Source organism: Stenotrophomonas sp. PFBMAA-4, assembly GCF_030053215.1.
Taxonomy (GTDB): domain Bacteria; phylum Pseudomonadota; class Gammaproteobacteria; order Xanthomonadales; family Xanthomonadaceae; genus Stenotrophomonas.
On the sequence record NZ_JASGBW010000017.1, the window covers coordinates 1 to 55565 of the forward strand.

Annotated in this window: 54 protein-coding genes (1 of these 54 running past the window's edge); 25 read left to right on the plus strand and 29 right to left on the minus strand. The window is 65.9% G+C overall.

Going from position 1 to position 55565, the window contains the following annotated elements:
- Positions 1-330: 330 nt before the first annotated feature.
- Entirely contained in the window at positions 331-1155 is an 825-nt protein-coding gene (locus QMZ26_RS11955; protein WP_283221568.1) for a helix-turn-helix transcriptional regulator, read from the minus strand.
- Positions 1152-1856 (minus strand): VIT family protein, encoded by a 705-nt coding sequence (locus QMZ26_RS11960; RefSeq protein WP_079223312.1) that lies wholly within the window; start codon positions 1854-1856, stop codon positions 1152-1154. The genes QMZ26_RS11955 and QMZ26_RS11960 overlap by 4 nt, the downstream gene beginning before the upstream one ends.
- A 151-nt stretch (positions 1857-2007) precedes the next feature.
- Here QMZ26_RS11960 and QMZ26_RS11965 point away from each other — a divergent pair, with 151 nt between their 5' ends.
- Together QMZ26_RS11965 and QMZ26_RS11970 are read left to right on the plus strand one after the other, a co-directional pair.
- Positions 2008-3372 (plus strand): glutamate--cysteine ligase, encoded by a 1365-nt coding sequence (locus QMZ26_RS11965; protein ID WP_108747357.1) that lies wholly within the window; start codon positions 2008-2010, stop codon positions 3370-3372.
- A gap of 48 nt (positions 3373-3420) precedes the next feature.
- On the plus strand, positions 3421-3828 hold the full coding sequence (locus QMZ26_RS11970; RefSeq protein ID WP_283221569.1) for a hypothetical protein: 408 nt from the start codon (positions 3421-3423) through the stop codon (positions 3826-3828).
- 87 nt (positions 3829-3915) lie between these two features.
- Here the strand turns inward: QMZ26_RS11970 and QMZ26_RS11975 are convergent, their stop codons facing one another.
- Positions 3916-4968, minus strand: coding sequence for an NAD(P)-dependent alcohol dehydrogenase (locus tag QMZ26_RS11975; RefSeq protein WP_108769985.1), 1053 nt, complete (start codon positions 4966-4968; stop codon positions 3916-3918).
- A gap of 107 nt (positions 4969-5075) precedes the next feature.
- On the opposite strand from QMZ26_RS11975, the gene QMZ26_RS11980 reads away from it, so the two are divergent.
- On the plus strand, positions 5076-5960 hold the full coding sequence (locus QMZ26_RS11980; RefSeq protein ID WP_283221570.1) for a LysR family transcriptional regulator: 885 nt from the start codon (positions 5076-5078) through the stop codon (positions 5958-5960).
- Between the two features lie 169 nt (positions 5961-6129).
- On the opposite strand, the gene QMZ26_RS11985 is transcribed toward QMZ26_RS11980, so the two are convergent.
- On the minus strand, positions 6130-6546 hold the full coding sequence (locus QMZ26_RS11985) for a VOC family protein (RefSeq protein WP_283221571.1): 417 nt from the start codon (positions 6544-6546) through the stop codon (positions 6130-6132).
- Between the two features lie 115 nt (positions 6547-6661).
- Here QMZ26_RS11985 and QMZ26_RS11990 point away from each other — a divergent pair, with 115 nt between their 5' ends.
- Positions 6662-7339 carry an SMI1/KNR4 family protein gene (locus tag QMZ26_RS11990; RefSeq protein ID WP_283221572.1) on the plus strand — a complete coding sequence of 226 codons (678 nt, stop codon included), beginning with the start codon at positions 6662-6664 and terminating at the stop codon, positions 7337-7339.
- 49 nt (positions 7340-7388) lie between these two features.
- Here QMZ26_RS11990 and QMZ26_RS11995 read toward each other — a convergent pair whose 3' ends face one another.
- Positions 7389-8492, minus strand: a complete 1104-nt coding sequence (locus QMZ26_RS11995) for an alkene reductase (RefSeq protein WP_283221573.1) — start codon at positions 8490-8492, stop codon at positions 7389-7391.
- Between the two features lie 128 nt (positions 8493-8620).
- Here QMZ26_RS11995 and QMZ26_RS12000 point away from each other — a divergent pair, with 128 nt between their 5' ends.
- From QMZ26_RS12000 to fghA, 5 genes are all read left to right on the plus strand, one after another.
- Complete coding sequence (locus QMZ26_RS12000; RefSeq protein ID WP_283221574.1) at positions 8621-9529, plus strand: LysR family transcriptional regulator; 909 nt, start codon at positions 8621-8623, stop codon at positions 9527-9529.
- A 458-nt stretch (positions 9530-9987) separates the two neighbouring features.
- The gene (locus tag QMZ26_RS12005; protein ID WP_200732101.1) at positions 9988-10557 is read left to right on the plus strand and encodes a hypothetical protein; all 570 of its coding nucleotides are present in this window, start codon (positions 9988-9990) and stop codon (positions 10555-10557) included.
- Between the two features lie 203 nt (positions 10558-10760).
- A complete protein-coding gene (locus QMZ26_RS12010; RefSeq protein ID WP_079223297.1) occupies positions 10761-11036 on the plus strand; it encodes a metal/formaldehyde-sensitive transcriptional repressor in 276 nt (91 codons plus the stop codon).
- Positions 11037-11094: 58 nt separating this feature from the next.
- A complete protein-coding gene (locus tag QMZ26_RS12015) occupies positions 11095-12204 on the plus strand; it encodes an S-(hydroxymethyl)glutathione dehydrogenase/class III alcohol dehydrogenase (RefSeq protein WP_283221575.1) in 1110 nt (369 codons plus the stop codon).
- 48 nt (positions 12205-12252) lie between these two features.
- Positions 12253-13083: an S-formylglutathione hydrolase gene (fghA, locus tag QMZ26_RS12020; protein WP_283221576.1), complete on the plus strand. Its 831-nt coding sequence runs from the start codon at positions 12253-12255 to the stop codon at positions 13081-13083.
- A gap of 162 nt (positions 13084-13245) precedes the next feature.
- Here fghA and QMZ26_RS12025 read toward each other — a convergent pair whose 3' ends face one another.
- On the minus strand, positions 13246-14109 hold the full coding sequence (locus QMZ26_RS12025) for a PA4780 family RIO1-like protein kinase (RefSeq protein ID WP_283221577.1): 864 nt from the start codon (positions 14107-14109) through the stop codon (positions 13246-13248).
- A gap of 183 nt (positions 14110-14292) precedes the next feature.
- Here QMZ26_RS12025 and QMZ26_RS12030 point away from each other — a divergent pair, with 183 nt between their 5' ends.
- Complete coding sequence (locus tag QMZ26_RS12030) at positions 14293-15738, plus strand: GGDEF domain-containing protein (RefSeq protein ID WP_283221578.1); 1446 nt, start codon at positions 14293-14295, stop codon at positions 15736-15738.
- Between the two features lie 61 nt (positions 15739-15799).
- On the opposite strand, the gene QMZ26_RS12035 is transcribed toward QMZ26_RS12030, so the two are convergent.
- Positions 15800-16147 carry a hypothetical protein gene (locus QMZ26_RS12035; protein ID WP_200732106.1) on the minus strand — a complete coding sequence of 116 codons (348 nt, stop codon included), beginning with the start codon at positions 16145-16147 and terminating at the stop codon, positions 15800-15802.
- Positions 16148-16216: 69 nt separating this feature from the next.
- Positions 16217-16657 (minus strand): universal stress protein, encoded by a 441-nt coding sequence (locus QMZ26_RS12040; RefSeq protein ID WP_283221579.1) that lies wholly within the window; start codon positions 16655-16657, stop codon positions 16217-16219.
- 141 nt (positions 16658-16798) lie between these two features.
- Between QMZ26_RS12040 and QMZ26_RS12045 the strand changes: the two genes are divergently transcribed.
- From QMZ26_RS12045 to QMZ26_RS12060, 4 genes are all read left to right on the plus strand, one after another.
- Entirely contained in the window at positions 16799-17707 is a 909-nt protein-coding gene (locus QMZ26_RS12045) for a LysR family transcriptional regulator (protein ID WP_079223289.1), read from the plus strand.
- Between the two features lie 267 nt (positions 17708-17974).
- Entirely contained in the window at positions 17975-19489 is a 1515-nt protein-coding gene (locus QMZ26_RS12050) for an MFS transporter (RefSeq protein WP_345782672.1), read from the plus strand.
- 25 nt (positions 19490-19514) lie between these two features.
- Positions 19515-20552, plus strand: coding sequence for an HlyD family secretion protein (locus QMZ26_RS12055; RefSeq protein WP_283221581.1), 1038 nt, complete (start codon positions 19515-19517; stop codon positions 20550-20552).
- Positions 20549-21964 (plus strand): efflux transporter outer membrane subunit, encoded by a 1416-nt coding sequence (locus QMZ26_RS12060; RefSeq protein WP_283221582.1) that lies wholly within the window; start codon positions 20549-20551, stop codon positions 21962-21964. Before QMZ26_RS12055 ends, QMZ26_RS12060 begins: the two co-directional genes overlap by 4 nt.
- Before the next feature lie 39 nt (positions 21965-22003).
- On the opposite strand, the gene QMZ26_RS12065 is transcribed toward QMZ26_RS12060, so the two are convergent.
- From QMZ26_RS12065 to QMZ26_RS12085, 5 genes are all read right to left on the minus strand, one after another.
- A complete protein-coding gene (locus QMZ26_RS12065) occupies positions 22004-22342 on the minus strand; it encodes a hypothetical protein (protein WP_079223285.1) in 339 nt (112 codons plus the stop codon).
- A 69-nt stretch (positions 22343-22411) separates the two neighbouring features.
- Positions 22412-23353: a DegV family protein gene (locus QMZ26_RS12070; protein ID WP_283221583.1), complete on the minus strand. Its 942-nt coding sequence runs from the start codon at positions 23351-23353 to the stop codon at positions 22412-22414.
- Between the two features lie 92 nt (positions 23354-23445).
- Positions 23446-24078 carry a DsbA family protein gene (locus QMZ26_RS12075; protein ID WP_283221584.1) on the minus strand — a complete coding sequence of 211 codons (633 nt, stop codon included), beginning with the start codon at positions 24076-24078 and terminating at the stop codon, positions 23446-23448.
- Between the two features lie 19 nt (positions 24079-24097).
- Entirely contained in the window at positions 24098-25360 is a 1263-nt protein-coding gene (locus QMZ26_RS12080; RefSeq protein WP_200732113.1) for an amidohydrolase family protein, read from the minus strand.
- On the minus strand, positions 25360-26766 hold the full coding sequence (locus tag QMZ26_RS12085) for an amidohydrolase (protein WP_283221585.1): 1407 nt from the start codon (positions 26764-26766) through the stop codon (positions 25360-25362). The genes QMZ26_RS12080 and QMZ26_RS12085 overlap by 1 nt, the downstream gene beginning before the upstream one ends.
- Positions 26767-26917: 151 nt before the next feature.
- Here QMZ26_RS12085 and QMZ26_RS12090 point away from each other — a divergent pair, with 151 nt between their 5' ends.
- Together QMZ26_RS12090 and QMZ26_RS12095 are read left to right on the plus strand one after the other, a co-directional pair.
- Positions 26918-27694, plus strand: coding sequence for an AMP nucleosidase (locus tag QMZ26_RS12090; RefSeq protein ID WP_079223275.1), 777 nt, complete (start codon positions 26918-26920; stop codon positions 27692-27694).
- Positions 27695-27737: 43 nt separating this feature from the next.
- Positions 27738-28277, plus strand: coding sequence for a DUF924 family protein (locus tag QMZ26_RS12095; protein WP_200732115.1), 540 nt, complete (start codon positions 27738-27740; stop codon positions 28275-28277).
- A gap of 71 nt (positions 28278-28348) precedes the next feature.
- On the opposite strand, the gene grxD is transcribed toward QMZ26_RS12095, so the two are convergent.
- Positions 28349-29275: a Grx4 family monothiol glutaredoxin gene (grxD, locus tag QMZ26_RS12100; protein ID WP_079223271.1), complete on the minus strand. Its 927-nt coding sequence runs from the start codon at positions 29273-29275 to the stop codon at positions 28349-28351.
- 60 nt (positions 29276-29335) lie between these two features.
- On the opposite strand from grxD, the gene QMZ26_RS12105 reads away from it, so the two are divergent.
- On the plus strand, positions 29336-30142 hold the full coding sequence (locus QMZ26_RS12105; protein WP_283221586.1) for a polysaccharide deacetylase family protein: 807 nt from the start codon (positions 29336-29338) through the stop codon (positions 30140-30142).
- A gap of 106 nt (positions 30143-30248) precedes the next feature.
- Here QMZ26_RS12105 and QMZ26_RS12110 read toward each other — a convergent pair whose 3' ends face one another.
- The 8 genes from QMZ26_RS12110 to QMZ26_RS12145 all read right to left on the minus strand — a co-directional run bounded on the left by QMZ26_RS12110 (position 30249) and on the right by QMZ26_RS12145 (position 38991).
- Positions 30249-32336 (minus strand): peptidase domain-containing ABC transporter, encoded by a 2088-nt coding sequence (locus QMZ26_RS12110; RefSeq protein WP_283221587.1) that lies wholly within the window; start codon positions 32334-32336, stop codon positions 30249-30251.
- A 3-nt stretch (positions 32337-32339) separates the two neighbouring features.
- On the minus strand, positions 32340-33644 hold the full coding sequence (locus QMZ26_RS12115; protein WP_283221588.1) for an HlyD family efflux transporter periplasmic adaptor subunit: 1305 nt from the start codon (positions 33642-33644) through the stop codon (positions 32340-32342).
- An 11-nt stretch (positions 33645-33655) separates the two neighbouring features.
- Positions 33656-34510 (minus strand): hypothetical protein, encoded by an 855-nt coding sequence (locus QMZ26_RS12120; RefSeq protein ID WP_283221589.1) that lies wholly within the window; start codon positions 34508-34510, stop codon positions 33656-33658.
- Positions 34507-35619, minus strand: a complete 1113-nt coding sequence (locus tag QMZ26_RS12125; protein WP_283221590.1) for a hypothetical protein — start codon at positions 35617-35619, stop codon at positions 34507-34509. The genes QMZ26_RS12120 and QMZ26_RS12125 overlap by 4 nt, the downstream gene beginning before the upstream one ends.
- A 99-nt stretch (positions 35620-35718) precedes the next feature.
- Positions 35719-35883: a hypothetical protein gene (locus QMZ26_RS12130; protein WP_283221591.1), complete on the minus strand. Its 165-nt coding sequence runs from the start codon at positions 35881-35883 to the stop codon at positions 35719-35721.
- 496 nt (positions 35884-36379) lie between these two features.
- Complete coding sequence (locus QMZ26_RS12135) at positions 36380-37093, minus strand: class I SAM-dependent methyltransferase (protein ID WP_283221592.1); 714 nt, start codon at positions 37091-37093, stop codon at positions 36380-36382.
- 3 nt (positions 37094-37096) lie between these two features.
- Positions 37097-37714, minus strand: a complete 618-nt coding sequence (locus QMZ26_RS12140; protein ID WP_283221593.1) for an SGNH/GDSL hydrolase family protein — start codon at positions 37712-37714, stop codon at positions 37097-37099.
- A gap of 2 nt (positions 37715-37716) precedes the next feature.
- Positions 37717-38991 (minus strand): pyridoxal phosphate-dependent aminotransferase, encoded by a 1275-nt coding sequence (locus QMZ26_RS12145; protein ID WP_283221594.1) that lies wholly within the window; start codon positions 38989-38991, stop codon positions 37717-37719.
- A 123-nt stretch (positions 38992-39114) separates the two neighbouring features.
- On the opposite strand from QMZ26_RS12145, the gene rsgA reads away from it, so the two are divergent.
- The 4 genes from rsgA (at position 39115) to QMZ26_RS12165 (ending at position 45783) form a co-directional block, all read left to right on the plus strand.
- The gene (gene rsgA / locus QMZ26_RS12150; RefSeq protein ID WP_283221618.1) at positions 39115-40215 is read left to right on the plus strand and encodes a ribosome small subunit-dependent GTPase A; all 1101 of its coding nucleotides are present in this window, start codon (positions 39115-39117) and stop codon (positions 40213-40215) included.
- Positions 40216-40305: 90 nt separating this feature from the next.
- The gene (locus tag QMZ26_RS12155) at positions 40306-41559 is read left to right on the plus strand and encodes a flavohemoglobin expression-modulating QEGLA motif protein (RefSeq protein WP_079223250.1); all 1254 of its coding nucleotides are present in this window, start codon (positions 40306-40308) and stop codon (positions 41557-41559) included.
- Positions 41560-42179: 620 nt separating this feature from the next.
- Positions 42180-44468 (plus strand): TonB-dependent receptor, encoded by a 2289-nt coding sequence (locus QMZ26_RS12160; protein ID WP_283221595.1) that lies wholly within the window; start codon positions 42180-42182, stop codon positions 44466-44468.
- 211 nt (positions 44469-44679) lie between these two features.
- Positions 44680-45783: a DUF4274 domain-containing protein gene (locus QMZ26_RS12165; protein WP_283221596.1), complete on the plus strand. Its 1104-nt coding sequence runs from the start codon at positions 44680-44682 to the stop codon at positions 45781-45783.
- 35 nt (positions 45784-45818) lie between these two features.
- Here the strand turns inward: QMZ26_RS12165 and phbB are convergent, their stop codons facing one another.
- Genes phbB through QMZ26_RS12180 form a run of 3 tightly spaced genes read right to left on the minus strand, consistent with a single transcriptional unit; the run spans position 45819 to position 49105 of the window.
- A complete protein-coding gene (gene phbB, locus QMZ26_RS12170; RefSeq protein ID WP_283221597.1) occupies positions 45819-46559 on the minus strand; it encodes an acetoacetyl-CoA reductase in 741 nt (246 codons plus the stop codon).
- Positions 46560-46584: 25 nt separating this feature from the next.
- A complete protein-coding gene (locus tag QMZ26_RS12175; RefSeq protein WP_283221619.1) occupies positions 46585-47913 on the minus strand; it encodes a CitMHS family transporter in 1329 nt (442 codons plus the stop codon).
- A gap of 55 nt (positions 47914-47968) precedes the next feature.
- The gene (locus tag QMZ26_RS12180; RefSeq protein ID WP_079225366.1) at positions 47969-49105 is read right to left on the minus strand and encodes a porin; all 1137 of its coding nucleotides are present in this window, start codon (positions 49103-49105) and stop codon (positions 47969-47971) included.
- A gap of 333 nt (positions 49106-49438) precedes the next feature.
- Between QMZ26_RS12180 and QMZ26_RS12185 the strand changes: the two genes are divergently transcribed.
- From QMZ26_RS12185 to QMZ26_RS12200, 4 genes are read left to right on the plus strand one after another with little or no spacing between them, the layout of a single operon-like run.
- Entirely contained in the window at positions 49439-50131 is a 693-nt protein-coding gene (locus QMZ26_RS12185) for a response regulator transcription factor (protein ID WP_079223228.1), read from the plus strand.
- Positions 50124-51515 carry a sensor histidine kinase gene (locus QMZ26_RS12190; protein WP_283221598.1) on the plus strand — a complete coding sequence of 464 codons (1392 nt, stop codon included), beginning with the start codon at positions 50124-50126 and terminating at the stop codon, positions 51513-51515. The genes QMZ26_RS12185 and QMZ26_RS12190 overlap by 8 nt, the downstream gene beginning before the upstream one ends.
- Entirely contained in the window at positions 51512-52567 is a 1056-nt protein-coding gene (locus QMZ26_RS12195) for an ABC transporter substrate-binding protein (protein WP_108747330.1), read from the plus strand. Before QMZ26_RS12190 ends, QMZ26_RS12195 begins: the two co-directional genes overlap by 4 nt.
- A gap of 29 nt (positions 52568-52596) precedes the next feature.
- Complete coding sequence (locus QMZ26_RS12200) at positions 52597-53244, plus strand: response regulator transcription factor (protein WP_079223223.1); 648 nt, start codon at positions 52597-52599, stop codon at positions 53242-53244.
- 79 nt (positions 53245-53323) lie between these two features.
- Here the strand turns inward: QMZ26_RS12200 and QMZ26_RS12205 are convergent, their stop codons facing one another.
- From QMZ26_RS12205 to QMZ26_RS12220, 4 genes are all read right to left on the minus strand, one after another.
- The gene (locus tag QMZ26_RS12205; protein WP_283221599.1) at positions 53324-53767 is read right to left on the minus strand and encodes a hypothetical protein; all 444 of its coding nucleotides are present in this window, start codon (positions 53765-53767) and stop codon (positions 53324-53326) included.
- Positions 53768-53785: 18 nt separating this feature from the next.
- The gene (locus QMZ26_RS12210; protein WP_283221620.1) at positions 53786-54160 is read right to left on the minus strand and encodes an ankyrin repeat domain-containing protein; all 375 of its coding nucleotides are present in this window, start codon (positions 54158-54160) and stop codon (positions 53786-53788) included.
- A 154-nt stretch (positions 54161-54314) separates the two neighbouring features.
- Positions 54315-54665 carry a hypothetical protein gene (locus QMZ26_RS12215; protein ID WP_283221600.1) on the minus strand — a complete coding sequence of 117 codons (351 nt, stop codon included), beginning with the start codon at positions 54663-54665 and terminating at the stop codon, positions 54315-54317.
- 492 nt (positions 54666-55157) lie between these two features.
- On the minus strand, positions 55158-55565 hold the 3' end of the coding sequence (locus QMZ26_RS12220) for a PAS-domain containing protein (protein ID WP_283221601.1). 2241 nt of this gene lie beyond the right edge of the window; only the last 408 of its 2649 coding nucleotides appear in the window; the start codon falls outside the window, past its right edge; it ends in the stop codon at positions 55158-55160.

The following is a 55565-nucleotide window of genomic DNA, read 5'->3' on the forward strand; positions in this document are numbered from 1 at the left end:
TGATTCATTCGATGTCTGACAGATGTTTCGACCAAGGTCGACACCTACCAACCGCCTGTGGCAGTAGATCCACGCCATGCGTGGATGATTCATTCGATATCTGACAGATGTGCCGACCAACGGTCGGCACCCACCAACAGCGCGCGGAAACTGTCAGAGGTGGGGCGGTGTGGGTGGGCAGGACCGTTGGCGCCATGGATGGGTTTACGGCGTGTCCTGACCACCCACACCGCCCCGCCATCCCACGGAATGCCGCTCCGGCTTTTGACGTTGACGTTGCTTTGGCCTGTAGCAGGTGCAGGGCTGCAAGCCCTGCCAGACAACCCCACCCTAGATGTCTGTCGGAGCCAACCCGTACCGCTCGGCGAAGCGCTTGCTGAAACTCGCCGCCGATCGATACCCCGCGCGTGCGGCCACCGTCTTCAGTGGCAGGTCCGTCGTGTACAGCAGCGTCATGCCATGTGCCAGCCGCGCTTCGGTCAGCAACTGCCGCAGGCTGGTGCGCTCGGCCGCCAGGCGACGGCGCAGGGTCGCGCCGCTCAGCGCGAACTGGTCTTCAACGTCGCGCGACTGCCAGTCCCGCGCTGGCTCGGCCGCGATGCGGTCGCGGATCTGTTCGCCCAGGCTCGGTGCCTGCGGCAGCAGCAGGTTGCCGTGGCCCTGCCGGCACCACGCCAGTACCAGCTCGGCCAGGGCCAGCCGTGCGTCGCTGTAGTGCCCATCCTGCAGCGCCTGGCGCCAGCGCCGCAGCACCGTGCCGTGGTCGTCCAGGCGTGGCTGCGCGATCGCATCGCCAGCGGCCGGCAACGCTTCGCTCCACAACGTGCGCGCCGCGCCCAGCACTTCCGCACACAACGGCACGATGGCACTGAGGTAACGGCCGGTGCCCGCATCGGGCGTGTTGACCACATCGATCCGGCAGCGCTGGGTGAACAACAGCATGTCGCCGGCGTGTGCGGTCAGCGACTGGTGCGCCGTGCGTACCTGCTTGCTGCCTTCCAGCAGGATGACGAAATGCGGTTGCGGAATGTCCACCGAGCTGGCGCCGTGTTCGCGGCGCGCGGTGATGCAGGCATAGCCTTCGGCGCGGTCGCAGCCGGCCAGGCTGGCCATCTCCGCCAGCAGGGCGACGGCCGGTGGCAGCATCGCGGTCATGACAGGTGGGCTCCCAGCAGTCTGCCAATGCCGGCGGCGGCGGCCATCGCCAGCGCGCCCCAGAACATCACCCGCACGGCACCGCGCACCGGCGGCGCACCACCGGCACGGGCGGCCATCGCGCCGGTCAGGCACAGGCCGAGCAGGGTGCTGGCAGTGGTAGCCACGGTGACCTGCGCCGCGCTGGAGAACAGGGCGGTCAGCACCGGCAGCGCGGCGCCGCAGGTGAAGGCACCGGCCGAGGCGAGGGCGGCCTGCAGCGGGCGCGCGCGCAGGGTGTCGGTAATGCCGAGTTCGTCGCGCGCGTGCGCGCCCAGCGCGTCATGTGCGGTCAGCTGTTCGGCCACCTGCCGGGCCAGTGTCGGCTCCAGGCCCCGATGGCGGTAGATCGCGGTCAGCTCGTCCAGTTCGCTGTGCGGGTCTTCGTGCAGTTCGCGCATTTCCACGGCCAGGTCGGCCGCTTCGGTGTCGGCCTGGGTCTGCACCGACACGTATTCGCCGGCGGCCATCGACATGGCACCGGCAACGGTGCCGGCCACGCCGGTGGCCAGGATCGTGCTGGCCGAGGCACCGCTGGCGGCCACGCCCACCACCAGGCCGGCCACCGAGACGATGCCGTCATTGGCTCCCAGTACGGCCGCGCGCAGCCAGCCCACGCGATCGGCGCGGTGCAGTTCCGGGTGTCGTGAATGGCGGCTCATGGCCTGAGTGTACGGGGGTCAAGAGGTCGTCGGTAGGATGCTGAAACCCGTCACCGTCGCATGCTGCGAAGGGCCACCACGCTATAGTGCGCCCTTGCGATGGAAGGCCCCCAGCCCCACATCCCCTGCCACTGTCCAGCGAGTCCTCCCCTTGTCGAGCCCCAGCCACGTCGCCGATACGCCCATTACCGACCGCTCGGAGCTGGTCGAGGTGCTTGCCTCCGGCGAAAAGCCCCGTGCGCAGTGGCGCATCGGTACCGAGCACGAGAAGTTCGGGTTCCGCCTGGACGACCTGCGCCCGCCGACCTTCGAAGGCGAGCGTGGCATCGAAGCCCTGCTCAACGGCCTGACCCGCTTCGGCTGGGAGCCGGTGCAGGAGAACGGCAACACCATCGCACTGCTGCGTGACAACGCCTCGGTGACGCTGGAGCCGGCCGGCCAGCTGGAACTGTCCGGCGCGGCGCTGGAGACCATCCACCAGACCTGCGTGGAAACCGGCACCCACTTGAATGAAGTGGCACAGGTGGCCGGCGAACTGCAGCTGGGCTTCCTCGGCATGGGCTTCCAGCCGAAGTGGCGCCGCGATGAAATGCCGTGGATGCCCAAGGGCCGCTACAAGATCATGCGTTCGTACATGCCCAAGGTCGGTTCGCTGGGCCTGGACATGATGACCCGCACGTCCACTGTGCAGGTGAACCTGGATTACGCCACCGAAGCGGACATGGTGAAGAAGTTCCGCGTGTCGCTGGCGCTGCAGCCGATCGCCACCGCGCTGTTCGCCGATTCGCCGTTCACCGAAGGCAAGCCGAACGGCTACCTGAGCTACCGCTCGCACATCTGGACCGACACCGACGCCGACCGCACCGGCATGCTCGACTTCGTGTTCGAGGATGGCTTTGGCTACGAGCGCTATGTCGATTACCTGCTCGACGTGCCGATGTACTTCTCCTACCGCGATGGCATCTACCACGACGCCAGCGGGCAGAGCTTCCGTGATTTCATGCAGGGCAAGCTGCCGGTGCTGCCCGGTGCGCTGCCGACGCTGCGCGACTGGTCGGACCACATGACCACCGCCTTCCCGGAAGTGCGCCTGAAGAAGTACCTGGAAATGCGCGGTGCCGACGGTGGCCCGTGGAGCCGGCTGTGTGCGCTGCCGGCGTTCTGGGTGGGCCTGCTGTACGACGACACCGCGCTGGATGCTGCCTGGGACCTGGTGCGTGATTTCAGCCTGGCCGAGCGCCACGCGCTGCGCGACGGTGTGCCGAAGCATGCCATGGGCCTGCCGTTCCGCAACGGCACCGTGCGCGACCTGGCCCGTGAAGCGGTGAAGATTTCCGTGGAAGGCCTCAAGCGCCGCGCCGCGCGCAATGCCGATGGCCAGGACGAAAGCAAGTTCCTGGACGTGCTGCAGGAAATCGTCGAGTCGGGCCTGACCCCGGCCGAGCGCAAGCTGGCGCTGTTCCATGGCCGCTGGCATGGCGACGTGGACCCGGTGTTCCGCGAGTTTGCCTATTGATCGCGTTGCGTGGCCGCCGGGCATGGCCCGGCGCTACCGGCCCTTGCCATGAGCCAGTTCATCTTGTTCGAGCAGAATCCTGCCGCAGAGGGAACAGGGCGGGATGAAATGGCGTCAGCGCGGAACAGTGACTTCCTGGTTGGGGTTGCCGACCTCTACTTCCCTGGGGCGGAACAGGTAGTCAGTTGCGCCGCAGTTGCCGGGGATGCCAGTGATCTGATCAACGACGTCTACCTGCGCATCAGATCCAACTCGGATGTGGAAGGCTCGCGTATCGCCCGGCTGGTGAAGCGTGCGTTCGAGATGAACATCGGGTTCGTGCTCTGGGCTGGATCGGACTACAGGGATCTGCCCGCCATAGGGTCCTATGCGGACTTTCTGCGGGCGCTGGCGGAGCAGGCTGAGCAACAGCCCGTTGACGTCTTCATGAAATGCATTCCGCATCGTGTCGGTTGATTTGACTGGCCTGACCGTGTCAGCCGGCTGTGCGCCATGAAAAAACCCCGGCATTGCCGGGGTTTTTTCGTTCCATGACTGCGGCGATCAGGCCTTGATGGTGGCCATGTCGATCACGAAGCGGTAGCGCACATCGTTCTTCGCCATGCGCTCCCAGGCCTGGTTCACGTCCTTGATGTTGATCACTTCAACATCGCTGACGATGCCGTGCTCGGCACAGAAGTCCATCATTTCCTGGGTTTCGGCCATGCCGCCGATCGCAGAGCCGGTGACGTGCTTGCGGCCGAAGATGACCGTGCCGCCCATCAGCGGCGGGTCCAGCTCGGTGATGACGCCGACCAGGCACATGGTGGCATCGCGCTTGAGCAGGCTCATGTACGGGTTGGTGTCGTGGCTGACCGGCACCGTGTTGAGCAGGAAGTCGAAGCTGTTGGCGTGGGCCTTCATCTGCTCGGCGTCGCGCGAGACCAGTACTTCGTCGGCGCCCAGGCGCTTGGCGTCGGCACCCTTTTCCGGGGTGGTGGTGATCATCACCACGGTGGCGCCCATCGCCTTGGCGAACTTCACGCCCATGTGGCCGAGGCCACCCAGGCCGATCACGCCCACCTTCTGGCCCGGGCCGACCTTCCAGTGGCGCAGCGGCGAGTAGGTGGTGATGCCGGCGCACAGCAGCGGTGCGGCCGCCTTCAGGTCCAGCTTCTCGGACACCTTTACCACGAAGCGCTGCTCGACCACGATGTGGTCGGAGTAGCCGCCCATGGTCAGCTCGCCGGTGTTGCGGTCGTGGCTGTTGTAGGTGTAGGTCGGGCCCTTTTCGCAGTACTGCTCCAGGTCGTGGTCGCAGGCATCGCAATGGCGGCAGGAATCGACCATGCAGCCAACGCCGGCGAAATCGCCGACCTTCAGGGTGGTGACGGACGGGCCGACTTCGACCACGCGGCCGATGATCTCGTGGCCGGGCACCATCGGGTATTCGGCGCCGCCCCAATCGTCGCGGGCCTGGTGCAGGTCGGAATGGCAGATGCCGCTGTACAGCACTTCGATGCGGATGTCGTTGGCGCCAACGGCGCGGCGTTCGAAGGTGAAGGGCTCAAGCGGGGCGGTGTTGGTGCGTACCGCATAACCATGGGCGAGGGACATGGGGAATCCTTGGCGGGGTTTGTCGAAAGGCGCTTTACAATACGCCCCTCATAACGGCCTACAAAGCCCGGATATCGGCATGATTCATCAAGGCAGACTGCACAATCATGGCCACTGACAATCTTTCGCACCTGGCCGCCTTCGCCGCGGTGGCGCGCCATCGCAGCTTCCGCAAGGCCGGCGGCGAGCTGACCCTGTCGACCTCGGCGGTGAGCTATGCGATCCGCGCGCTGGAAGAGCGGCTGGGCGTGGGCCTGTTCCACCGCACCACCCGCAGCGTGGCCCTGACCGAGGCTGGGCAGCGCCTGCTGGACCGGCTGCAGCCGGCGCTGGGCCAGGTGCATGACGCGCTGGAAGAAATGAACCAGTTCAGGGACAGCCCGACCGGCCTGCTGCGCATCAACGCGGCCCGCTCGGCGGTGCCGAACCAGCTTGGCCCGCGGCTGACCCGCTTCCTGCGCGCGCACCCGGACGTGCGCCTGGAGTTGACCGAGAACGACGGGCTGGTGGACATCGTGGCCGAAGGTTTTGATGCCGGCGTGCGCCTGCACGAGTTCGTGCCCGAGGACATGGTGGCGGTGCCGTTGGGGCGGGCGCTGCACGGCATGATCGTGGCCTCGCCTGAGTACCTGCGCCAGCACCCGGCGCCGCAGCATCCGCGCGACCTGCTGCAGCACGAATGCATCCGCTTCCGCTTCGCCAGCGGGCACCTGTACAAGTGGCAGTTCGACCGTGATGGGCAGTCGCTGGAAATCGATGTGCGCGGGCGGCTGACGCTGAGCGAGCAGACCACCATCATCCGCGCGGTGCTCGATGGGTTCGGCCTGGCCTACGTGCTGGAAGATGCCGCGCGCCCGCACCTCGAGGCCGGGACGATGGTGGCGGTGCTGCAGGACTGGAGCGAACCGTTTCCCGGCTTCGTGCTGTATTACCCGAAGCAGCGGCAGATGGCGTCGGCGCTGCGTGCGTTCGTGGACATGCTGCGGGAGTGATGCGACGGCATCCACGCATGGCGTGGATCTACCGGGTGCGCGCATCCACGCATGGCGTGGATCTACTGGCGCACGCGCATCCGCGCATGGCGTGGATCTACTGGGTGCGCGCATCCACGCCCTGCGGTGATGCAGTAGATCCACGCCATGCGTGGATGGCAGGCCCCGATCATTCCACCAACGCGTCATACCCCAACCCGACGAACTGGATCAGGCAGAACCCATGCCCGAACGGATCGGCCAGCACCGCCAGCCGTCCCCAGCGACGCTCGCTCACCGGCAGTTCGATCACCGCGCCTGCAGCCACCGCGCGTGACAGCGCGACGTTGATGTCTTCCACCACCCAATCCAGGTGCACTGGCGTCCAGTGCCGCTCGAAATCGCGCACGTCGCCCTCATCGGTAGCCACGCTGCCCTCGTCGCTCTGCAGCAGGTACAGCGGGGTGGGGCCGCCGAGCAGTTCCAGCGCGCCCGCCCCCAGGCGGCGGCCGGCATGCAGGCCGAACGCTGCAACGTAGAACGCTTCGGCAGCGGCCAGGTCGGGCACATCGATGTTGACGATGAAGGTGCGGGCGGGGGAGTCCATGGCAGGGGTCTGCGGAGGCCGGTTGCACGCAGTCTAGACCTGCTGGAGCAGGCTGCGGGTTCATCTGCCGGGTGAATTCAGGCAAGGTAGGTGGCTCCCCATGAAAAGGACATCCATGAGCAGATTGACCGACATCGAACAGGCGACCGGCCAGGCATTCCCGCCGCTGTTCCAGCAGCTGCATGACGCAGGTCGGTTGAGCTGGGGTGGCAGCCATCCGCAGTGGTCCGAAACGGTGTTCCCCACGCTGCAGGACGACCCGCCGGTGCTGCTGTATGCGCAGGAATACGAGCCGCTGGAGCACGACGAGCTGCTGGAGGCGTGGCAGGAGCTCACGGCCGAGGATCACTACAATCCCCTGCGCGCGGACCTGCAGCTGCTGCCGTTCGCACGCACCGGGGCAGGTGACAGCTACTGCTTCTGGACCAATGCCCCCGGCTTTGACGAGCCGCCGGTCGTGCTGGTGTGGCATGACGATGATCGTGCCGATGTTCTGGCCGCCAACTACCAGGACTTCGTGTTCCGCAAGATGGTTGAAGCGGTGGCCGAATATGAGCGGCCGTACTCGCTGCTGTCGCATGGCGAGCTGGCCGTGAACCTGCAGCGCTGGTTGCAGAACCACCAGCCGGTTCTGCGCGCCGACCAGTACGCGGCAGTGGCGGCGCTGTTCGCGCGCGAGGGCGAAATTGCTGAAGGCGATATCACCGATGACGACGTGCAGGCGCTGGTACAGCAGGTGATCGGCTTCCCGCGGCTGGACGAGTCGTTCGCCTACGTGCGCGAGGACGCTTGAAGGCATGGGGTCAGATCCGCGCCTGGCGCGGCTCTGACCCCATGCCCGGTCAGCCCGCGACCGGGTAATCCAGATACCCTTCGCGGCCGCCGCCGTAGTAGGTATCGCGATCGGGGGTGGCCAGTGCGATGTCCTGCTGCAGCCGCGCGACCAGGTCCGGGTTGGAAATGAAGGGCTGGCCGAAGGCGGCGATATCGATGGTGCCTTCATCGACCAGGCGCAGCGCGTACTCACGGGTCATGCCGCCGGCCAGCAGCACCGTGCCGCCGTAGGCCTGCTTGAAGGCCTTCAGGAACGCCTCGCCGATGGCGCGCTCGCCATGCAGGTAGTTGTCATTCAGATGCACGTAGGCCAGCCCACGCTTGCCCAGTTCTTCGGCCAGGTACAGGTAGCTGGCCTCGTTTTCTGCATAGGCCGGCATGTCGAAGACCTGGCTGTTCGGCGCCAGGCGCACGCCGACGCGGTGCGCGCCGATGCGCGCGGCCATCGCATCCACGGTGTCCAGGATCAGCCGTGCGCGGTTGCGCAGCGACCCGCCGTACAGATCCTGCCGATCGTTGGTGAGCGGGTTGAGGAACTGCTCGAACAGGTAGCCATTGGCAGCATGCAGTTCGATGCCATCGAAGCCGGCGGCGATGGCATTCTCCGCGCCGCGCACGAAGTCGCTGACGATGCCCGGCACTTCCTCGGTGCGCAGGGCGCGCGGCGGGGTCGGGTCGACGCGGCCGCGGCTGCCATCGTCCAGGTACACGAACGCGAAGTACCTCGGATCGCTGCCCACCGCACGCGTACCGGCGCTGACCGGCTGGCCGCCGTCGGGCTGCAGCGAACTGTGCGACATGCGGCCGACGTGCCACAGCTGGGCGAAAATGGTGCCCTGCGCCGCGTGCACGGCGTCGGTCACCAGCTTCCAGCCCGCCACCTGTGCGTCCGACCAGATGCCGGGCACATCGACGTAGCCCTGGCCCTGCGGCGACACCGGCGTGCCTTCACTGATGATCAGGCCGGCACTGGCGCGCTGCTGGTAATACTCGGCGGTCAGCGCGTTGGCCACGGCGCCGGGGTTGCGCGCGCGGGTCATCGGCGCCATTGCGATGCGGTTGTGCAGCGGGGTTCCCGCCAGGTCGAAGGGGCGGAACAGCAGGTCGGTCATCTCGGTCATCTCGGTGTGGGGGAGGGCGCCCGCGGCGCCATGCACACAGGATGGAGTTGACATCGAGGCACATAAAGAGCTTCGATTTCCCATTTGGCGGGACATTATGTCCCCAATGGAGGCTGCAGATGCTGCCCGTGGAATCCCTGAACGGACTGGTGACCTTCGTCACCACGGCCCGTGCCAGCACCTTCACCGAAGCGGCCGAGGCGCTGGGCATCTCGCGCTCGGCGGTGGGCAAGGCCATCGCGCGGCTGGAGGCGCGGCTGGGCGTCCGCCTGTTCCATCGCACCACCCGGCGCATCTCGCTGACCACCGACGGCGAGGCCTACTACGCCTCGTGCGCAGCCGCGCTGGATGAGATCTCCGCCGCCGAGGCCTGCCTGGGCTCGGCCGCGCACCTGCCCAGCGGGCGCCTGCGCATCGACATGCCCTCGTCGTTCGGCCGCCTGGTGGTGATGCCGGTGCTGCTCAAGCTCTGCCAGCAGTACCCGGACCTGCAGCTGACGGTGACCTTCACCGACCACTTCGTCGACCCGATCGAGGAGGGCATCGATCTGCTGATCCGCTTTGGCGGCCTGCAGCAGGCCGAGCACCTGGTGGCGCGCCGGCTGGGCAGCCAGCGCCTGGTCACCTGTGCGGCGCCGTCCTACCTGCAGGCGCACGGCGTGCCGCGCAACGTGGACGAGCTGCGCCAGCACCGCAGCATCGTCGGCTACCGCCATGGCCAGCCGATGGCATGGCGGATCGGCCCGGACGGGGAGGGCTGCACCTTCATTCCCTCGGCCACCCACCAGCTCAACGATGGCGACGCGGTGATCGACGGTGCCATTGCCGGGCTCGGCATCTGCCAGATGCCGGTCTCGCTGGTGCGGCGGCACCTGCAGTCCGGCGCGCTGCAGTCGGTGTTGGACGACTGCATGCAGCGGCACATCGAGATCCACGCGCTGTGGCCACCCACCCGCCACCTGCGGCCGAAGGTGCGCTACGTGGTGGATGAGCTGACCCGGCTGGCGGAAGAAGGTCGGTTCGATTGAGCACACGGCATCACTAGTTCACGATCCGCGCGGACGTATATTCGCCGTCCTGTAGCGCTTGAAGTACCTCAGTCAGGAGCGCAATCAGGTTGCGCCCATGGGGCGGTGACGAAGTAGGCCGCCAAGCTGTCGATGGCCGGTGCAATGTCGTCTCGCCACGGCGGGCGCTGCGTTCGATCAGCAAACGACCCGGCGAGATGGGCCGGTGGCATCGAGAGGCCAGCCGATAGACGCTGTTTCCCTGATCGGCTGGAAAGGCTGGAGACCTGATGCGGGCACTGGTAGGCACGGCGCCCGGACGGAGGGCATGGGGACTTTCGCCATGTTGATGGGCGCAGGGGCGTCTTCCAGAATCCGATCAACCCCCGGGTGCTGTGCAGCCAGCCACAGCGCGCAGGGCCACGCTGGAACAGCGATGAGCCACGGGCCGGGTGCGTGCAACCGACAAGGAGGACAGCATGGAAAGACATGAATTCGAGGTGCGGCTGGATCGCCTGGAGCGCCGGGCACGTCGTGGGCATTTGCTAGCGGTGTCGATGTTCGTACTGGGTGCGTCGCTGGCGTTGGTCGGCACCAGCATGGCGACGCCCGATGCGGGCGTGGCGAAGGAGCTTCGGACCTACAAGTTGACAGTGCTCGACAGCGAGGGGCGCACGCGGGTGCAGATTGCCGAGGACGCCAGTAACATCGGCCGCAACTCGCGCGCGACCGGCATGACGATCTATGACGCAAAGGGGGATGAGCGCGGTGGCATTGGCACCATGGCAGATGGCAGTGCGGTGATGGCGCTGGATGCGCCGGTGGGCGTGGGCTACAAGGTGCGCGACCGTGCCGGCATGAGGGTTGCCGCCGACGGAACGGCGTTGATCACTGCTTTGTCCAACGAGGGCAGTTTTGCGGCCAGCCTGATCGCACAGGGCAGCCAGGGGCGGCTTGAGCTGAGCCGCAAGGACGCCACCGAGGGCGAGATCAGCACCCGCGTGCTGACCTTCGATAACGACGCCACAAAGGTCCAGAAGGCGCCGTAATGCAGTGGCCGCCTGCGTGGTAGATGCGCGAGCCGGTAACCGCCATGCGATCGAGCTCTGCGGGCTTCTTGTTGCTGGCGGGCAGAGTAACATCTGAATCTATTTATGATTCGCTAATGTTCTTGGCTGCGAAAGGTCCTGCCGTGTGCAGGACCGGCTGGGTATGTATACTATCCCCCAGTATAGTTCCGCAGGTGGCCGCCATGCCGCATTCCCCCGAAGAGAAGAAGAAGGTCCTGGCCCGCGTGCGCCGCATCCGCGGCCAGTGCGATGCGCTGGACCGCGCGCTGGAGGCGGGCGCCGACTGCGGGCCGGTGCTGCAGCAGATCGCCGCCATCCGTGGCGCGGTCAACGGGCTGATGTCCGAGGTGATGGAAGCCCACCTGCGCGAGGAATTCGGCCAGCCAGCCACTTCCGACGAACAACGCGCCGAACGCGTGCGCGAGATGAGCGGGCTGATCCGCTCGTACCTGAAATAAACAACGGCGCAACATAGCGCCGCCCATCCTGTTACTGCCTGTCTTTGGAGAGTCCGCCATGAAATCCCGTGCCGCCGTCGCCTTTGGTCCCGGCCAGCCGCTGCAGATCGTCGAGATCGACGTCGCCCCGCCGAAGGCTGGCGAAGTGCTGGTCAAGATCACCCACACCGGTGTCTGCCACACCGATGCGTTCACCCTGTCCGGCGATGACCCGGAAGGCCTGTTCCCGGTGGTGCTGGGCCATGAAGGCGCCGGCATCGTGGTGGAAGTGGGCGAGGGCGTGACCAGCGTCAAGCCGGGCGACCACGTGATTCCGCTGTACACCGCCGAGTGCGGCGAATGCCTGTTCTGCAAGAGCGGCAAGACCAACCTGTGCGTGTCGGTGCGCGCCACCCAGGGCAAGGGCGTGATGCCCGACGGCACCAGCCGCTTCAGCTACAACGGCGAGCCGATCTACCACTACATGGGCTGCTCGACCTTCAGCGAGTACACCGTGGTGGCCGAAGTCTCGCTGGCCAAGATCAACCCGGACGCGAACCCGGAACACGTCTGCCTGCTCGGCTGCGGCGTCACCACCGGCATCGGTGCGGTGCACAACACCGCCAAGGTGCAGGAAGGCGACAGCGTGGCCGTGTTCGGTCTCGGCGGCATCGGCCTGGCGGTCATCCAGGGTGCGCGCCAGGCCAAGGCCGGCCGCATCATCGCCGTGGACACCAACCCGTCCAAGTTCGAGCTGGCCCGTGAATTCGGCGCCACCGACTGCATCAACCCGAAGGACTTCGACAAGCCGATCCAGCAGGTCATCGTTGAAATGACCGCCTGGGGCGTGGACCACAGCTTCGAGTGCATCGGCAACACCAGCGTGATGCGTGCGGCGCTGGAATGCGCGCACCGTGGCTGGGGCCAGAGCGTGGTGATCGGCGTGGCCGGTGCCGGCCAGGAGATCTCCACCCGTCCGTTCCAGCTGGTCACCGGCCGCAAGTGGATGGGCACCGCCTTCGGCGGCGTGAAGGGCCGCAGCCAGCTGCCGGGCATGGTGGAAGACGCGATGAAGGGCGATATCGAGCTGGCCCCGTTCGTGACCCACACCATGGACCTGGACAAGATCAACGAAGCCTTCGACCTGATGCATGAAGGCAAGTCGATCCGCTCGGTCGTCCACTTCTGAATCACGCCAGGCGGCAGGCCGCGTGCCTGCCGCCGCTGGGAGCACTCCATGGAACGCATCGAACACCGCGCCTGTTTTGGCGGCTGGCAGGACGTCTACCGCCATCACTCGACCACCCTGGGCTGCGACATGCAGTTCGCCGTGTACCTGCCGCCGCAGGCCGCCACGCAGACGCTGCCGGTGCTGTACTGGCTGAGCGGGCTGACCTGCACCGAGCAGAACGTCATCACCAAGGCCGGCGCGCAACGCTACGCCGCTGAGCATGGCGTCATCCTGGTGGCGCCGGACACCAGCCCGCGCGGCGATGACGTGGCCGATGCCGATGGCTATGACCTGGGCAAGGGCGCCGGTTTCTACCTCAACGCCACCGAACAGCCCTGGGCGAAGCACTACCGCATGCACGACTATGTGGTGCAGGAGCTGCCGGCGCTGATCGAAGCGAACTTCCCGGCCAGCGATGCGCGCGCGATCAGCGGCCATTCGATGGGTGGGCATGGTGCGCTGGTGCTGGCGCTGCGCAACCCGGGGCGCTACCGCAGCGTGTCGGCGTTCTCGCCGATCGTCGCGCCCAGCCAGGTGCCGTGGGGCCAGAAGGCCTTCACCGCCTACCTGGGCAACAACCCGGCCGACTGGGCGCAGTGGGATGCCACCGCGCTGGTGGCCGATGCCAGCGAGCGCCTGCCGCTGCTGGTCGACCAGAGCGATGCGGATGAGTTCCTGCAGAACCAGTTGCAGCCCGAACGCCTGCAGCAGGCCTGCGAGGCCGTCGGCCACCCGCTGACCCTGCGCCTGCAGCCGGGCTATGACCACAGCTATTACTTCATCGCCAGCTTCATCGGCGAGCACATCGCCCACCACGCCCGCGCGCTGCACGCCTGAGTTGTAGAGCCGAGCCCATGCTCGGCTGGCCTTCGGTAGAGTCGAGCTTGCTCGACTGGGCAGCAGAGCAGCCGAGCGTGGGCTCGGCTCTACGGAAGCAGCAGCCGAGCGTTGGCTCGGCTCTACGGAAGCAGGCGGCCCGCCGCCACGCATGGCGTGGCGCTACCTGTCGTCGTCTTCTTCCGCTGCTTCACGGCCCTGCTGGCGGATCAGGGCTTCCTCGCGCGCATCGTTGATGGCGTGGCGCACGCTGTCCAGGTCGATGGTGGATTCATCGTGCACGAAGGTGCCGGTCAGCTCGCTGTCCGGCAGCAGGTTGCCCGCCTCGAACAGCGCCCACATTTCCTCGCCATACCAAGTGTCCAGCAGTTCGGGGGCGAAACGGCCCAGGTAGGCGGTGAGGTTGTTGACGTCCCGCAGCAGCATGCTGCGCGCGGCGTTGTTGCCACCGGCACTGACCACCTGGGGGAAATCGATCACCACCGGGCCATCGGGACCGACCAGCACGTTGTACGGCGACAGGTCGCCATGGATCAGGCCGCAGCACAGCATGCGCACCACCTGGCGGACCAGGATCTGGTGGAACTGGCGGGCCTGTTCTGGCTCCAGCACCACCTCGCCCAGGCGGGCGGCGGAGAAACCGTCGGCATCGGTGACCAGCTCCATCACCAGCACGCCGTGGAAGTAGCCGTACGGCTCGGGCACACGCACGCCGGCATCGCGCAACAGGTACAGCGCGTCCACCTCGGTGTTCTTCCAGGCCGTTTCCTGCTGCTTGCGGCCGTACTTGCTGGCCTTGCCCACCGCACGCGCCTCGCGGCTGCCGCGCACCTTGCGGCCTTCCTGGTACTGCACGCGCTGCTGGAAGCTGCGCTGGGCCATGTCCTTGTAGACCTTGGCGCAGCGCACGTCGTCGCCGCTGCGTACCACGTACACGGCCGCTTCCTTGCCGCTCTTGAGCGGGCGAAGCACTTCATCGATCACGCCGTCGTCGATCAGCGCACGCAGTCCTTCAGGAGTTTTCACGGGGTCTCGGGGCGGCCGGCGCGGAGGCGCTTGCTGGGATGGGGAGGGATTTTCGCATTTACAGGTCGCGGCTGCCCAGCGGGAGTCGCCGGGCGGATCCGCCTTTTCCAAAGCGGATCACGCCGCAGCAGGCGTGTGCTGCGGTATGGTGCGCGCATACGGCCTTGCGGATGGGGGTAGTGCATGCCGGTAGTGCTGGCGCTGCTGTACCTGTTTTGCCACGGGTTGGTCGTGGCGTTCTGGCCTAGGACGGCCGGTGGCGGTTCGTTTGGCTTCCTGACCGCGGCCCCCTTGCTGGCCGCAGCCGCCTGCCTGTGGCGGGCGCAACGTGACCGGGCGGCGCTGGGGTGGCGTGCCACCGCGCTGGCCCTGCTGCTCTGGGCCGGCGGCATGGGTTTCAACATGCTCGATGCGCTCAGCGCCGGTCGGGCCAACATCACCCCCAGCGTGAGCCTGCTGCTGTATGTGCTGTATGGCGTGCCGCTGGTGTTCATCCTCGCCCGGGCCCGGCGCGAGCGCTGGACCATCAGCCTCATCGACGGCCTGATGGCCGCCCTGCTGGGGGTGCTGTTCTTCGTGCACACGCAGTCCTTCGCCGACCGCATCGACGTCGACGTGCGCGCGCTGGCCAACATGCAGCACATGTTCGACATCCAGAACCTGTGCATCGCCGCCTTCGCCGTGGTGCGCTGGCTGGCCGGCGATGTGCCGGAGCGGCGGGTGTTCTTCCGTGCGCTGGCCCTGTACGCGCTGGGCTACCTGCTGGTGGCGTTCTACATCAACCATTACACCGCCGAGCAGTCCTTCGGCGCCTACAACGATCTGCTGATCGACATGCCGTTCCTGCTGCTGGCCCTGCTTGCACTGCGTCAGGCGCCGGCCCGGGGCGTGGTGCTGCACCCGCGGCTGTCGCGGCTGGTGCAGGCGGGTGGGCCGATGATCCTGCCTTTGCTGCTGCTGGTGGTCGGCACGTTGGTGGTGGACCACGCGCGGCCGCTGGCGCTGGCTGGGTTCGTAGTGGCCACGCTGGGCTTCAGCCTGCGCAGCACCCTGCTGCAGATCGATCTGCTGGAACGCCAGGCCGGGCTGGACCAGCTGGCGCGGCAGGATGGCCTGACCGGCGTTGCCAACCGGCGCCAGTTCGACACGGTGCTGCAGGCCGAGTGGAACCGCGCCCGCCGCAGCGGCACCGAGCTGGCCCTGCTGCTGGTGGATATCGACCACTTCAAGGCGTTCAACGACCAGCACGGCCACCCGGCCGGCGACCGATGCCTGCGCGCCGTGGCGGCCGTGCTGCAGGCCACCGCGGGGCGCGCGGCCGACAGCGTGGCGCGCTATGGCGGCGAGGAATTCGCGGTGATCGTGCCGGGCAGTCCGCTGTCGGGCGTACTGGCGCTGGCCGAGCGGCTGCGCCTGGCAGTGGAAGCGTTGAGCCTGCCCGAAGGCCCGGTCAGCATCAGCATCGGCGTGGCTTACCTGCACCCGCCGGCCACGGCCAGCGCCGACCAGCTGCTGGCCGACGCCGATGCCGGGCTGTACGCCGCCAAGCGTGCCGGCCGCAACCAGGTGACCCTGCACGCCCGGGTGCTGGACGATGAGAGTGGCGAAGAAGGCGTGATCGACTGCTGAGGCGTTGCCGGCCTGGCGGTCAGACAGGCCTGGCAACGACGCCGGGTCTGTGCGTGGCGTGTCAGTCGGCCGTGAGAGTGATCTCGGCAATCTTGACGTCGTTTGCATCCCGCGCCAGCGCGATGATCTCCGCAGCGGTCATGCCGTTCACATCATCCTTGATGGGCACGATCGACGGATCCGGTTTGCCGACGAGATCGTAAGCGCTCTTCACGCCGCGCATGTTGAGCTTGAGCATCGCGACGGCCAGCACCGCCTGTTCGGCAGGAGGCAGGGCATCGATCATGGCCGCGAAGCTGCTGCTGGCCGCTTCATCACTGCTCGCGTCGATGCGCGGCACTTCCTTGGCGATGGCGCTGCCGGCACACATTGCCAGCAGCAGGCCGGTACAGATCAGGGTCTTGCGCATGACAGCTCCTTGTCTCGGTTGATTGGACCACAATAGCGGCCCGGCACCGTGCGGGCAACGTGGGCGATGTCAGCCGCCGCGCGTCTCCACCAGCACCGGGCACGGCGCGTGGTCCAGCGTCCACTGCGCCACCGAGCTGTCGAGCAGGCGTTGCAGCCGTGACAGGTGGCGATGGCCGATCACGATCAGGTCGGCCTCCAGCTCGCGCGCCTGGGTGCTGATCACTTCGGCGGGATCGCCTGCCGTCAGCAGCGGGCGGGCATCGATGCCACGCTCGCGCAGCTGTGCGATGGCGTCCTGCAGCAGGCCCTCGGCCTTCGCCTGCTGGCGCGCCGCGGCGGGGTATTCGCGGCGGTCGGCGTCGCCGGCATCGGTGGGCAGGGCAAACTCCGGGTCGATCACGCAGAGCAGGTGGATGCGGCTGCGCGGCCCGGCAACGTGGGTGACCAGGTCCAGCAGGGCGTCGTGCTGGGGGCCGCCATCGAGGGCGACCAGCAGGGTGGTGAACATGGGGAGGCTCCTTGGCAGGCGGTGATGGTCGCCCATGCCGCGCCGCGCACCCATGCCGTGCGGCGCAGGCAATACCTGCATGGGATGCAATCGACTTTGGCCAAGGGTGTCGTAGAGTCATTCCATCTGCTGGAGACTGCCATGCCCTTGCCTGACCTGAACCTGCTGCTCGCCCTGGATGTCCTGCTGGACGAAGGCAGCGTCGCCGGTGCGGCACGCCGGATGAACCTCAGCGCCCCGGCCATGAGCCGTACCCTCGGGCGGATCCGCGAGGCGCTGGGCGATCCGGTGCTGGTGCGGGCCGGCCGCGGGCTGGCGCCGACCCCACGCGCGCTGGAGCTGCGCGAGCAGGTGCGCGATGTAATCGAGCAGGCGCACCGGGTGTTCCATGATGGCCGCGAAGTGGACATCCAGACCCTGGAGCACACCTTCAGCATCCGCGCCAACGATGTGTTCATCGGCAGCTACGGCGGCCGCCTGCGCGAGGTGTTCCGCCAGCAGGCGCCACGCTGCACGCTGCGCTTCATGCCTGAAGGCGATACCGACGATGATGCGATGGTGCAGGGCCGGATCGACCTGTTCATCAGCACCGCCGGCAAGCATGCACCGGAGACCAAGGTGCAGAACCTGTTCACCACGGCGCTGCTGGGCGCGGCCCGCGAGGATCATCCGTTGTTCGACGGGGACATCACCGCCGAGCGTTTCGCCGCCTGCGACCACATCGCCGTCTCGCGGCGGGGCATCGCCCATGGTCCGATCGATGATGAGCTGGCGCAGATGGGCCTGGCCCGACGGGTGGCGATGGTGATCCCCACCTTCCATGGCGCGATCTTCGCAGCGGCCGCGTCGGACCTGGTGCTGCCGCAGATGCCGAGCGTCATGCTCGATCGCATCGCTTACATGGGGCTGCCGCTGCGCATGTTCCCGCTGCCGGTATCGGTACGCACGGTTGCCCTGGTGCAGGCCTGGCACCCGCGCATGGACAACGACCCGGCACACCGCTGGCTGCGCCGCGCGATCAAGGCGATGTGCGACGCTGACGCCGTGTAGAGCCTGAAGGCGTGCCGACCAACGGTCGGCACCTACCAGAATCCTGTGCCGACCAACGGTCGGCACCTACCAGCCTCGTGTGCCGACCAACGGTCGGCACCTACCAGAATCGGCATCCGCCCGGATACGTGCGTCCCACGCACGGGTGGCATCGCACCCACGCCATTTTCCGCAGCAGTGGGCCTGCCTAGACTGCGCTCCCCACAGTCACCGAGCGCACGCCATGTCGCTTCACCTGCCGTGCGCTGCACGGATCGGCCGGCACCGATGAGCGCGGTCGCCTTGCCCCGGGCTTCCGCCGCGCCCTCTGCCCCCGCCTTCGACCGCCGCATTGTGGTCGGCCTGTGCGGCGTGCTGCTGGTGGTGCTGGTGTCGGGCTTCAACGAGAACATCACCAAGGTCGCGCTGGCCGACATCCGCGGCGCGATGGGCTTCAGCGTCGATGACGGCAGCTGGATCATCAGCGTGTACAGCGCGATGTCGGTCAGCGCGATGGCATTCGCGCCGTGGTGTGCGGTGACGTTCTCGCTGCGCCGCTTCGCCCTGGTGATGATTGCCGCCTTCATGCTGCTGGGCGTGCTGTGCCCGCTGGCACCGGACCTGCCGACCTTCCTGCTGCTGCGCGCGCTGCAGGGCCTGGCCGGTGGCGCGCTGCCGCCGCTGCTGATGAGCGTGGCGCTGCGCTTCCTGCCGCCGGGCATCAAGCTGTACGGCCTTGCCGGCTATGCACTGACCGCCACCTTCGGCCCAAGCATGGGCACGCCGCTGGCCGCGCTGTGGGTCGAGCACGCGGGCTGGCAGTTCGCGTTCTGGCAGATCGTGCCGTTCTGCGTGGCTGGCATGGCGATGGTCGGCTGGGGCCTGCCGCAGGACCCACTGCGGCTGGAGCGTTTTGCCCAGTTCAACGGCGTGGGCCTGGCCCTGGGGCTGCCCGCGCTGGTGATGCTGGTGCTGGGCCTGACCCAGGGCGCGCGCCTGAACTGGTTCGATTCACCGCTGATCACGGTGCTGCTGGGCGGTGGCGGCGGCCTGCTGGTGCTGTTCTTCATCAACGAATGGTTCCGCCCGCTGCCGTTCTTCAAGCTGCAGTTGCTGGCCCATCGCAATCTCAGCTATTCGCTGGTGACCTGCGTGGGCGTGCTGTTCGTGCTGCTGGCCGTCATTTCCATTCCCTCCGGCTACCTGGCCAGCGTGCAGGGTTACCGCCCGCTGCAGACCGCGCCGATGCTGCTGTGGGTGGCGCTGCCGCAGGTCATTGCGCTGCCGCTGGTGGCCACCCTGATGAACCAGCGTGCGGTGGATTGCCGCTGGGTGCAGGCGGCAGGGCTGTTGCTGCTGGCCGCGGCCTGCTTCCTCGGCGCGCACCTGGACGTGCAGTGGAACCGCGACAATTTCCTGTGGGTGCAACTGCTGCAGGTGGTGGCACAGCCGATGGCGGTGCTGCCGTTGCTGCTGCTGGCCACCACCGGCCTTGCGCCGCAGGACGGCCCCTATGCCTCGGCCTGGTTCAACACCGTCAAGGGCTTTTCCGCAGTGTTCGCCGGCGGCGTGCTCGACGCGGTCGGGCAGTCGCGCCGCCACCTCCATTCCACCGCGCTGGTGGACCACCTCGGCAACCAGCCGTGGCTGCCGGCCAGCGCCGATCTGCCCGCCCGCCTGCACGCCCAGGTACAGGCGCTGACCTCGGCCGACCTGTACTGGCTGGTCGCGCTGGTGGCCCTGGGCTGCCTGCCGCTGCTGCCGTGGGCGACCCGCGTCCATCCGCCACGTGCCGTGGCCTGACCCCACTTTTCAAGGACTCCCCCGCATGAGCCTCAACAAGACAACCCTCAATACCGGCCTTGCGCTGGGCGTGCTGGCGCTGGCCATCGGCGGCTGGCTGCTGCTGCGCGACGGCCGCTACCAGCGCACCGACAACGCCTACGTCAATGCTGATTTCACCGTGGTCGCACCGAAGGTGGCCGGCTTCGTCAGCAGCGTCGAGGTGCAGGACAACCAGGTGGTGAAGGCCGGCGACGTGCTGGCCCGCATCGACGACCGCGACTACCAGGTGGCGTTGCAGGCGGCACGCGCTGATCTGGCCAATGCGCGCGCGCAGCTGGCCAATGCGCAGGCTGCGCTGGCCCAGCAGGGCTCGCTGATCGAGCAGGCCCGGGCCAGCGTTGATGTCAGCCGCTCCGAGCTGACCCTGGCCAGCGCCGACCAGCAGCGCTACCGCGAACTGGCCCGCGATGGTGCCGGCACCGTGCAGAACGCGCAGCAGGCGCAGTCGAAGCAGGCCGTGGCCAGCGCGCACGTGCAGCAGGGCCAGGCCGCACTGAGCACCGCCCGCCAGCGCACCGGCATCCTCGCTGCCGGCGTGCAGTCGGCGCAGGCCGCCGTGCAGCGCGCCGAAGCGGCACAGGCACGCGCGGAGCTGGACCTTTCCCACACCGAGCTGCGCGCGCCCATCGATGGCGTGGTTGGCCGCCGTGCGGTGCGCGTGGGTGCTTACCTCACGCCGGGCACGGCAGTGGCGGCCGTCGTGCCGCTGCAGCGCGCCTTCGTGGTCGCCAACTTCCAGGAAACGCAGATGACCCGCATGCATGCCGGGCAGCCGGTGGAGCTGACGGTGGACGTGTTTCCCGGCACGCGGCTGCATGGCCACATCGACAGCATCGCCCCGGCCACCGGCGTGACCTTTGCCGCCGTTGCGCCGGAGAACGCCACCGGCAACTTCACCAAGGTGGTGCAGCGCATCCCGGTGAAGATCGTGCTGGAGCCGGGCCAGCCGCTGGCGGAGCAGCTGCGCGCCGGCATGTCGGTGGAGGCGCGCGTGGACCTGCAGGGCGGGGAGGGCGCATGAGCGCGCATCAGGTGGCGAAGACGCTGGCCAGCGCGGCACTGTGCCTGGCCGTGGCGGCCTGCACGATGGGCCCGGACTTCGTAAGGCCGCAGGCCCAGCTGCCGGCACAATGGCAGGGTGAAGCCGTGGCCACTGCGACGATCGACGACGATGCGGCGTGGTGGGCAGGCTTCGATGATCCTTTGCTTGGGCAGCTTGCGCAGCAGGTGCTGCAGTCCAACCTGGACCTGCAACTGGCGGCCAACCGCGTGCAGCAGAGCCGCGCGGCGCGTGGCATCAGCGCTGCCGACCGGCTGCCCTCGGTGGCGGCCAGCGCCAGCGGTGTGCGCGCACGCAACAGCGAGGTCGGCCTGAGCGATCCCTCCGGCAATGCGGGCCGCGAGGACTTCGGCCTGTTCCAGGCCGGCATCGGCCTGAGCTGGGAGTTGGACCTGTGGGGCCGCGTGCGCCGCCAGGTGGAAGCGGCCGACGCCCGCGTGCAGATGGCCGAGGAGGACGCGCATGCGGTGCGCATCGCGCTGCTGGCCGAAACCGCGCGCTCCTACCTGCAGCTGCGCGCGACCTCGCAGCTGCTGGCCATCACCGAAGACAACCTGGGCATTGCCGCCGACATCCAGCGCCTGACCGAGGCGCGCCAGCGCCAGGGCGTGGCCAGCACGCTGCAGGTCTCGAGCGCCGCGGCGCAGGTGGCCGCGCTGCAGGCACGTATCGCCCCGCTGCGGCACCGCCAGTCGCAGCTGCGCAACGCACTGGCCTTCCTGCTGGCCAGGCCACCGCAGGCACTGGATGCGCAGCTGCAGGACGTGCGTGCCGATTGGCCGGTGCTGCCGGCGGTGGCGGTGGGGCTGCCCAGTGAACTGGCCGAACGCCGGCCGGACATCCGCCGCGCCGAAGCGGCGTTGCATGCGGCCACCGCGAACATCGGCGTGGCCAAGGCCAGCTTCCTGCCGCGCATCACCTTGAATGGCGATGCCGGTTTCCAGGCAAAGCAGCTGGATGACCTGGACGGCTGGGATGCGCACCGTTTCAGCATCGGGCCGTCGATCAGCCTGCCGATCTTCCAAGGCGGGCGCCTGAAGGCCAACCTGGCGCTGAGCCGCCTGCAACAGCAGCAGTCGGCGCTGCAGTTCCAGCGCACGGTGCTGCAGGCCTGGCATGAAGTGGACGATGCCATCGACGGTTACGCGGCCGAGCAGCAGCGCAGCACGCAGCTGCAGGTGGCCGTTGCGCAGAGCGAAACCGCCCTGGGCGCCGCGCGCCGGCAGTACCAGGCCGGCGTGGTGGACATGCTGGATGTACTGAGTACCCAGCGCATCGCGCTGGACAACCAGGCGGCGCTGGCCAACAGCCAGGCCACGGCCGCCATCGCCCGGGTGGAGCTGTACCGCGCGCTGGGCGGTGGCTGGCAATGACATGAAAACGCCGGGCCATGCCCGGCGAAGGCGGGGGCCTCAACGCACGTCGCGCAGTTCCCAGTGGTGGCCGGCCAGCAGCCGCAGGCGCTGCTTGAACACGTCGCTGTCGATGCGGGTGGTGGCCACCAGGTTGATGCGCAGGTCCTTCTGCTCACCGGTAACGGTGGCGTCCGGGTCGGTCACGCCCCACTGCGGTTCCACCGCATCCGGGTCGGGCTGCTTGGCCTTCCAGCGTTCGAACAGGGTGCCGCTGCGCAGGGCGTCCTGCAGCTCCTCGGCGAAACCGCCGGCGCTCTGCGAATGGAAGGACAGGTCAGGGTCGTTGCCGCGGGCCTTGGACGGGTCGGGCAGGCTGATGTGGTACTGCGCAGGCATGGTTCGTCTCCTTGATGTGCGGCAAGGCTGGCACAGCCGCAGTGCAATGCTTGTGTACGCCACAACGGCTTATTCGAAGCGATGCGGCCCGTCGGCGAAGCCCACCGTCACCGCGCCCTTGCCGACGTTGACCATGCCGGTCAGGCTCATCACCGATTCGTACACGGCCACCGCCTGGCTGGCGCAGACGTCCTTCATCTGCGCATAGCCGGGCAGGGCCCGCAGTTCCTCCAGTTCGCCGCCGTAGCTGACGCACACGGTCGGGGTCATCAACCCACTGCGTACGCGCTGGCTGACCACGCCGAACAGCTTCTGCACGGCGTTGTCGAAGCCCTTGATCTTGGCCACCGGACCGGTTTCGCCACGGTAGCCGTGCAGCACCGGCTTGATGTCCAGCGCACTGCCCAGCGCCGCGCTGAGCAGGCCGACGCTGCGGTCGCCCTTGTGGCGGGCGCGGGCGCGCATGTAGTACAGGTCGCGGGTGACCATGTAGCCGTGCACGTTGCCGGACAGTTCTTCCAGCCGTTCGCGGATCTGCTGCACGCTGGCGCCACTGTCGCGCAGGCGCACCGCTTCCACCGCGGTCACCGCCTGGGCGGCGAACAGGTTCTGGGTATCCAGCACGCGCAGCGCGAATGGCGAGTTGTAGCCCGCCGCCTGGCGCACCGGCTTGTAGTCGTTGAGGATGGCGAAGCTGGCCTGCAGCGCGTTGTCGTGGATCGGACTGCGCGTCTTGGTGATGGTCATGCAGATCACGTGGTCGTAATCGATCACCAGCTGCTGCAGGAACAGATCGCGGATCTGGTTGACGCTGAAGGGGATGGTTTCGGCTTCGGCGCCATGCTCGGCCACGTGGGCGTGCAGGAAGCTGAGGGTGGCCTGCTCGTCACGGTGGTCGGCCAGCACCGCTTCGCCGATCCGCACGGTGATCGGCAGCAGCACGATGTTGTGCTCGGCAATGAAATCCTGCGGCAGGTCGCAGGCCGAATCGACGACGATTCCGATGCGCATCCGGCTCCCCCTCCAGGGCGGTTGTAGGTTCGGAATGTGAAAGCTATCGCAATTTTATCCGGGGCGCGCGAGGGAATCACGCCACGTCTTGTTCAGCGACTGCGCTGCGCCGCCACTGGAAGCGTTATCACGGCCTGCCAGTCCGGACGCTGCAGCAGGCCGGGGTCGGCCAGCACGGCGGCCATCATCGGGTGGGCATCGTTGCCCCAGAACAGTTCGCCATCGATGGACAGGGTCGGTACGCCGAAAATGCCACCGTCGATGGCCGCTTCGGTATTGCGGCGCAGCTGCTCCTTCACCGCGGGCTCGGCGCAGGCCGCCTGCACGTCGCTGATGCCCAGCCGCGCCGCCGGAATGCGCAGCGTCTCGGCACTGTCACCGGCATTGCCCTCGCGCCAGATCCAGTCGAACAGCACGTCCACCGCCTGGGGGCTGGCACCGGCGGCCAGGCACAGGCGCAGCGCGGCCAGCGGGTTGAACGGATGGGCGGGCGGGAAGCGCAGTGGCGTGCCTTCGGCCTGTGCGGTCCACAGCAGCTGCCGGTAGATGAAACGGCGCTTGGCCGGAATCTCGGCCGGGCCCAGGTTGCCCAGGTGGTGCAGCACCGCACCGAAGGCGATCGGCACCGGCTGGATGGCCGCGAACTGCGGCAGCTGCTTGACCTTCTGCCAGTGCAGGTAGGAATAAGGCGAGACGAAATCGAAATACCAGCGCAGGGTCGGCATCGGCGGATTCCTCGGGCGGTCAGGGGTGCGCGTTGTGCTGCAGGTAACGGTCACGCAGTTCGGTCTGGCGCGAGCGCATCGGCATGGCGCGTCCGCCCAGCCAGACCTGTTCGGCATAGTGCGCTACATCCAGCGGATCGCCTTCCCACAGCACCAGGTCGGCGCGCTTGCCCGGTTCGATGGTGCCGATCTGGTCGGCTACGCCCAGCACCTGGGCGGGCACCCGGGTCAGACCGGCCAGGCCATCGGCCCACGGCAGGCCATTGGCCACCGCGTTGCCGGCCAGCTGGCGCATCTTGCGCGCGTTGTGCGAAGCATCGTCGCGCTGGGCGAAGCTGACCGGCACGCCCGCACGCTGCAGGCGCGCGGCGTTTTCCAGGGTGGCGCCGATCTGGTCGAAGCTGGTGGGCAGGTTGCCCAGTGCATCGACGAACACCGGTACCTGCGCGGCCGCCAGGTCCGCCGCCATCTGCCAGGCCTCGGCACCGCCGGCGATGGCGATCTTCACCTTCTCGCGCGCGGCCCAGCGCAGCAGCTGGCGGATGTCGGCGGCACGGTCCACCTCCACCACGATGCGGCCCTGGCCGGCCAGGTAGCGGGCCAGGGTGCGGCGGCCCGCAGGCGTCAGCAGGGCATGCGGCGAATCGGCGGCAACCTGGCCGCGCGCTTCGTCCACCATCTGCTGCAGCAGCATCCACTGCGCCGCACGCGACTGTCCGGTCAGTTCCGAAGCGGCCGCGCCCAGGCGCAGGAACAGCGCACGCGGTCCGATCGGGTCGGCACTGCCATCCAGGCGCATCACCCCGCCCTGGCCGGCCACGAAGCCGCCGCCGGTGGCCGCCCCCAGCGCGGTGAAGCCGATGCCGTCCAGGCGCGCCACGGGAATCAGCACCGACGCCGGGTTGTAGGCGAGGGTGACGTCGAATTCCGGGCGCAGCGGCTGCTCGCCCAGCTTCAGCGTGCTGTCCACGGTGCTCGATTCACCGGAGACCTCCTCGATGCCGATCTCGGTGATGCCACCGAACAGCGCCGGAGTGAGCGGGCGGCCGTTGGCCTCGACCACCGCCACGCCGGCCGGAGCGGCCAGGGCGGGGCCGACGGCGCGGACCAGGCCGCCCTGCACCAGCACATCGGTGTTCTGCAGGCTGCCGCGCGCGCTGGCGGTGTGCACCGTGGCATTGCGCACCAGCAGGTCCTGCGCCGATGCAGTGCCGGCGATGCCTGCCAGCACCATGACGGTAGCGCCGAGCCATGCTCGGCGGCTGTTGTTCAACACGCCCATCAGCGCACCTCCTGGCCAAGCTGGAAATCCGAGCGCGGCAGCGTTTCCGGCGCGGTGCGGTCATACAACCGCCGCCCATCGACGAACACCTGTTCGGCCAGCGCATACGAACTGAAGGGATTGCCGTTCCACACCACCACGTCGGCCATCTTGCCGGCCTCCAGGGTGCCGGTCTGGCCTTCGATGCCCAGCGCCTTGGCGGCGTTGGCGGTCATCCAGGTGATGGCATGTTCCGGGGCGATGTCCGGCATGCGCGCGCGGCGCGCCGCCGCCATCACCTTGGCGGCCTCCTGGTTGAGGCGCTGGATGCCCTCGGGCGAGTCGGAATGGACGATGGCGCAGCTGTTCTTCGGCCGGGCCACCAGCGCGATGTTCTCGGCGATACCGTCGAAGGCTTCCATCTTGAAGCCCCACCAGTCGGCCCAGAGCGCGCCGCAGACGCCGTCGGCAGCCAGCCGGTCGGCCAGCTTGTAGGCTTCCACGCCGTGGTGGAAGGCGGCCACCTTGAAGCCGAATTCCTTGGCCAGGTCGAGCATGGTGGCCATCTCGTCGGCGCGGTAGCAGTGGATGTGCACGCGGATGTCGCCCTGGATGGCGCCGGCCAGCGTGTCCAGCTTGAGGTCGCGCTTGCCGCCGGCATCACCGGCGCTGTCACCCTTGTCGCTGCCGAACCAGCCCTTGCGCTTGGCCGGCTTGGGGCTGTTCTTGGCGATGTAGTCGGCCGCGTCGATGAAGGCGGCGCGGTAACCGGCCACGTTGCCCATGCGGGTGGCCGGGGCGGTGCCCTTGCCGCCATAGACGCGCTTGGGGTTCTCGCCGCAGGCCATCTTCAGGCCCCAGGGCGCACCGGGAAATTTCATCGCCTGGTAGGTGGTGGCCGGCACGTTCTTCAGCACCACGCCGCGGCCGCCGACCAGGTTGGCCGAACCGGGCAGCACCTGCATGCTGGTCACGCCGCCGGCCAGTGCGGCGGTGAAGCCCGGATCCTGCGGCCACACCGAATGCTCGGCCCAGACGTTGGCGGTGACCGGGGCGGTCATCTCGTTGCCGTCACTGTGGGCGCTGACCCCCGGGCTGGGGTACACGCCCAGGTGCGAATGCACGTCGATCAGGCCGGGGGTGACCCACTTGCCCTGCGCATCGATGCGGGCGATGCCGGCATCGGCCTGCAGCTGCGGACCGACGGCGACGATGCGGCCGTCGCGCAGCAGCACGTCGGCGTGCTCAAGGCGCTGGCCGGTGCCGGTCAGTACGGTGGCGTTCTGGATCAGCACCGGGCCATCGGGATGGGCCTGGTAGGTGCTGGGGTAGGGGTCGGCGACGAAGCGCGAGGCGCCCACCGCGGGGGCGGTGCACAGTGAGGCCAGCGCCAGGCCCAGCCCGGCGCGCAACAGCGTGGATGGCATGCAGATTCCCCTGGCAGGCGCGTGGATCCGCCGACGCTATCCGGCGCCGGGGGCGCTTGCCAAGTGACCTTGGGCACCCCGCAGGCGGCCCCAGGTGTAGGGCGGCGGGCACGCGCCTACAATGGCACCCCCACGCCGTACCGGATGCGCCATGAAGAGCAAGCAGGAAATCGTCGACAACTGGCTGCCACGCTATACCGGCGTGCCCCTGGACCAGTTCGGCCAGCACATCCTGCTGACCAACTTCGGCGGCTACCTGCACACCTTCGCCGAGCTGACCGGGGCGCCCATCGTCGGCCTGGACCGGCCGATGGCCAGTGCCACCTTCGATGACATCACCATGATCAACTTCGGCATGGGCAGCCCCAACGCCGCGATCATCATGGACCTGCTGTCGGCGGTGATGCCCAAGGCGGTGCTGTTCCTGGGCAAGTGCGGTGGGCTCAAGCGCAAGAACCAGCTGGGCGACCTGGTGCTGCCGATCGCCGCCATCCGTGGCGAGGGCACCTCCGGCGACTACCTGCCGCCGGAAGTCCCGGCGCTGCCGGCATTCGCCCTGCAGCGGGCGGTGTCCACGATGATCCGCGACCTGGGCCACGACTACTGGACCGGCACGGTCTACACCACCAACCGCCGGGTCTGGGAGCACGACGAGGCCTTCAAGGAGCGGCTGCGGGCAATGCGCTGCATGGCCATCGACATGGAAACGGCCACGGTGTTCGCCGCCGGCTTCGCCAACCACATCCCCAGCGGCGCCCTGCTGCTGGTGTCCGACCAGCCGATGATCCCCGACGGGGTCAAGACCGAGGCCTCCGATGCCAAGGTCAGCTCCCAGTTCGTGGAAAACCATATCCAGATCGGCATCGAGGCGCTTAAGCTTATCCGGCGCAACGGCAAGTCGGTCCGCCACCTGCGCTTTGACGAATGATGATGACGGCCTGGCGCGGCGCGCTGGCCCTGGAGAGCAGGTGATGGACGTTGCCGCGCAAGTGGTGGAATTCTGGAAGGAGGCGGGCCCGGCGAAGTGGTTCGCCCGCGATGATGCGTTCGACGCGCGGTTCCGCGAACTGTTCCTGGAGGAACACCATGCGGCGGCCTCGCGCGGGCGCGAACATTGGCTGGGCAGTGCCGAAGGCGCGCTGGCGCTGATGCTGCTGCTGGACCAGTTCCCGCGCAACTGCTTCCGTGGCACTGCCCATTCCTACGCCACCGATGGCCTGGCCCGGCATTACGCCATGCGTGCCATCGAGGAAGGCCTGGACCTGCAGCTGGTGCCCAAGCTGCGCGCCTTCATCTACCTGCCGTTCGAGCATTCCGAGGATCCGTTCGACCAGGATCGTTCGGTGGCCATGTTCGACGTGCTGGGTGACAAGGAATACCTGCAGTACGCCGAAGTGCACCGTGACGTCATCCGCCGCTTCGGGCGCTTCCCGCACCGCAACGCCGTGCTGGGCCGCATTCCCAGCCCGGAAGAACTGGATTTCCTCGCCGAAGGCGGGTTTGCAGGGTAGGTCCACGCCATGCGTGGATAAAAAAACGCCGGCATTCGCCGGCGTTTTTCGTAGGTTCCAACCGTGGCCGATCAGTACTTCGGCACGCCGTTGTCCACCTCGTCCGACCAGGCGTCAATGCCGCCGGTGACGTTGAACACCTTGGTGAAGCCCAGGGTGCGGAACTGCTCGGCGGCCTGCGCGCTGCGGCCACCGTGGTGGCACAGGAAGGCCAGCGGGGTGTCCTTGGGCAGGCCTTCCAGCTCGGCGCGGCCGTTGCCGTCGAAGCTCTTGAACGGCACGCCGACCGCGGCGATGGCGCGCTCGTCGGCCGGGCGCACGTCGACCAGGGTCACGTTGCCGGCGCGCACCAGGTCGTCGGCGTCTCGCACGCTGATTTCCTGCACGGGCTTGGGCGCGTTCGGGTTGTCGATGGCCAGGCCCTTGCCGCGGATGTCATCGACCCAGTCGATGGTGATGCCGTCGGCGCGGCGTGCGCTGGACAGGTCGAACTGCACGCGCAGGCCGTTGGATTCGGCAGCGATCGCGCTGTCATCGTGCGGGGCCAGCTGGAAGTTCGGCTGGAAGCGCGCATCGATGGTCAGCTGCAGCGAAGCGCCCGGTGCATCGGCCAGCGCACCCTTCAGCATTTCCACGGCGGCCGGGGTGACGGTGATGCGCGGCGGGGTGCGGTCCGGCGCGGCCAGGCCAAGCACGCTGCTCAGTTCGCCGCTGGCGGCCATCTGCAGGATGATGTCGCTGCCACCGACCAGTTCGCCGTCGATGTACAGCTGCGGGATGGTCGGCCAGTCGCCGTAGGCCTTGATGCCTTCACGGATTTCCTGGTCGGCCAGCACGTTGACGTGGGCGAAGTCGACGCCCAGGTCCTGCAGGGCGCCCACGGCCTTGGCCGAGAAGCCGCACTGCGGCATCGACGGCTGGCCCTTCATGAACAGCACGACGCGGTTGTCGTTGAGGAGGGATTCGATGCGCGAACGCAGGGCGGGATCGAGGGACATGGGCAGTCTAGGGTCCGTAAATTCGAATCACCCATTCTACGCCCCATGGCATCATGGGGCATGACCAACGCAGGAACATTGCATCGCATCCCGACCCGGCCGTGGCGCTGGCTGCCCTGGCTGGTGGCGTCGCAGGTGGCGGTGATCCTGGTCTGGGTGCTGGCCGGCTGGCGCTGGGGGCTGCCGTTGATGGTGGCCACCCACGCGCTGTTCATGGTGCCGGTGTTCCTGCCCAACAGCCGTTTCTACACGCCGGTGCTGGATCGTCTGGCCGACGCCGGCGACAGCGTGTGGCTGACGATCGACGATGGCCCCAGCGCGGAGACCCCGGCGCTGCTGGACCTGCTGGATCGGCACCAGGCGAAGGCGACTTTCTTCCTGGTCGGCGAGCGCGCATTGGCGCACCCGGTCCTGGTGGGGGAGATCCTGCGCCGCGGTCATGATCTGGGCAACCACAGCCACACCCACCCGCAGACCCGGTTCTGGCGGCTGGGCCCGGCGGCGATGCGTGCCGAGATTGAAGGCTGCCACCAGGCGCTGGAAGCGGTCAGCGGCCGCCCGGCGCGTTGGTACCGCTCGGTGGTGGGCATGACCAACCCGTTCGTGGCCCCGGTGCTGAAAAAGCTGGGCCTGGTGCGCGTGGGCTGGAGCGCGCGGGGCTACGACGGCGTCGGCTGCACCCCGCAGGGCGTGCTGGCGCGGTTGCTGCCGGACCTGCGCCCCGGCGCGATCGTGCTGTTGCATGAAGGTGCCGCGCACGGCCACAACCTGGCCATCATCGAACGCGTGCTGCAGGTGCTGGACGAGCGCGGTTTGAAGGCGCAGCTGCTCCATAACAATTCAGATTCCACTCCAGGTCAGGTCTAAGCACAAGCAGAAAGGCACTTGCCGGAACATGCTCGACGGCTACACCGGCGCATTCCCGTACGCGGGGGATGGACGCATGCCCTGCCCATCGACCCGAAGACACGTCCTAGCGGATTGAACCGTTCCGTATCTCTATAACGCGATCCGCGCTTCTGATGGTCTCAGGTCGATGCGCGATGATAATTCGAGTTGCAGAAGTGCTTGAGATGTAAGTGTTGATCTCCTTCTCATTTGCAATATCCAAGTGACTTGTAGCCTCATCGAGTACCAATATTCTAGGCTTCCTATAAAGTGACCTAGCCAACAGAATTCTCTGCTTCTGGCCGCCTGACAGGGAGGATCCCATGTCACGTACTATGGTTTCGTAGCCCATTGGCATACGAGTTATTTCACTGTGAACTTGGGCGGCCGCGGCTGCTTCATGAATTGCTGAGCTCTCCGCACCGATATCGAAGAATGAGATGTTGTCTGCGATGGATCCAAAGAAGAGTACATCTTCCTGCATCACAGTGCTCAACTGTTGCCTGTATGCAGGCAAGCCCATCTTTTGAATGTCAATTCCTCCCATCAGAATTCGGCCTTCGGTCGGACGTATTAGGCCGGTCAGCAGTTTTGCGAGTGTTGTTTTGCCACATCCAGAGGCTCCTGTGATGGCAATGCATTCGCCCTCTGATATTTTGAGAGAGCAATTTCGAAGAATCCACGGATCGTCTTCGGAATATCGGAAACTCACGTTCTCAATTTGAAGATCTGCAGAAGGGGTGGGGCCGCTGTAGGGGGAGTCTGGATTGATCTCTCTTGGCTCAAGCGCAATATCGGAAATTCTATCCACATGCATCCTGACAAGTCGCAGGTCGATTATTTTGTCGATCAATGCTGCGCCTCTGTTGATGAATAGCTCGGAATAGGAGACAACAACAACGAGAGAGCCTGCACTCATTCGTTGGTGGACTACCATCCATGCGCAAAAGCATATCAGCGCCACTCGCTGGAATCCAAATATCAGTTTGGAAAGTGCAGAGAAGTTCGCCAGCACTCTACCTATAGCCGCTTCATGATTCGCAATTTCGAACGTGGCATTGCTAATGCTGTTGTGGCGCTCTTGCTGATGGTTGCCCAATTTCAGCGTCTGGATGCCGCCAACAGCTTCGATCATCAGCGTTTGCTGTAGAGCCATTGAGGCCATTTGAAGCTCTTTCATTTGCCTGAGGCGACGAAAGCCAATTAGGCGCAATAACAGATAAATAGTAAAAGAAATTATGACAGATAGGGCTGCGATGGGGCTGTAGAGCGCCAATAGCAATAACGCCGAAAGAATCATGAGGCTGTCCAGCACAGACTCCAATGCGCCCACGGTAAGTGACTGCTGAATAGCGTTGATTGAAAGGAATCTTGATAACACCCCGCCCATGGTTCTTCGCTCAAAGAACGTTAGCGGAAGATTTAGTAGATGCCAAGAGAGATTTTTTACAAGGCGAGCGTTGAAGGACGCTCCGATGTTGGAAAGGAAGCGTCCTCTCACCGAAGAGATCGCCGATTGAACTACTACCAGGAATGCGAACGAACCTCCTGTCAGCGCCAATAAGTCTAGGTCGTTCGAGCCAAGAACATGATCGATTACCACCTGCATAATCAAAGGTGAAATCAGAGTCAGTAGTTCGAGTGATAAAGCTAAAGCGATCAGCTGGAATCCTGCTGCTTTGATTCCTTCAATTTTTCCAATTACTTGGCTGATCGACAGTCTTGATTTATCGGATTTTGCGGCGAATGAATGGCTGCGGCTAACCTCTAGGAGAACTCCCGTAAACTGTTTGCCGAATTCTTCGGCGGATACTTTAACTTCTCCGCGCGCTGGGTCGTGTACATAAAATTGAGATCCCTGTACTCTCTTGAGTACGACGAAGTGGCTGAGACCCCAGTGCAGGATGCAAGGTGAGCGAAGCCGCCTGACGTACGCTACCTCCGCTCGGACGGCGCGTGCCTCCAGTCCGAGTCTATCTGCGATGCTGATTATCTGAGAAAGGCTCGCGCCTCTAGATGAGATAGGATGGCGACGACGCAGTGCCGCCAAATCCAGATCATGACCGTGATATATCGCGATCATCGCGAGACAAGCTAGTCCGCACTCCGCCATCTCGCTTTGCTGGATGACCGGAAGGTGGTGTATGGAGCTCCTATTGAACAGGTTCTTCACTAGCTAATCGCTCCCATTATCAGCGTTAGCCTTGGCTGCTTCGGTGTGTGACGGAATAAGTAACTGATAGATGGGCTTTCTTTCAAGTATCAGGTCTGCTTCTACGGCACTGCCGGGACGAAGGTTGGGAGTGTCATCCTTGCTTCTGCCAAAATTCCCTAGTGGTGCGACCACGACCCTGAATGCGGGTTGTTCGAATTGCAGTCCCGCTTTAGCAGTGATTCCTGCAGGGGCAAATGGTACTTCACCAAGCTCAATTATCTTGGCCTTCTGAGCGCGCTGCATTCCTCCCGCTCCGTTGCCTTGGCGCATGTAGACGTCGTGATCTTTTCTAAGTTGTTCCATCGTTCGGGAATTCACCCAAAGCTCTGCATACAGGTTGTTTCCCTCCGGAGCAATGGAGAAAAGTCGTTGGCCCTCTCGTACCGACTCTCCAGTACTGAATCCGATGGCTGAGATCGTTCCTGACGCAACTGCCCTGATGACTATGGACCGCTGTGCGTCATTTCTCGCTATACTCTGTTCGATTTCCTTTATCCTTAGTTCAATTTCGTTGCGCTGATCTTGGGCCCTTGCTGGAAGTTCTAAGGCTAGTCCAATGGTGTCTCCCAGTTCGCGTCTTAGTCGCAATACTTCTCTGTCAGTTGATATTTTTCTCGAATCTGCGTCGAGCAATGTGTTTTCATACTGCCTAATCTGTATTTCGCTGAGTATCCTCTCCTTCCGCAGTGGTCGGATCCTCGTGAGGTTCTCCATGGCGATCTCGCTCTGCCTTGATCGCAGTTCAAACTCTCGCTCGGCCGCAGCCAGTTCCTGTTGAATAATGGCTATGCGTCCCTGTAGTACATTTCTCTCGCGCTCCATTGAGATGGATTTTTCAGCAGAAGATTCACGCAGGTGGATGACCTGTTCTTGCAGTGATTTGGCTACCTTTGATGTGACGTTGCCATCAGACGAAGAGCCACTCGGATCAGTCGAAATGATCATAACGACGTCTCCAAGGGATACGGATTGTCCTTCTGCAACGACTGTCTTTGAAATGGTTCCGGACGCCGGTGACAGAGTGGCATTGAGTCCTGAGGCGGGAATCATACGTCCAAGGGCCCGCTCCTTCCGATCTACGTTTCCAAAAAAAATCCCCGCAAGCACTGCGCAAAAGACGAAGAATGAAAAAGCTGCAGTGCCCCAGCCTAGCCTTGGTAGCGGAGGGCTGACACATCCATAGAAATCCTGTCGTGCTGCAGATACCGCCTCTTTACGAAAGAGCTGGGTAATGTCTTCGGCCGAAGATTCTGGATTTCCTTTCATCTCCACCTGATTCACAGTTCATTTGTCTGAAATTCACTTGTGGTCCCCTCAGGTACTGCGGGAGGTGATGCATGAGACCGACCAAGATATATCTCGCCTAGATGCTCTGCCGCGTTTTCAGGTGGAGCCACTTCTTCGAGTGATATTTCTTTCTCATCCGCCTTATGTGCGCCGAAATGTTGAATTCGGCACGTCGGGGCGCAGGCCCAAGCGGTACCACTCGAATACTTTATTTCAATGGTCCTGCGATGAAGGTTTGCAATGTCACTTCCGAGCGCCTTGGTGGACTGCAAATGGATTTTCCTTGCGTGTCCGTTGCCAACAAGTGCCACGATCCTGCTGTTGCCATTCCGCTCTGAAGTTATAATATTTCTAAGAATGGCTTCGCTTTGACCAGGGCCTTCACCGCCTACGGCCAGTATGTCAATTTTTGCGCCACCATTCTTCAATTGTTTAATCCTTGTGAGCATCCGTAACATCGCGGAGCTGGTCTTCCCGTCTTGGAAATCCCGGGTCCAGAACGAAGAGGAAAAAATTGCGTCATTCTCACCTCGCTTTGACTTGGCTTTCATGAACATATCAAGTGTTGGCTGCTCGCTTGGCGGGTATTCGATGCCAATCACTACTGGTGCGATTTTCGCAATGTTGCATGCAAGCTCCGCAATGAATCGGGGTGCTTCATCTGTTCCGTGTACTTCTCCGAAAATAATGACTCTTGGTGTGTCGATCCACGTTTTTTGAATGGCTTCACACTCTTGAACAGCTTGGTTTTCTTCGGTCTGGATTTTTAGTGAGGATGCTGCTGCGAATGTACAGAGTATCGTTGCCGCTACTGCTAGTTGGAAAGCTGAGACTCTCGCGCTCAAGGTTTTCCGATCCCTTTTTTTTCAACTTCGATCGACATTTTTTGCGTCGCGCTGAATCTTTCTGACTGTAGATAGTCGGAAAGCCTAGGCCACTGCGCAGGACTGAAGCTTATCCCGCTTTCGCGACATAAGAAGTCGCAGAATTCGCCAAGAATTGCTATCTCTGGACATCTCTCCTCAATCCACAGGAATTGCCCCTGTTCGTTAACTTCAAGAAATATGTAGTCTCCTTGTTTGTCTCTTACGAGATCAATGCACCCAAAACGTAGTTCCATAATGTCCATCAGACATCTGATCTTGTCCGCGATATCGTCCGGAATATCATACGGCTCGATAGAGACTTTGTTCAGAACATCAACTCGCCAATCTGATTTGGTGTCTTCTTGAGCTTGCGAGTCTATTCTTGCTGCGACAATTTTTGATCCAAAGAAATTTGCTCGAATCTCGTATTTCTTTTGAATTGTTTCTTGATAGATTCCTGGGCATAGCTCCAGTGCGCTGCTGTTTTCTAGCATCTCATTCGTAACTGGGGTCGTGTATTGAACGAGTGATCGATTGGATTCGTTCCAAAAGCCGGGGTGAAGGGGTTTGTATACTGCTCCGCCCTTCTGCTCTGATACGAATTTTCGAATTTCGCGCGCGCTGTTGCTCATCAGCGTCATAGGGATTTTCAGGCCCGAGCGCGCTGCTAGTGTCAATTGGCGAGCCTTGCTTCCGGCGACATAGTGAGCGGATAGCGGATTTATCCATGTGCAGCTTTCTGGGAGGTTGGCAATGAGGCCGGCACAGAACGACCGGCACTCACCGGCCACGTAGTGCAGATCGCCGGGGTGAACGCCACTTAGCTCGAAAACAGATGTGTTGGGTCTTCTCAGCCATATCGCAGTGGCGCTTTTCAAGTCGATAGCGTTTTCTTTGGCGGCGTTAGTCTCTCCGTAAATCATTGGTTGGGTAACGTCACCTGTCTTTGCTATCGAAATTGTTATGGGCTGTTGTGTTGGGAAGTTTGAGAAGTGAATGAGACGGAAGGGGATTTTTTGATGATCAAGTGCCCATGAGACTGCGTCCCCATGGATGTCTTCCTCGAATCCGACAATCAGGATTGTCATGGTTTAATGTCTCGTGCGATCAGCTTCAGTAGATCTGGCGGATATTCAAGAAAGGGGGGCATTGCCTTGCCGCCCCTTTCGTGTTCATTAGTTTTACGGTCAGCCGAACGTTGGCGGGATGTCGATGAAGTCATCGTTCTGAATGCACTGCATGGACGTATTACAGTTGGTGTTCCTGCCGCCGGACACCATCTCAATCTCCTCTTGGGTTAGTTCGCGCGCCACCTGTCGCCCGAGTACCCGTACGCTTTCGGAAGTCGTCATCTGCTTCATATCCTTTTGATAGCCCGCATTGGGCAATTTTTTTTGACATTTGGCCGATGGGCTGTCAATTGAATAGCGATATTGTTGACTCGTGCATTCATTTGCGATAGGCGTACGGCAACTGCCGCGGGCAGGCTGCTCTGCCAAGGTAGCCCGCCCTTACACGTGCGCATGTAGATAGCGCTGGCTCCAAGAAATTGTGTGGGGAGGGAACTGCAACGCGCATTGCGTTCTTCCAACTCCGCGGAATTGCTGAATTTTCTACATTAAGTTGATGGTGTCAGTCATGCCGTTTCAGACTTCCCTGCGGCTTGAACATCGCTGCATTAAACAGTGCAGGAGCCACGTAGCGCCGGACCGTCGGGAGGGCACCGCATGAGAATGGAATGCACGGATTAATGCCGTGCGTCGCTTTACGCCGAGTCGGAGATGTTCATCTGTTCTGGCTGGTGGTCATTCGCGACCCGCTGATGCGAGTCGCCGCGTCAAAGCGTCTCTATATGCGCTCTGCCACCAGCAGCCAGCTGTTGAACGGCGTACGCCCGTGCAGCGGCCGCACCTGGCCCACCCGCAACCCGGCTTCGGCCAGCGTCGCCCGCAGCCGTGCGGGGTCGGGATAATGCCGCGGCCGCGTACCCATCCAGCCCACCAGCCAGGCCAGGCGATCGGCCACGCGCGTGGTGCGGTCGCGGCGGTCGCCGGTGGCCAGCGGCGTGCGCAGCAGCAGGCTGCCCCCGGGGGCCACCCGTGCGCTGGCGGCGTTCAGCAGCGCCAGCTGCGGCTGCGCGTCCAGATACTGCAGCACGTCCAGCAGCAGCACGTGCCCGGCCTGCGCAGGCAGCGGCGCCTGCACGTCCAGGCAGTCGAAACGCACATCGTCCAGGCCGGCGCCGGCCCGCTGCGCGCGGGCGATCTTGCCGGCATCCACGTCCACGCCCAGGTAGGGCTGGCGGCGGCCGCGCTGGCGCAGCACGTGGGCGAACAGGCCCAGCCCGCAGCCCAGGTCGAGCAGCGGCAGGGCATCGTCGGGAAGGTGCTGCAGCACGCCGTCGTACAACGGGTCGCTGCCCAGCTTGCCGCGCGTGTAGTAGTAATCGCGGCGGTTGCCCCAGGCCTGCACCGGGCGGAACGCCTCGGCAATGGCCCGTGCCTGGCCGCGCTCCAGCGGCGAACAGTCCAGCGGTGTGCCGTTCCCTGGCAGGCCATCCATCGCTCAGTCCGTGCGCTGCAGCAGCTGCGTGGCCACGGGCAGGGCGCGTTCGGCCCACAACGCATACATCCGCGCGGACGGATGCAGGCCATCCCCGGCGATCATCGCCGGATCGGTGCCGTGCGTGCGGCTGATGTCGGTGATGTCGACCAAGGCCACGCCCCGCTGGGTGCTGATGACCTCGGCGGCGGCGTTGAACTCGTCGGTCTCGATCTCGACGCGGGCCAGGTCACGACCGCTGCCCGCACCGAAGGGCGTCGCGCCCCAGTCGGGGAAGGACAGCACCAGCACGCGGCTGGCATCGCCACCGGCAAAGCCGATCGCACGCTGCAGCAGCGCCCCGAACTGGTGGCGGTACTCGTCCAGCGCTCGCCCGCGGTACTGGTTGTTGACCCCGATCAGCAGGCTGACGAACCCAAACGGGCCCTGCGGTGCCGCCGCATCGATGCCAGCATCGAGCTCGTCGGTGGTCCAGCCGGTGGTGGCGATGGTCTGCGGGTCGGCCAGGTCCACGCCCTGCGCGCGCAGCGCCGCCGCCAGCTGGTGCGGCCAGCGGCCTTCGACCGCGACCGCCTCACCGATGGTGTACGAATCGCCCAGCGCCAGGAAGGACAGCGCCACGCTCAGGCCACCGAGCGGCGCGGCTTCAGCGGCACGACCTTGGTGGCGTCCTCGGCGCGGCGGGCCAGCACGCGGTCGATGCGCGCGAACACATCGCGCATCACCGAGGCTTCCGGCAGCAGGGTCACGCGGAAGTGGTGGCGGTAGGGCACGTTGAAGCTCGAACCCGGCACGACCAGCACGCCTTCGTCGTTCATCAGGTCCAGTGCGAAATTGTGGTCGTCGAAGCCCTTGGCGGCAGCACCGACCACGGCCGGGAACGCGTACAGGGCGCCGGCCGGGGCGACCAGCGACAGGTGTTCGCTGGCTTCGCAGGCCTCGATCACCGCGCGGCGGGTTTCATACAGGCGGCCGCCGGGGGCACACAGTCCGGAAATGGTGTCCGGGCCGTTCACCGCAGCGTCGATGGCGTACTGGCCCGGCACGTTGGCGCACAGGCGCAGTGCACTGAGCAGGTCCAGTGCGGCGCGGAACTCACCCAGGCGCGCATCGTCGCCACTGAGGTGGGCCCAGCCCACGCGCCAGCCGCAGGCACGGTGCACCTTGCTCAGGCCGCTGAAGGTCAGGCACGGATGGTCGCCGGCCAGCGGGGCGACCGGCTGGAACACCGCATCGTCATAGAGGATCTGGTCGTAGATCTCATCGACCAGCAGCAGCAGGTTGTGGCGGCGTGCGATCTCGACCACGCGCTCCAGCAGCTCGCGCGGGTAGCTGGCGCCGCTGGGGTTGTTCGGGTTGATCAGCACGATGGCGCGGGTGCGCGAGGACACCAGCGTCTCGATCTCGGTCGGGTCGGGCTGGAAGCCGTTCTCCGGCGCGCAGCGGTAGTACACCGGGCGGCCGTCGTTGAGGATGGCGGCGGCCGACCACAGCGGGTAGTCCGGCGAGGGCACCAGCACTTCGTCGCCCGGGTTCAGCAGGGCGCGCAGCGACAGGTCGATCAGCTCGCTGACGCCGTTGCCGACGAACACGCGGTCCGGGTGGGCATCGGGCGCACCACGGCGCGCATAGGCGGCGGCGATGGCTTCGCGGGCCACCGGCAGGCCCTGCTGGTGGGTGTACGGGTCGGTGCGGCCCATGTCATCGGCAATCGCGTGCTGCAGGTGCTCGGGCGCGCGGAAGCCGAAGTTGCCGGGGTTGCCGATGTTCAGCTTGATCAGCTTGCGGCCCTGCGCTTCCAGCTCCCGCGCTCGCCGGGCCAGTTCTCCGCGGATTTCGTAGCGCACTTCGGAAAGGCGCTCGCGGGTGGCCAGGGGCTTGTGCGACGTGGTGGACATGGGGGCTGGGCCGTCAAAAGGCATGGGGTTTCCATCCTACCGGAATTGCTGCAGTGCATGGCAAGGCGCCAGGGCCTGCCGTTGCTGGGCTGGCAGGGCATCGGGCCGGTTAGAATGGCGGCGATGACCCAGACCCCCGATTTCAACGCCCTGCAGACCATCGGCTGGCCCTGGCCGGGCCCGCCGCAGCAGGCCGACTGGCAGGCCGCCATGGCCGCACACCCGCAGGCCCGCCCGGCGCGGGTGATCGAACAGCACCGTACCCACTATGTGGTGGCCGACGGCCCGGACGCCTCGATCAAGGCCGAGTCGCTGCCGGAATGGCAGCGCCCGCGCTTCCCCAGCCACGAGCGGCCGGCGGTGGGTGATTGGGTGCTGCTGGACGGCATCCGCATCGTTGCGCTGCTGCCACGGCGTACCGCCATCAAGCGCGGCGCGGCTGGCGAGCATTACCACCAGCAGGTGATCGCGGCCAACATCGATACGGTGTTCATCGTCTGTGGCCTGGATGCCGACTTCAACCCGCGCCGCATCGAGCGCTACCTGCTGCTGGTCGGTGGCGGCGGTGCCGAACCGGTGGTGGTGCTGACCAAGGCCGACCAGACCGAGTACAGCGAAGACGCGCTGGCGGTGCTGGAGGAGCTGGAGATGCAGGGCATCGCGCTGCACGCGATCAACGGCCTGGATGCCGACAGCGTGTCTGTGCTGGAACCCTGGCTGGGCCCGGGCAGCACGGTGGTGCTGGTGGGTTCGTCGGGCGCCGGCAAATCCACGCTGACCAACACCCTGCTGGGCGAGCAGCGGATGAAGACCAATGCGGTGCGCGCCAACGATTCGCGCGGCCGCCACACCACCACCCACCGCGCGCTGATGCCGCTGCCGATGGGCGCGTGCCTGATCGATACGCCGGGCATGCGCGAGCTGAAGCCGACCGGCGAAGAAACACTGTCCGAAGGCGGCTTCGCCGACATCGAGGCACTGGCGGCGCAGTGCCGTTTCAACGACTGCATGCACCAGCAGGAGCCGGGCTGCGCCGTGCGCGCTGCCATCGATGCCGGTGAGATTGAAGAGAGCCGGCTGCAGAACTACTTCAAGCTGAAGGAAGAGGTGGCGGCTGCCGCTGCGAAGCTGGCCGTGCGCCAGGCCGAAACCGCGCAGGAGCGCGGCGGCAAGAAGGGCAAGGGCCAGCAGTTCCGCCCGGCGGGCAAGCCGCGCAGGCGATAGCACAGTGGCCGAGCATGGGCTCGGCCCTACAGTGGCTCCGCGGCGGAGTCATGCCCTGCGCCGGACACAGCAGGGCGTTATAGTCCGCCCATGGAAACGACCGCGACGCTGGACCATGACGTGGCCCACCATGCGGCGCTCGACGCGCGACTGGTCGAGGCCGTGGGCGGCATCCGCCTGCTGGGGCTGACCAGTTGGCCGGCAACGGTGCAGGCACCGTTCCTGGACAGCGTGGCCCGCGGCCAGCCGGTGCTGCCGAAGGTGGAGTACCCGAAACTGGATTTCAGCGAGGAGCGCCGCGCGCTGGCCGCCATTGCCGCCGAATGTGATCCCAGCCATCCGCTGGGCCACTACGTGCAGCAGTCCGCGCAGAGCTGGGACCTGGCCGCGCAGTTGTTGGAAAGCCTCGGCACCGCCGCCGTGGACCGCTGTTCGGTGCAGCTGTTCGGTGCGCCGGAACAGCCGTTGCCCGGCAACGGCCCTAGCACGCGCGAGGCCGCCCGCCATTTCATCCAGATCGCCAGCGAACTGGACAGCGAACTGCTGGCGCCGGAAGAACAGGTGCCGGTGTCGGCCATCGCCCTGCAGCTGCAGCTGCAGAACGACCTCGACGGCTTCTTTGAATCGCGCATCATCCAGGTGCAGCTGGACCCGGAACTGGTGTCCAAGGCGGCCGCTGGCCCGACCCGCATCCGCCTGCGTACCAGCGCACGTTTCAGCGCCTACGACCGCGCGCAGCTGTTCCACCACGAAGCGCTGGTGCATTCGCTCACCGCCTTGAATGGCCGCGAACAACCGGTGCTGCCCAGCCTGGCCCTGTCCTCGCCACGGGTGACCGCCACCCAGGAAGGCCTGGCCACGTTCGCCGAGCAGATCACCGGCAGCATCGACATCGAACGGCTGAAGCGCATCAGCCTGCGCACCGAAGCCATTGCGATGGCACGCGAAGGTGCGGATTTCATCGAGGTGTACCGCTATTTCTGCGAGGCCGGGCAGAATCCGGAAGAAAGCTTCGCCTCGGCGCAGCGCGTGTTCCGCGGCGTGCCGCCCAGCGGTGGCCTGGCCTTCACCAAGGACACGGTGTACCTGCGCGGGCTGGTGTCGGTGCATACCTTCTTCCGGCACATGCTGGCCGAGGATCGCCTGCAGGTCTGCCGCTGGTTGTTTGCCGGCAAGATGAGCCTGACCGATGCGATTGCCTTCGCACCGTTGTTCGAAAGTGGCGTGTTGAAGCCACCGCGCTGGCTGCCGCACTGGGTGAGCCGGGCGAACGGATTGGCGGGCATGCTGGCGTTCTCGTTGTTCGCCAACCGGATACGGATGGACCAGCTGGCGCCGGAGTAAAAGGCGTTGGTGTGGTTTCCACGCCTTCCTGATATCGGCTGGGAGGAGGCGGGTCACCCTGGTCAGGACACGCAAAATCCCCTCCATGGTGCTCGATGGCGCCATCCATGGCGCCAACGGTCCTGTCCAGGGTGACCCGCCTCCTCCAGACAGTTTCCTGCGGGCGCGGTGGAAATTCCCACCGAAGGAATTCGCAAGAGTCAAAAACAGAACCGGGATCCGACCCCGTGCCGACCAACGGTCGGCACCCACCAATAGCAGCAGGTTCCAACAGCTCGCAGGAAACTGTCGAAGGCGGGGTGGGTCCGGTTGCGGGGGCGTGAGCCGCATGGACGCGGCGACCGAGCTTACATGGACGTACTTGCAGCGTCCCCCGCAACCGGACCCACCCCGCCATCCCAGGGAATGCAGGCTTTTGCTTCTGAAGTTGCCGGCCAGCGGCCGGCACTACCGCTTCTGCAGGTGCAGGGCGCAGCCCTGCCGAAAAGCCCCACGAACGAGACGCGCGTCACTGCCCGCAACACCCGCGCCACTTCGTAAAAAACATTTCATCTTCCATTCGCATAGTGGCGGCGCGCCGTGCCGAGTCGCGGCGGACTCCCCCCATGCAATGGATCCACATGCAGACCCGACACCTCACGATCGCCGTGGCGATCGCGCTTTCCGCCGCCAGCGCGCATGCCGCTGAAACCACCGATGCCACCGCCGACGCCGCGCTGAGCGCACAGACGCTCGACACCGTGTCCGTCATCGGCCAGGGCGAAACCCGCCAGGTGCAGCGCATCACCGCCGTGGACAAGCAGGTACTGCCGCCGGGCACCAGCGGCCAGAAGATCCTCGACCGCCTGCCGGGCGTGTCGGTGCAGTCCAACGATGCCTTCGGTGCGAACGAAGAATCGCAGACCATCAGCCTGCGCGGCTTCGACAAGAGCCGCCTCGGCTACACGCTCGATGGCATCCCGCTGGGCGACAACAGCTACGGCAACTACAACGGCCTGAGCATCGCCCGCGCACTGATCGCCGAGAACCTCGCCGGTGCTGAACTGTCGCAGGGCATCGGTTCACTGGGCGTCGCCTCCACCAGCAACCTCGGCGGCACCATCCAGTACTTCTCGATGGACCCGTCCACTGAACTCGGCGGCCGTGCCAGCGTCACCGTGGGCGATGACAACCAGCGCCGCGGCTACCTGCGCGTGGATACCGGTGACATCAACGGCTTCTCGGCCTATGTCTCCGGCGTGCACCAGGACCAGGACATGTGGGCCGCGCCGTACCAGAACCAGACCACGCGCCAGTTCAACGCCAAGGCCGTGTGGAACGTGGGTGACCACCGCTTCGGCGCGTTCGTCGCCACCTCGCGCGCCAGCCAGGCCAACTACGCCTATCTCTCCAAGGACATGCTGGACCGCGGCCTGGGCTGGGACTGGAACATCTACGCGCCGGACTGGGACCGCGCCGTCGCGGCCGCCTGGTGCGCCCCCGGCACGCGCGATCCGGCCAAGTGCCAGTTCAGCGGCGGCGTCAACAGCATCGACGATGCCTACTACCAGAGCCGCGCGCTGCGCGATGACAACCTGTACTCGGTCGATGCCGACCTGCGCCTGGGCGAGCAGGGCCGCCTGAAGCTGGTGGCCTACCACCACGACAACCGTGGCCAGGGCCACTGGTGGGCGCCGGGCCAGCCGTCCTATCCGGGCACCGACCAGATGCTGCCGATCTCCATCCGCAGCACCAACTACACCATCAACCGCGATGGCCTGACCGCTGCACTGTCGTGGCAGGTGGGCATCCACGAGCTGGAAGCCGGTCTGTGGTACGAGCAGAACGACCACAACGTGTCGCGCAATTTCTACTACATCAGTGGGCCGTTCCTGGATGATCTGTACCTGAAGAACCCGGACCGCCTGCTGTTCAACCAGGACTTCGACATCCGCACGCAGCAGTTCTACGTGCAGGACCGCATGCGCTTCCTCGACCAGCGCCTGACCGTGGACGTGGGCATCAAGAGTCCGAACACGCGGATGCGCGCCACTGCCAAGGGCGGTGTGGAAACCAGCATCGCCTCGGGCACGCTGACCGCCAAGGAATCGGTGCTGCCGCAGGTCGGCCTGGGCTTCAAGCTCAACGCCAACAATGAGCTGTTTGCTTCGTACGCCGAAAACATCGCGGCCTTCGTTGGCGGCGGCAGCGGCGGCCCGCTGCAGGTCTCGCCGGAATCGTTCGCGGCCAGCGCCGGGCTGGAACCGGAAAAGTCGAAGAGCCTGGAAGCCGGCTTCCGTACCTTCGGCGAGAAGTACCAGGCCTCCATCGCCGCGTACAACGTGAAGTTCGACAACCGCCTGCTGTCGCTCAACCCGTGTTCGAGCATCGAAGTCGGTACGCGCCCGGAGTGCGTCACCCGCTTCATCAACGTGGGTTCGGTGAAGAGCCATGGCGCCGAGCTGACCTTCATCCTCAAGCCGGTTGATGGGCTGCAGTGGTACAACGCGCTGTCCTGGAACAAGACCACCTACGAGGATGACTACACCTCCGGCGGTGCGATCGTGCCGGTGGCCGGCAAGATCACCGTGGACACGCCGCAGCGCATGGCGTCCAGCGAGATCAGCTGGAACCGCGATGGCTTCTTCGCCAGCCTGCGCGCCAAGTACACCGGCAAGCGCTACTACACCTACACCAACGACCAGTCGGTGCCGGGCGTGACCACCTTCGACGCCGGTGCAGGCTATGACTTCGGCCCGGGCATGGGCCTGCGCAACATCCGCGTGTCGTTGAACGCAACCAACCTGACCAACAAGCGCTACGCCGGCCAGTTGAGTTCGTTCGCACCGACCGACCCGACCGGCACGCGTTATGCCATCCATGCCAGTGCACCGCGCCAGGTGTTCATGACGGTGGCCGCGGAGTTCTGATCGGGCAGGGATGACGCATCCACGCATGGCGTGGATCTACCGGGTCTTGGTGCCTCCACGTCGCGCGCCGATGGTGTCGGACCGGTAGATCCACGCCGCGCGTGGATGTTGTTTGCCCGGTAGATCCACGCCATGCGTGGATGCGCCTCAGTCCGCCGATGGCAGGGGCGGCTAGACTGCAGAGGCCCCTTGAGTCATGAGAAGCCTTCCCTTGACCCCCGACGAGTACGACCGCGCCTCCCGCGCGCTGCTGCAGGACTACCTGCTGCAGGCATCACCTGCCCAGCGCCACATCTACGTCGCGCGCCGCAACTACGACGACAGCCCCGAGCTGCTGGCCTGGCTGGCAGGGCGCAGCGAGCTGGATCGCGCGACCGCCCTGCTGATGTACTGGTCGCTGGGCGCGGCCTGGTTCAGCCAGTACGCCGCTGATGGCGACGTGCCCGAGCACGAGCGCGATGCCTACGTGGTCGTCCGCAGCATCGAGCAGCGCTATCTGGCAGGCTTCTATGCCGATCATGGGCTGGCCTTCGATCCATGCAACTGGCCTGGCCCATCGGTGGGCGATCATCCCGGGCTGGTGGTGCGCCGTGCCGTGCCCGACGCCCTGCTGGCCGCCGTGGTGGGCGCGCGGGCGGTCGATCCTTTCGCGGAGGTGATTGACGAAACCTTCGATGACGGCCTGCCATTGGACGTGGCTGCACAACTGCAGGACCTGGCCGCTGCGATGCAGCCTGATCGTGGCCCGGCCTTGGGCGACGACGTGGCCGGCGACGTCGACATCTATGCTGAAGCGGTGCCACCGACGCTGTCGCCGCTGGCGACGGCATCGGATGCGGGCTGGCCGGTACTTGAGTCCTTCCTGCGCCAGGCATCGCCGCAGCAACGCCATCAGGTGATGGTGTTTGCCGAGGCAAGCTCACTGTCAGATGCGCTGCAGTGGTTGCTGGACCAACCGACGCTGGCGGCATCCAGCGCAGTGGCGCTCTACTGGAACCTGGGCGCGTCGTGGTACGTCCCGTTCGTCACGATCGAGGATGCGCCGGAATCGCACCGCTACACCGCTGCGGTGCTGCGACAGATCGAACAGCGCCTGGAGGAAGGCGCCTACGCGGATGACGGGCTGGGTTTTGACCTGGAGTGGAACCGGCCACGGTTCCCCACGCGCTGGCCGGGCCGCGAGGTGCTGCGCGCGATTCCCGCCCTGATGTGGCTGCCGCGCCCGGGTCAGATCGTGGAGGAATCGGACGACGTGGATTTCATCAGCGGCCTGCCCGAAGACATTGCCGATGCGCTGGCGAACGCCCGCAGGTAGAAGCAGTAGATCCACGCCGTCCGTGGATGGGCGCCTCAGCCCATGTACAACCCACCATTGACCGGGTAATCCGCACCGGTCACATACGAGGCTTCATCCGAGGCCAACCAGGCCACCAGGCCGGCCACTTCCTCCGGCCGGCCCAAGCGGCGCACCGGCACCGAGGCGGCCAGCCGGTCCAGCACGTCCGGTGGGAAGCTGCTGATGGCCTGGCTGGCGATGTAGCCGGGCGACAAGGTATTCACGGTGACCCCGCGCGAAGCGACTTCAGCAGCCAGGGCACGGCTGAAACCGTGCATCGCCGCCTTCGCCGTCGCGTAGTTCACCTGGCCGATCTGGCCCTTGTGGGCGCTGACCGAACCGATGTTGACGATGCGGCCCCAGCCGCGCGTGGTCATGCCATCGACCACCTGCTTGGTCAGGTTGAACAGCGCGTTGAGGTTGGAGGCGATCACCGCATTCCAGTCCTCCACCGTCATCTGCCGGAACAGCAGGTCGCGGCTGCCGCCGGAGTTGTTGACCAGCACGTCCACGTCGCCCACTTCGGCACGTACCTTGGCGAAGGCCGCCGAGGTCGAGGCCCAGTCGGTGGCGTTGCCTTCGGAGGCGATGAAATCGAAGCCCTGTTCGCGCTGTTCGCGCAGCCAGTTGGCCTTGCGCGGCGAGTTGGGGGCGCAGCCGGCGACCACGGTATGGCCCGAACGGGCCAGGCTCTGGCAGATGGCAGTGCCGACACTGCCCATGCCGCTGGTGACGTAAGCAATTCGAAGCGTCATTGCAGAAGGCTCCTTGGTGTCCGGATCAGGATGCGAAGGGATACAGGCCGAACAGCAGGCCGCCAACCATCAACAGCAGCGAGATGGCGATCGCCCACTTCAGGGTGAACTTCTGGTGGTCGGCGAACTCGACCTTGGCCAGGCCCACCAGCAGGTAGGTGGACGGCACCAGCGGACTGAGCAGGTGCACCGGCTGCCCGGCCAGCGAGGCACGGGCCATTTCCACCGGGGTGATGCCGTAGTTGCCGGCGGCCTCGGACAGGATCGGCAGCACGCCGAAGTAGAAGGCGTCGTTGGACATGAAAAAGGTGAACGGCATCGACGCGATGGCGGTGATGACGGCCAGGTGCGGGCCCCACGACTTCGGGATGATCTCCAGGAAGCTGTGCGACATCGCCTCGACCATGCCGGTATTGTTGAGGATGCCGGTGAAGATGCCCGCGGCGAAGATCAGCGCCACCACCGACAGCACGTTGCCGGCGTGGTTGACCACGCGGCGGCGCTGTTCGGCCAGGTTCGGGTAGTTGATGACCAGGGCAATGGCGAAGCCGACCATGAACAGCACCGGCATCGGCAGCACGCCGGCGATCAGCGCGCCCATCAGGGCCAGGGTCAGTGCCAGGTTCACCCACAGCAGCTTCGGGCGCTTGATGTCCTCGGCGTCTTCCACCGATGGCAGCGCGTTGTTGTCATCGGACACGCTGTTGTCCATCCAGCTGCCACCCTGCGGCAGGGTCACCACGCCCAGGCGGCGGCGTTCCTTCATGCCCAGGTACCAGGCCAGCAGCAGCACGCCGGCACAGGCGATCACCATCGACGGGATCAGCGGCACGAACACATCGGCCGGGTCCACGTGCAGCGCGGTGGCTGCGCGTGCAGTCGGGCCGCCCCAGGGGGTCAGGTTCATCACGCCGCCGGCGAGGATGGTCACGCAGGTCATGTTCAGCGCGTTCATGCCCAGGCGCTGGTACAGCGGCAGCATCGCCGAGACGGTGATCATGTAGGTGGTCGAGCCATCGCCGTCGAGCGAGATCAGCATCGCCAGCACGGCAGTGCCGAGCACGATCTTCATCGGATCGCCCTTGACGAAGCGCAGGATGATGCGCACCAGCGGGTCGAACAGGCCCGCATCGATCATCACGCCGAAGTAGAGGATGGCGAACATCAGCATCACGCCGGTCGGCGCGATCTTCTTGATGCCTTCCAGCATCATTTCGTCGATGTTGGCGCCAAAGCCGCCCAGCAGGGCGAAGATGATCGGGATCGTGATCAGGGCGACCAGCGGCGACAGTCGTTTGCTCATGATCAAGTACATGAACGTAATGACCATGCCAAAGCCGAGGATGCTCAGCATCATCTGCGGACTCCTTGCGTACTGCGGTTGAAGAGGGGGGGAGGGAGTGCGTGGCTCAGAAGTCGAACTGCAGGCGGCCGGTGACCGCGCGGGTGCGGTCCAGCGTCACCCCGGCCAGGCGGTCACGGTTGCGGCTTTCGATCAGGTCGAGCATGAAGCGCAGGTTGTCGCGCAGGTACCAGTTGCCGCCCAGCGTCCAGGCGGCGGTGCTGCCGCGGCGCAGGTCGGGCGCGCCGTCGAGGTGCTGGGCGCCCCACATCTGGTCGTAGCGCAGCGCCACTTCGAAGGCACCGGCCTTGTGGCGGATGTCCTTCACCCGGGCGAAGCGGCCGGTCTTGCGGTCGTAGGCCTTGCTTTCGCCGGTGACGAACCAGCTGAGCATGCCGTAGGCGGCCATCACATCGCCGCGCTGGGCGCCGTCGTCGAAGGTGGCACCGCTGAATTCACCCTGCCAGGACAGCGGGCCGCGCACCTGCGCGTATTCCAGCGACCACTTGTTGACGTCGGTATCGCGGCCGGCAGAGAAGTCGACCAGGGTCAGGCGGCTTTCGTCGGACAGGTGGCCGGCCGGGCGCGGGCGGATCTTCAGGCCCGGGGTGCCGTTGCTGCCGGGGTTGTCGTAGGCCTCATGGGCCAGCGACAGGCCCAGGTGCAGCACGTCGCCATCGCTGGGCGAGGGCGCCCAGGTGACGCGGCCACCGGCGGCGCGGCCCTTCACCTGCCAGGCATCGATGCTCTCCAGGCTGTAGAGGCTGGCGGCCCAGGTGAAGTCACCCGGATTGGCCTGCCAGGACGCACCCAGGCGGTACAGCGGCGCCAGCGTGGTGCCGGCGTTGCCGCGTTCCAGGAAGCTGCCGTAGTTGGAACTGGTGCGGTCGTCCAGCGAGAAGTACTGCTTGAACTGGCCCACCGTCAGCTTGCCGGCCTTGCCGAAGCTGCGGCTGAGGTAGACATCCTTGGCCTCGACGCGGTCACCGGAAAAGTCCGCCTCGGCCTTGTAATCGACCACGAAGAACTTGCCCGACACGTCCAGCCAGGCGCGGCGGATCTCGGTGTCGTCCTTGTTCGGGGTGCCACGGTCGTCGTTGTCGAACGTGGCGAAATCCAGGTGCAGGCGGCCGCCGACGGTGGCGGTGACGGGCCGGTCGTCTTCCGCAAAGGCCGGCGCGGCCAGCGCAGCCAGGGCCATCATGGCGGCGGGGCGCTGCCAGGCAAACTTCAATTCCACAAACCCTCCCAGGTGCGCGCCGGGCGCGCGGCAATCGTGGGCACCGGATGGTGCGCGGCCGCAGTCTGGGTTGCCGTAGCTGTCATCGTCCTGTCAGCGGTTTGTGCGGTGCAGCGTAAATGCCGCCGCTGCGCTCGCCGGGCACGGCCCGGCGCTACCACTGCGGTGGTGCCCCGGGATGCGTCGGCGCCGCGATCCCCGGTAGCGCCGGGCCATGCCCGGCGGATTGCCCGCCACACGCCACCACGCCGCACGCGGTAGCATTCGCTTCCCCCCGCGTCCCTCCGTTGCCCGCCGATGCGCCTGCTGCTGGTCGAAGACAATCCGGATCTGGCCGATGCCATCATCCGCCGCATGCGCCGCAGCGGGCACGCGGTGGACTGGCAGGCCGACGGCCTGGCCGCTGCCAGCGTGCTGCGTTACCAGAGCTTCGACCTGGTGGTGCTGGATATCGGCCTGCCCAAGCTGGATGGCCTGCGCGTGCTGGCCGGCATGCGCGAGCGCGGCGACAGCACGCCGGTGTTGATGCTGACCGCGCGCGATGGCATCGAGGACCGCGTGCAGGCACTGGATGTCGGTGCAGACGATTACCTCGGGAAGCCGTTCGACTTCCGCGAATTCGAAGCGCGCTGCCGCGTGCTGCTGCGCCGTGCGCGCGGCCAGGCCAGCGAAGTGGTGCAGGTGGGCGGCTTCCAGTTCGACAACGCTGCGCACCGCGTCAGCGTCGATGGCGAGCCGATCGAGCTGCCCAACCGCGAATACCGCCTGCTGGAAATCCTGGTTGGCCGCCTGGGCCAGGTGGTCGGCAAGGACGAGATCGGCAACGGCCTGTTCGGCTTCGATGACGAGGCGGGGCCGAACGCCATCGAGCTGTATGTGGGGCGGCTGAGAAAGAAACTGGCCGGTGCACCGCTGCGCATCACCACCGTGCGTGGCGTCGGCTACCTGCTGGAAGAAGCCGGCGACGGCAGCAGTGACGGCGATGGCTGAGGCACGCAGCGCACCGGCCGCGCCAGGATCGCTGCGACGCACCCTGCTGCTGTACCTCGGCACGCTGCTGGCGGTGTTCGCGGTGGCGCTGCTGTTTGCCGCGCGCGATTACGGCCAGCGCGCCGCCAACCGTTCCTACGACCACCTGCTGGTGTCCTCGGCCCTGTCCATCGCCGATTCGGTGGCGCTTGTCGATGGCCAGTGGCAGGTGGACCTGCCGTACGCCGCGCTGGACCTGCTGGCAATGGCACCGGAAGACCGCGTGTTCTACCGGGTGGCCGACAGCCGCGGCAACCTCATCACCGGCTACGGCGATCTGCCCGCGCCACCGCGCCGGCCCGGCACGCAGCCGCAGCTGTTCGACGCTGGCTACAGCGGTGAAACCGTGCGCTTCGTAGTGGTCAGCCGCAGCTTCGCCGCAGCCTCCGCACAGGGCGAGGTGCAGGTGCAGGTCGGGCAGACCCGTCGTGCGCGCGAGGCGCTGGCGCAGGACATGGTCAACCGCGCGCTGCTGGCCATCGGCGTGCTGTCGCTGTTGCTGCTGGCCCTGGTCGCCTTCGGCGTGCACCGCGCGTTCCGGCCGCTGGTGCGGGTGGAGCGCGAGCTGTCGCGCCGCGAACCGTCCGACCTGAAGCCGCTGGATGCGCGCGTGCCGCGCGAGATGGACCAGATGGTGGCCGCACTGAACCGCTTCATGGAACGCCTGTCCAGCAGCAACGAGACGCTGCGTGCGTTCATGGCCGAGGCCGCCCACCAGATGCGCACGCCGCTGGCCGCGCTGCGTGCGCAGGCGCAGCTGGCCCTGGACGACGACGACCCGGACGACATGCGGCGCAGCCTGCAGGCCATCGAGCGCAATGCCACCCACATGAGCCGCCTGCTCAACCAGCTGCTCAGCGATGCCAGCGTGATCCACCGTTCGAACCTGCAGCGGTTTGCTGCCGTGGACCTGGCCGAGACCGTGCACCAGGCGCTGCATGAAGCATTGCCACAGGCGGGGCCTGCGCCGCGCGTGCAGCTGGCAATGACCGCCGAGCCGGTGCAGGTGCACGGCGATGCGCTGCTGCTGCGCGAGGCGATCAAGAACCTGGTCGACAACGCCCTGAAGTACGGCGGTGACGGCCCGCTGCAGATCGCGCTGACCGTGGAAGGCGGGCAGGCGGTACTGACCATTGCCGATCACGGCGCCGGCATTGCCGCGGCCGATGCCGGGCGCGTGTTCGAGCGCTTCGCCCGTGGCGAAGGTGCGCCCGCCGGTGGTGCCGGCCTGGGCTTGGCCATCGTCAAGCGCGTGGTCGACAGCCACGGCGGCCACATCGACCTGAGCAACCGCCCGCAGGGCGGCCTGGTCGCCACCATCCGCCTGCCCCGGAGCAGCCCATGATCCGCCTGATCGTCGCCGCCTTCGCCCTGTTGCTGGCCGTGCCCGCCGTGGCCGCACCGGGCGATGTGCGCCGCTTCGCCGCGCAGGGCCCGGCCACCGCGCAGCTGCGCATCCACGGCAGCACCGATATCGAGGTGTTCGCCGTGGTCATCGCCGATTACCAGCGCCTGCACCCCGGCACCGAAGTGGTGTACGAAGACATCATCACCCAGGACCTGTACGCGCGTTACCTGCACGACCGGGCCGGGCCGGACTCGCCGGACCTGCTGATTTCCAGCGGCATGGACCTGCAGACCAAGCTGGTGAACGACGGCCACGCGCTGCCGCACCGCTCGGCGCAGACCGCGGCGCTGCCGGCCTGGGCCCAGTGGCGCAGCGAGGCGTTCGGCATCAGCTACGAGCCGGTGGTGATGGTCTACAACACTCGCCGGCTGCCCGCCGCGCGGGCCCCGCATACGCGCCGCCAGCTGCTGGACCTGCTGCGCGCCGAGGGCACGCCGCTGCGTGGCAGGGTCGGCACCTACGATATCGAGCGCAGCAGCGTGGGCTACCTGCTGGCCACCCAGGACGCGCAGCGCGGCAGCATCGCCGGTGCGCTGCTGGGCGCGCTGGGCGACAACGCGGTGCTGCGCGAGGAGCGCACCGGCGTGCTGCTGGACAAGGTGGCCAGTGGGGAACTGTCGCTGGTCTACAACGTGCTGGGTTCGTACGCACAGGCACGCATCGATGGCGGTGCGCCGCTGGCCATCATCGAGCCGGAGGACTACACCCTGGTGGTGCTGCGCACAGCGGTGATTCCGCGTACCGGGCCGCACCCGGAGGAAGCGCGGCGTTTCCTCGATTACCTGCTGTCGCCGCGTGGCCAGCAGGTGCTTTCACGCGAGGCGCGGCTGATGCCGATCGTCACCGGCAATGCGCGCAGCGACGACGCACCGGGCCGCAGCCGCCGCCCGATCCAGCTCGGCCCGGGGCTGTTGGTGTACCTGGACGCGCTGAAGCGCCGGCAGTTCCTCGATGCCTGGCGCAGCAGCGTGGAGCCGGCGGGGCGCTGACGGCGCCGGCCTGCACGTACAATGGCGCCATGAGCGAATACACCATCCTGATCGCCGATGACCACCCGCTGCTGCGTTCGGCGGTGGTGCAGTCGCTGCGGCAGAGCCTGCCGCTGGCGCAGGTGCGCGAGGTGGCCAGCGCCGACGCCCTGGCCGAAGCCCTCGACGCCCAGCCCGAGGTGGACCTGGTGCTGCTGGACCTGACCATGCCCGGCGCGCACGGTTTCTCCGCGCTGCTGCACGTGCGTGGCTCGCATCCGGATATCCCGGTGGTGATCCTTTCCTCCAACGACCACCCGCGGGTGATCCGCCGTGCCCAGCAGTTCGGCGCGGCCGGCTTCATCCCCAAGTCCGCCCCGGCCGAAACGATCGGCCAGGCGGTACAGGCCGTGCTCGACGGCAGCCTGTGGTTCCCGGCGATGGCACCGGAGCGCAGTGAGTCCGATGCGCTGCTGGCCGCGCGGTTGGCTCAGCTCACCCCGCAGCAGTTCCGCGTGCTGCTGTGCCTGGCCGATGGCCTGCTCAACAAGCAGATCGCCTACGAACTGGGCCTGGCCGAGAACACGGTGAAGGTGCACGTGACCGCCATCCTGAAGAAGCTCGAGTGCCACAGCCGCACCCAGGCCGCAGTGCTGGTGAAGGCACTGGAGCCGGAAGGCGACGCAGGCGGGATCTGACCCGCTTCCTGCAGCGCCGAGCCCATGCTCGGCTGACGCTGAGCCCTGTAGAGCCGAGCCCACGCTCGGCTGATGCCTGTCAGGCACTGAGGGAACGCAGATCGATGCTGGGGCGCATGCGTTCGGTGCCGTCCCACTCGGCAGGCAGGCCCACGCTGGCGAAGGCATCGACGATGGCCTGGCCGATCCGCTCCATGGCAGCGCTGTCGGGCGGGCCCCAGAAGCCAATGGCCAGATCGCTGGTGCGTTTGGCGCGCTTCATGTCATCGCCGGAATAGAAGCAGAACCCCTTCAGGCCCGCGTCCGTGCCGCCGCGTTGCCAGAACAGCTCGTTGGTGTCGTCGGCAGCGTCGTCGCGGGTATCGCCGCGGCCGCCGGTGGTGACGATCCCAGCCGATTCCAGAACAGCGAACGCCGCGTCGATCTTTGCCCGTGCCAGTTTCCATGCAGCGGCAGACATCTTCCGGTCCGGCTTGAGCACGATGACCTCCGGAATGGCGTGGCCGGTCAGCGCGGACAGCAAGGCCTTCACCTGCGCAGACTAGGCGTTCTCCACGATGTGGTTGCCGTGTCCATCGCAGACATCCGGCCGTGCGCCGGCATCAATCAGCAGCTGCACTGCTTCGGGACCGTCAGGCGAGAACTCTGCCGCCAGATACAACGCTGTGCGACCGCCAGCGCCGACGTGTTCCAGCGGGCTGCCGGCATCGATCAGCAGGCGCAGGGTCGCGAGGGTGTCTTCCATCGGCGCACAGTCCTGGCGGGATGCAGCCCTTTCCAGCGCGGTGAATCCAAAGGCATCCACGGCGTGTACATCCGCGCCTGCAGCAAGAAACGCAGCCGTTGCCTGTGCGTTGGCAGCGCACGCAGCGGCAAACAGATCAACGGGAACGTCTGTTCTTGGGGATTTCGGCATGGATGGCCGTCCTGGCACAGGGGGCTTCCATTGTAGAGTCGAGCTTGCTCGACTGCTGTTGCCAGGCCAGTCGAGCAAGCTCGACTCTACAAGAGCGGTAGTCGAGCAAGCTCGACGCTACGTGGAGCCGAGCCCACGCTCGGCTGCATCTGGCTCAGTCACCGCTGATCGAGTTCAGCGCCGGGTCGGTGGAGAAAATGAATCTGCTTTCGTATCCGCCGCCGACGGCCTCGACGGCTTCCACGTAGCTATAGGTAAGCGCGGCAGGGTCAGCTCCAAATCTGTCATTCCATGCCGCATGGTCGCTTTCGCTTCGGGCATGGGCGACGCCGATGCAGAGGCTGAGTCCGCAGGACAAGCGCTCAAGCGCGGCACTGTTCCCCATTGCACGCACCAGAGAGGAACGATGGTGGCCGGTCAGGTCCTGTGCTTCCGGACTGGATGCCGACTCCTGTGACAGGCGATCCATTGCATCGGACAGGCTGCGGTGGGAGCGCAGCAGCACTCCCGCCTCCCGGCTGGAGAGTCCTCCATTGAACACGAGCTTTGATTCCGCATGGAGATACCCGAACGAACCCGCTGCGCCAGGGTTGGCCGACGAAGCCTTATGCTTCGCTGCACTGACGAGGGAGCTTTCATCTGCATCCCGGGACTCGTTGCCAGTGTGGCCTGATGCCTGACGCACTGCGGGATGTGGCCGAGTTGACTCCGGATGGCCTTCGTTTTCACTGGAACAGCCTCCGCAACAAAGCAGCGCCGCCGCCGTCAGGCCGGCGGTGACCAGGCGGCCTCCCATCGCAACAGATCCCATCTTCCGGCCTCTGGTCCCATTCGCCGAACGGCGGTGTCATGGATTGTCCGACACGTTCGTGCGGCCGGTCAGTAGGCGGATTCTCATTTGCTCCTAGGGGAACTTCCGTGTGTTGCATCAAACGTGCATGACGCAGCAGCGATGTTCCAGCGCAGCGTGAGCGGCTGCAGTCGAGCACGCTCGACGTTACCCGCGATGCCGCAACAGCAGCTGCGTCATCAACGCGCGCAGCGCCGGCGGTCGCACCGGCTTGGGCAGGAAGCCCCAGCCCTGCTCGGCCGCATGGGCTTTCAGCGCGTCATCGCGCTCGGCAGTCACCAGGATCACCGGCGGCCGTGCCTGCCACAGCGTACACAGCGCCTCGTACAGATCCGGGCCGTGCCACTGGCCCATGCGCACGTCCAGCAGCAGCAACTGCGGCACGTTCAGTGCACTGGCAATCTCCAGCGCGCCCTGCGGGCCATCGGCCAGCTCCACGTTGCAACCCCAGCGCTCCAGCAGGGCACGCGTGGCCGCGCACACGCGCGGGTCATCGTCGATGCTCCACACCCGGCACTGGCGCAGCGGGCTGTCGTCGGACGGTTCGGCCGCCAG

What these genes read in the sequence shown, in the direction of transcription:
- fghA (WP_283221576.1), top strand. Translation starts at nt 12,253, where the DNA reads ATGGAACGCATCGAACACCGCGCCTGTTTTGGCGGCTGGCAGGACGTC.
- QMZ26_RS12130 (WP_283221591.1), bottom strand. Translation starts at nt 35,883, where the DNA reads ATGACGACTTCCGAAAGCGTACGGGTACTCGGGCGACAGGTGGCGCGC.
- QMZ26_RS12105 (WP_283221586.1), top strand. Translation starts at nt 29,336, where the DNA reads ATGACCAACGCAGGAACATTGCATCGCATCCCGACCCGGCCGTGGCGC.
- QMZ26_RS12045 (WP_079223289.1), top strand. Translation starts at nt 16,799, where the DNA reads ATGCCCTTGCCTGACCTGAACCTGCTGCTCGCCCTGGATGTCCTGCTG.
- QMZ26_RS12015 (WP_283221575.1), top strand. Translation starts at nt 11,095, where the DNA reads ATGAAATCCCGTGCCGCCGTCGCCTTTGGTCCCGGCCAGCCGCTGCAG.
- QMZ26_RS12185 (WP_079223228.1), top strand. Translation starts at nt 49,439, where the DNA reads ATGCGCCTGCTGCTGGTCGAAGACAATCCGGATCTGGCCGATGCCATC.
- QMZ26_RS11990 (WP_283221572.1), top strand. Translation starts at nt 6,662, where the DNA reads ATGAGCAGATTGACCGACATCGAACAGGCGACCGGCCAGGCATTCCCG.
- QMZ26_RS12095 (WP_200732115.1), top strand. Translation starts at nt 27,738, where the DNA reads ATGGACGTTGCCGCGCAAGTGGTGGAATTCTGGAAGGAGGCGGGCCCG.
- QMZ26_RS12210 (WP_283221620.1), bottom strand. Translation starts at nt 54,160, where the DNA reads ATGCCGAAATCCCCAAGAACAGACGTTCCCGTTGATCTGTTTGCCGCT.
- QMZ26_RS12175 (WP_283221619.1), bottom strand. Translation starts at nt 47,913, where the DNA reads ATGCTGAGCATCCTCGGCTTTGGCATGGTCATTACGTTCATGTACTTG.
- QMZ26_RS12160 (WP_283221595.1), top strand. Translation starts at nt 42,180, where the DNA reads ATGCAGACCCGACACCTCACGATCGCCGTGGCGATCGCGCTTTCCGCC.
- QMZ26_RS12135 (WP_283221592.1), bottom strand. Translation starts at nt 37,093, where the DNA reads ATGGATGGCCTGCCAGGGAACGGCACACCGCTGGACTGTTCGCCGCTG.
- QMZ26_RS12155 (WP_079223250.1), top strand. Translation starts at nt 40,306, where the DNA reads ATGGAAACGACCGCGACGCTGGACCATGACGTGGCCCACCATGCGGCG.
- QMZ26_RS12055 (WP_283221581.1), top strand. Translation starts at nt 19,515, where the DNA reads ATGAGCCTCAACAAGACAACCCTCAATACCGGCCTTGCGCTGGGCGTG.
- QMZ26_RS12195 (WP_108747330.1), top strand. Translation starts at nt 51,512, where the DNA reads ATGATCCGCCTGATCGTCGCCGCCTTCGCCCTGTTGCTGGCCGTGCCC.
- QMZ26_RS11995 (WP_283221573.1), bottom strand. Translation starts at nt 8,492, where the DNA reads ATGACCGACCTGCTGTTCCGCCCCTTCGACCTGGCGGGAACCCCGCTG.
- QMZ26_RS12075 (WP_283221584.1), bottom strand. Translation starts at nt 24,078, where the DNA reads ATGCCGACCCTGCGCTGGTATTTCGATTTCGTCTCGCCTTATTCCTAC.
- QMZ26_RS12180 (WP_079225366.1), bottom strand. Translation starts at nt 49,105, where the DNA reads ATGATGGCCCTGGCTGCGCTGGCCGCGCCGGCCTTTGCGGAAGACGAC.
- QMZ26_RS12125 (WP_283221590.1), bottom strand. Translation starts at nt 35,619, where the DNA reads ATGACAATCCTGATTGTCGGATTCGAGGAAGACATCCATGGGGACGCA.
- QMZ26_RS12050 (WP_345782672.1), top strand. Translation starts at nt 17,975, where the DNA reads ATGAGCGCGGTCGCCTTGCCCCGGGCTTCCGCCGCGCCCTCTGCCCCC.
- QMZ26_RS12085 (WP_283221585.1), bottom strand. Translation starts at nt 26,766, where the DNA reads ATGCCATCCACGCTGTTGCGCGCCGGGCTGGGCCTGGCGCTGGCCTCA.
- QMZ26_RS12080 (WP_200732113.1), bottom strand. Translation starts at nt 25,360, where the DNA reads ATGGGCGTGTTGAACAACAGCCGCCGAGCATGGCTCGGCGCTACCGTC.
- QMZ26_RS12035 (WP_200732106.1), bottom strand. Translation starts at nt 16,147, where the DNA reads ATGCGCAAGACCCTGATCTGTACCGGCCTGCTGCTGGCAATGTGTGCC.
- QMZ26_RS12060 (WP_283221582.1), top strand. Translation starts at nt 20,549, where the DNA reads ATGAGCGCGCATCAGGTGGCGAAGACGCTGGCCAGCGCGGCACTGTGC.
- QMZ26_RS12115 (WP_283221588.1), bottom strand. Translation starts at nt 33,644, where the DNA reads ATGAAAGGAAATCCAGAATCTTCGGCCGAAGACATTACCCAGCTCTTT.
- QMZ26_RS12190 (WP_283221598.1), top strand. Translation starts at nt 50,124, where the DNA reads ATGGCTGAGGCACGCAGCGCACCGGCCGCGCCAGGATCGCTGCGACGC.
- QMZ26_RS11970 (WP_283221569.1), top strand. Translation starts at nt 3,421, where the DNA reads ATGAGCCAGTTCATCTTGTTCGAGCAGAATCCTGCCGCAGAGGGAACA.
- QMZ26_RS12090 (WP_079223275.1), top strand. Translation starts at nt 26,918, where the DNA reads ATGAAGAGCAAGCAGGAAATCGTCGACAACTGGCTGCCACGCTATACC.
- QMZ26_RS11985 (WP_283221571.1), bottom strand. Translation starts at nt 6,546, where the DNA reads ATGGACTCCCCCGCCCGCACCTTCATCGTCAACATCGATGTGCCCGAC.
- rsgA (WP_283221618.1), top strand. Translation starts at nt 39,115, where the DNA reads ATGACCCAGACCCCCGATTTCAACGCCCTGCAGACCATCGGCTGGCCC.
- QMZ26_RS11975 (WP_108769985.1), bottom strand. Translation starts at nt 4,968, where the DNA reads ATGTCCCTCGCCCATGGTTATGCGGTACGCACCAACACCGCCCCGCTT.
- QMZ26_RS11980 (WP_283221570.1), top strand. Translation starts at nt 5,076, where the DNA reads ATGGCCACTGACAATCTTTCGCACCTGGCCGCCTTCGCCGCGGTGGCG.
- QMZ26_RS12070 (WP_283221583.1), bottom strand. Translation starts at nt 23,353, where the DNA reads ATGCGCATCGGAATCGTCGTCGATTCGGCCTGCGACCTGCCGCAGGAT.
- QMZ26_RS12200 (WP_079223223.1), top strand. Translation starts at nt 52,597, where the DNA reads ATGAGCGAATACACCATCCTGATCGCCGATGACCACCCGCTGCTGCGT.
- QMZ26_RS11960 (WP_079223312.1), bottom strand. Translation starts at nt 1,856, where the DNA reads ATGAGCCGCCATTCACGACACCCGGAACTGCACCGCGCCGATCGCGTG.
- QMZ26_RS12065 (WP_079223285.1), bottom strand. Translation starts at nt 22,342, where the DNA reads ATGCCTGCGCAGTACCACATCAGCCTGCCCGACCCGTCCAAGGCCCGC.
- QMZ26_RS12030 (WP_283221578.1), top strand. Translation starts at nt 14,293, where the DNA reads ATGCCGGTAGTGCTGGCGCTGCTGTACCTGTTTTGCCACGGGTTGGTC.
- phbB (WP_283221597.1), bottom strand. Translation starts at nt 46,559, where the DNA reads ATGACGCTTCGAATTGCTTACGTCACCAGCGGCATGGGCAGTGTCGGC.
- QMZ26_RS12040 (WP_283221579.1), bottom strand. Translation starts at nt 16,657, where the DNA reads ATGTTCACCACCCTGCTGGTCGCCCTCGATGGCGGCCCCCAGCACGAC.
- QMZ26_RS12000 (WP_283221574.1), top strand. Translation starts at nt 8,621, where the DNA reads ATGCTGCCCGTGGAATCCCTGAACGGACTGGTGACCTTCGTCACCACG.
- QMZ26_RS12145 (WP_283221594.1), bottom strand. Translation starts at nt 38,991, where the DNA reads ATGTCCACCACGTCGCACAAGCCCCTGGCCACCCGCGAGCGCCTTTCC.
- QMZ26_RS12005 (WP_200732101.1), top strand. Translation starts at nt 9,988, where the DNA reads ATGGAAAGACATGAATTCGAGGTGCGGCTGGATCGCCTGGAGCGCCGG.
- QMZ26_RS12010 (WP_079223297.1), top strand. Translation starts at nt 10,761, where the DNA reads ATGCCGCATTCCCCCGAAGAGAAGAAGAAGGTCCTGGCCCGCGTGCGC.
- QMZ26_RS11955 (WP_283221568.1), bottom strand. Translation starts at nt 1,155, where the DNA reads ATGACCGCGATGCTGCCACCGGCCGTCGCCCTGCTGGCGGAGATGGCC.
- grxD (WP_079223271.1), bottom strand. Translation starts at nt 29,275, where the DNA reads ATGTCCCTCGATCCCGCCCTGCGTTCGCGCATCGAATCCCTCCTCAAC.